We start from the raw sequence: 56,571 nt of genomic DNA, 5'->3' as shown, positions 1-56,571 counted from the left end.
AAATGCAGTGAGCGCCCAAAACCAACAGAACGTTGTCACTCAGGCAGCTACTACACAGGGTATTGCACAAATCTACAGCCTGGATACTATAGCAGATGCTGTTTCTATGGCAAAAATCCTTACTCCGTAATCCATTTTCGGACCTCTTTAAAACTATTATCTAAACAACCGGAAAACCCGGTTAATTTTAACCCAAATAAACAATAATCATTATGCCAGTAAACGAACAAATCACAGACGCAGTAACACAGTCGAACGTAAAAGTAGTAGCAGAATCTCCTGCAATGGCTTTAAGTAACGTATATCAATCTGCTGCCCATTCTACAGGAATCATGTTTGAAAATGCAGTAAATGCACAAAACCAACAAAACATTTTAGGTCAGGCAGCCACTACTCAGGGTATTCTGCAGATCTATAGCCTGGACACTGTAGCAGATGCAGTTTCTATTGCTAAAGTATTGAATCCTAAATTATAGTGTATTTTTAGATTTCTTGTTATCAGGGAGTACAGTCATGTGCTCCCTGATTCTTTTTGGGTAGAAACTATTTATCAAATAACACAATTTCATCAGGATCTATCACCTTATTTTGTACGGCATAAATAACGAGACCTGCCATGTTTTTCACCCCGGTTTTAATCATAAGATTGGTCTTATGGGTTTCTACGGTTTTGGGAGAGATAAAAAGAGAATCTGCAATTTCCTTAGTACTCAGCTGCTGGCAGACCAGTCTTAAAACATCTATTTCTCTTTCTGTGAGTTCATTTCTGGAAAAAGCGTGAAATTCCGGAAGTTTATTGGAGAGCTGGGTTCTCATGACATCAATCTGATCATTGGAAAAATAATGTCCCGTATGATGAACGGTTTTGATGACAGCCAGCAGTTCTTCCAATTCAATTTCTTTTGGTAAAAAAGCATGAGCTCCCATCTTCAGCATTTGTCCCATGAATGAGCGGCGGTAAAAGCTGGAAAGAACAATGATTTTAGTTTCTGTTTCCCTTTTAGACAATTCAGCCATTACTTCAAGGCCGTCACCGTTTGTCATCCTCAGGTCAAGAATCAAAATATCTAAAGCTGCGGAATCCTGCTCTGTGAGAAACTGATTCCCGCCTGTAGAGGTCAGAGCAATCTGATAGTTTCCATTATTTTCAATATAATTTTTCAAAAGCTGTACAAACAGCAAATCGTCATCTACAATTCCGATTTTAATTGTTGAGTGTTCCATTTTTATTGTTATTGTATTGCCATACAGGCAATGAATTTTGTACCTTTTTCAGGCTGGGTTTTAAGTTTATAGGTTGCTTTAATTTTTTGTGTCCGTGACTGAATATTTCTCAGACCAATACCTCCTGACTGGCTTTCTGCGATAAATCCTCTGCCGTTATCTTCTATAGTAAGCATCAGATAGTTCAGAGAGATTCTTAAGGTGACTTCTACTCTGGTCGCTTCAGCATGCTTCAATATATTGGTGATCAGTTCCTGTACGATTCTGAAAAGATTAAGTTTCACAGGACTGCTGATGTGTTTTTGTATGGAGATATGCCGGAAAATCACTTCTATATTTTTATTAATCTGTTCGAGATAATCTGCAATCAAATCCGCCAGTTCAATTTCATCAAGATCCGGTGGTGTAAGATTATGTGACAATTCCCTGATCAGCTGCATAGACCTTTTTAAATCACGATTAAGCTCCTCAGGATTTTTATCATTAAGATTCAAACGGAGAAGATTCAACTGTGAGATGATATTATCGTGAAGCTCTTCTGCCAGACGTTCTCTGTCCTGTTCCTGTAAAAGCAGGATATTCTCCCAATGTTCATTTCTTGTATTCCGAACTATCCTGGAGACCTTCTGCTTGTTTTTCTTTATACTTTTTAAATAATTAATCACCAATAACGTAATCAATAATGTTGTTAAAGAAAACAGCCCAATACCAATCCATATCCATCCAACTATCTGATCCTGATTTTCCCAACGCCACATCCCAGATTAATAAAAGAAATATACAAAGACAATAGCAGAATGCCTCTGAAAAGCCAGATAGGTGCTACCCAGTTCAGGTGGTTGCTGATTAAAAAATTATACGTAGTGGATATGAGACATTCTATAGAAAAAAACAGAAAAACAATGATGTTCACAACAAACATATTCCTATCTGTTCTTCCTTCCTTAATGATTTTCATAAAATAAGAGGCCGCATAACTACAAATAATAATACTGGTGATAATATTGGAATAAAAAGTAACCTTCGTAGCATCCTGAACGTACAGCACATTAGTAATCAGGGTCACTATTGCATAACAATAGATCATCCATTTTACTTCACGGGAAAGCTGGATATAATAATTGCCATAGATCACCGTAAGAACAATCAAACCGAAAAACTGGCTCAACGTATAATTGTATGTATTGAGTGCATTCAATTTCATCATTCGGCCGGCCAAATCGGTCAGCTCAAGCATGAATTCTCCTAAAAGAAGTACGATCACAGAAAGTTTAGTTTTTATCCCTTCTTTTACTACTATAATCAATCCTGCACATAAGACGAGATTAATAGTGATCTGTAAATACAGGGACAAACTGTTATACGAAAACACTCGTGCTTTGCTTCAAAAGTTGATAATCATTAAGAGTATCAATAATGGTAAAAGGAGGTCTTGGGGTAGAATAATTTTCTGCAGTCTCGCTCATATGATCAATTGCCAGACTTTTCACGGTAATAATTTCAATATGATATGGAAAATCAGAATCCTTTTTTCCAGATCATCTGTAAGTCCGAAGAAGCTTGTACAGGTCTGAGCTCCGGTAATTCCCATTTTCTCATAATCTGAAAACGGTATGGAAATCAACTGAAAGATATCTTCTGTTTTCTGAGCCTGCAGCCATGAAGTCCCAAACATATTCCATCTGAAGTTTCGGTTAATAGCGGATTCCGCTGTGATGGGAGGAACGTCTAGCACAATATCATTACTACTTTCTATTTTGGATTCACTGAAATTCCGTAAAAAATCTTTGGTAAGAATTGTATTGAAATCGGCATCTTTATCACTTTTAGAATCAATTAGGAAGAATTTCAGCTGGCCTTCATGAATGCCCACATAGGCATGAATCATTTTGGGTTCTGCTGTTTCAAGATTTTTTTTCCATTGTTCAATTTCTTCACCTGAAACGCTGAAGTGAGTTCCCTGATTTAAAAAAATCAATATTTCTGCCCCTTTTATATCAATTCCATTTTTGTAAGAATCAATAAGATTTTTCCATTTTCTGATAGCTTCAAAGATGTTTTCAGTAGTCATGATAATATTTATTTGTGAATGATAATTATTTTATGTGTTGAAATTTACAAAAAAAACAGACTGGTATTTGTTTTTAAATCACATTCAAGTGGAAAATAAAAATTAACTGAATAAAAATTAATCATTCTTTTGTTTTTCATAAAATTAAATCAGAAACACCTGTATCTTTGTACCGGAAATCCACTTATTTAAAGAAGTACTCCCATGATTCCATTTCAAGAACTTATATTTTTTATCCTGGCTGCGCTTATCTTAGTAATCAGCCCTGGTCCTAATATGATTTATCTGATTTCAAAGTCTATAACCCAGGGGAAAAAGTCCGGGTTTATCTCATTGGCCGGAGTAGTATGTGGGTTTTTATTCCACATCATTATGGTTTCTTTCGGTCTGACAGCTGTTTTGCTGGCTGTACCACTGGCTTATACTGTGCTTAAAACACTGGGAACCATCTATCTTTTATATCTCGCTTATCAAGCTATAAAACCTAAGAGCAGGAATATTTTTGATGTTGACAGGAATGTTGCTTATGATAGCCCCAAAAAGCTTTTCACCATCGGTTTTTTAACGAATGTATTGAATCCAAAGGTAGCTGTATTTTATTTGTCATTCTTCCCTCAGTTCATCAAACCTGAGTACGGTTCTGTCTTCACACAAAGCATAGAATTGGGAGTTATTCAGGTTCTGATTAGCTTCAGCATCAACTTTGTCATTGTATTAACCGCTGCAAGAGTTGCCTTATTCTTTTCCAATAATCCGGTCTGGATAAAAATTCAAAAATGGTTTATGGCCAGCGTACTGACTTATTTAGCCATAAAAATGGCCTTTTCAAAAGCAAAATAAATCCGGAACAGGTTTCTTTCTGTTCCGAATTCCGGTGTATATTCATATAAAATCTGACTTGAGGAAAGCATCATGATTATGCACCGCAAATTTGAGATTAATCTTTTGACTGTGAAACCGTGAAAATACGTAATTTTACCGTTCCGTATTATCCTCATCACAACAGGTTTAAAGATGAAACAGACCATTCCCACTTATGATTTAAACGGCATTACCCATCATCAATTCCATATCAAAAGAATGGATAAACGGACTCATGATGCTGAAGATATTCTTTTGGATAAAGGAATACACAGGGACAGTCATTACATTTTCACCTCCATGGAAAGCGGCCATGTAAGAATGATGGTTGATTTTAAAACAGTTGAAGCCAAAGATTCCACTATTTTCTGTGTATTGCCGGGACAGGTACACCAAGGGCTTTTAATGAAAGAGGTCTGCGGATGGTTTGTAGCAGTAAAAGCAGAACTTGTGCCTGACACAGTACGTTCTTTTTTCGATGAATCGTTGGGTGAAATACAACCGCTGCCTATGGATAAAAGTCTTGTCAAAAAGATTAATACAACAGCAAGTCTGCTGCATGCTTCCTATACAAACGAAATGCTTTCCAATAAAGAAGGATTTCTCATCGTTCAGTCACTTCTTAATGCCTTTCTCGGCATGTTTGCACTCACATATTCCCAGAAGAATATTTCTCCGGCTTCAGGAGAAAACCGTGCATTACAAATCTCAAGAGCATTCAGGAGCTTGGTTCGAAAAGATTTTAAAACCATGAAAAGTCCATCTGAATATGCAGAAGCCTTAAATATCACAAGAGGATATTTAACAGAAACGGTTCGTGAAGTTACAGGAAAGCCTGCACAACACTGGATTCACCAGGAAATTTTAATTGAAGCCAAAAGATTGCTGGTCTTTACCCATCTGAGTGTAAAAGAGGTGGCTTATGAACTGGGATACAGCGATCATACTTATTTTAGCCGTTTATTTTCTAAACTGGAAGATCAGTCTCCGTCAGAATTCCGGAATCAACACCGATAGGCACTCAACCACGAATAATCCAATTAATTCCCCGAAACTGCTATCGGTATTTTCTGATTTTGCAACGTCCTTTGCAATAAAAATAATTTATGCCAAGCCTACCAAAATGGATCAATGACACCGTAGAAAATGTTTGGTCCTCAAAATTTAAAGAATGTACTGTCAGTCATATAGAAAAAATCACGGATGACCTTTGCCGTATACGTTTTGAAGCCGATTTGCAGGATGTTCCTTATGAGCCTGCCTATGCCGTAGGCATCAGAGTCAATGACAGAGATTTCAGAAATTATTCTCCTTTCAATTTCAACAGGGAAAACGGAACTTTTGATGTTTTGTTTCATCTTCATGATGCATCTGCTGCAGGAAGTCATTTTGTAACTCAACTCACTAAGGGAGATTCCATCAAACTTTTAATGCCCAGAGGAAAACAATTCTTTGCTCCCGATGCCAGAATTCATTTTTCTGTGGGAGATGAAACTTCTTTGGGAAGCTCTCTTTCAATAAAAGAAGCAGTGGAAGAATCCGGTTCTTCATTTATTTGTCTTCATGAACTGGATGAGTGCTCTGCACTGGAAAAGCTTAATCTATATGGCTACCATAGTCCTAAAAACAATACCATGAGAATGATTGAAGCTTTGAATGACTTTCTTAGAGAAGAAAAGGAGACAATCTATGATAATGAAGTTGTATTTTACCTCACCGGAAACGGAGAAAGAATGTCATTAATCCGAAAATTTCTTAAAGCAAGAGGTGTTTCTCCCAAATGTATAAAATCACAGGCGTATTGGATTGAAGGTAAAAAAGGATTGTAAAAATGGAAATCAAAGTATTTTTACTTTAATAATGAAACTTTATCTGATAATAAAAAGCTATTATTATCAGATAAAGTTATTATTACTTTGCTACCTAAAAAAATAGGGTGCAGATTATTTATGTTTCTTCCCTGATTCCTTTACTTTTTTCAACCATTGAGCCCGCTGCTCCTCTTTAGAATTCCTGATAATTCCAATATAAGTCACCTTTACCGGTTGTACCCCACAGTATTCAAGGATAGATTTCCTAAGCTGATTTACGCTGGGCCTACCAAAAAACATACGATAATACCATCCAGGTTGGTCTAATGTTGTTATGATATAGGCTGTTTTACCTTTCAAAAGTTTATCCCACCATACCGAATTTTCACGGTATTTATAGGCCATTCCCGGTAAGAAAAGCCGGTCAATAAATCCTTTCATCAGGGCAGGAAATCCTCCCCACCAGACCGGATGTACCCAAACCAAATGATCTGCCCACTGAATAATTTCCCAGGCTTTCATCAAATCCGGCTCAAGCTCCATTCTTTTCTGATACCCAAACTGTAAATTAGGATTAAAGTTTAAGTCTCTTATAACTATTTCTTTTACTTCAGCTCCTGTTTCCACTGCTCCCAATCTGTACGCTTCTGCTACCCCAAAGGTGAAGGAATCTTTATTAGGATGTCCGTTAATAATGGCTATTTTTTTCATGATGTGACATTGATATTGATAGAATCATAAGCATTAAGCTGTGCCATTAATGATAAAGGCTCATGCAGCTGATGGCTGAAATACACTTTATTTTCATGGGGATTTCTCAAGAGCTCTTCAGTATGCAAAACAGCAGATAATGCAGTGAGCTCTGCCTGTCCTTTCAAACTTTGAAGACTCAATTTCTTTTGCGCGGACTGATCATTGACTACAATTTCAAAGACCGTCTGATCTCCGTTTCCGCTTGACGCAAAGATCATTTTCCGTTCTTTTAAAGACAGAATATTGTAAATTCTGAGGTATTGAAATGATCCCAGCAGCCAGGTAATGAATTTTGAATTGTAGGTCATCTTCACACTCACATCGGAAATTCTTTCTACCCTGTTGAGAATGTACAAATCCGGCACATCAAAATTATATGCACTCCTATTTCCTATTCCATAAGAAAAATTAAAAGCTTCTGTATCTAAGAAATGTCTGATGGCAACCGGTTTATCACTTTTATAATGCACAAAAGGAACCGCCACATTTTCCGCCATAAAATGAGCAGAACTCTCCCCTGCCAGATCTTTCACAGAATAGTAGACAAAGAGTTTTACTTCATTAATATCCCCAGAATCTGAAAGTGTATTAACCAATCCGGGAACAATACCTCCCATCCAGCCTGAACTGAATACAATTCTGCTTTTCACTTCTGCATTTTTGGCAATATCATAAGCTTTTACCAGAGCGTGAGTAGGTTTTGTAATATCCAGATAGTCTATTTGATGAGTAATTGCATAATGAAGTACATGATCTTCTTTATCATTCACGGAAAGAATGATGAGATGTATTTTTTTGTCGGAAATAATTTTAAAAGAGGAAGGATCTGTAACATCGATCTTCAGGTCTTTATCTGTTTTTCCGCCTTTTCTGCCTCCAATAAAAACAGTAACATGAGGATTTCTTGATTTCAGGATTCGGGAAATTGTCTTTCCAACCAATCCATTTCCTCCGATAATTAAAATATTTTGCTCCATAACTTTTTTTGACAAAAGTAGAGCGCTGCTGTTTCAATAAGCAGGACAAATGTCTAAAAAGAAATTTCCTTTCTGATACGGCTCAGGTGGCGTTGGGTAATGCCAAGGTAGGAAGCCAGATACTGCAATGGAATGTTTTGAATATAAGCAGGATGGTTCTTTACTAATGTTTCATATCGCTGGGCTGCGCTGTTTCTCTGAAGCTGAAAAAACCGTGTTTCAAGTTCAAGATATTCCTGTTCTGCAATAATCTTTAAAAATTTCGTCCAGTTTATGCTATTCTTCACCAGTTCATCTACCGCTTCTTTTTTAATAATAATCACCTCAGCATTGGTAATAGCCTGCATACTTTCTTTGCTGGGACATCCGGAAACAAATGAGGAATAGGCCGCGATCATATGATTGGGAAACCTGAAGCAATAAGTCATATCTTTTCCTTCATCAGAAGTATAAAAAGAACGGAAAATACCAGACTTCACCAATCCTACTTCCTTACAAAGCTCTCCTTCCTGTATGAAATAATCATTTTTACGGATAAGTCTGAACTCAGAAAACTTCAAAAATTCTTCAATTTCCTCTTCTGAAAACAGATTAAAGCTTCGAAAATAGTCTTGTATCATCATTTTTAAAGTAAGATATTCTATTGAAATACGAAAATAGATAAAAAGATGGAAGCAATCTTTTTTATAAACGCAAAGTTTTAAATTTTGCCGAGTTTTAATGTAAAGAAGGCAAAGAGGGAATCAACTTCATTGATTCTTTCTAAGCTCATGCATAGCCATATAGCTTCATCAGCGACTTTGTCGAAGCCTTAGCCCCTTAAGAATAAGATGCTCTAATAGATTCTTTGCGTTTTTATATCAATCAGTTTGAATATTTTTAACTCAAATAGATCCGGCTGATTTCAATTGAAAACAAAAAAATCATCTCAGGACGAGATGATCTACCGTTTTGAATTTACTTGAGTTATTTATGAAGATATGAATGATGTTTTGTTGTAACAAAGATAGGTGAACCCTATTTTTTATGCATCAGTGGAATCCCTAGAATTATATCCGTAAAAATACGGTTGTATAAGAAGAAAAGCCCTGCAGGAAATACCTTACAGGACTTTGGATTATCTAACAATATTCAGTTTACTATTTACGATTCAAGGTTTAAAGTTATGATTTCCATCCACTTTCCACCATTGATTGTATTAAAGAGGGCTTACTAATTGAAGGAACCATTCTTTAACTTCTCCATCCAAGTGTGGAGCAAGCTTTTCTTCACAAGTTTTGTGATAACCATTCAGCCATGCGATTTCGCTTTCTGAAAGGATCTCTTTTACTACTGTATCTTTGAAGAACGGGCAGAATGTTAATGTTTCAAATTCATAGAATGTTCCGTGAATTGTTTTTTCTGCTTCTTTTACGGCAATCAGGTTTTCGTGACGAATTCCATAGTGTCCTTCAAGATAGTAACCAGGTTCATTTGAACATACCATCCCCGGAAGAAGCTCCTGAGGGTTCAGATCTTTTCTGATATTTTGCGGTCCTTCATGTACATTCATGAAACTTCCTACCCCATGCCCTGTTCCGTGGTTGAAGTCTTTCCCTTCCATCCATAGCGGAAGCCTTGCAATAGCATCAAGGTGTACTCCTTTTGTTCCTTTCGGGAATTTCACCATAGATAAACGGATTAATCCCTGTAGCACCAATGTTGAGTTTCTTTTGAACTCTTCAGAAGGGGTTCCTAAAGCAAAAGTTCTTGTAATATCTGTAGTTCCTTCAAGGTACTGACCTCCTGAATCTACCAGGATAGTTTCCTCATTGGTCACTTCTTTGCTTCCTTCTTTTTTGGCAGAATAGTGCATGATAGCACCGTTATCTTTATATCCTACGATAGACCCGAAGCTTTCTCCTACAAAGTTTTCACCTTCTGCACGGAAACCTCTCAACTTTTGCCCGATAGAATATTCATTCATGACTTCTTTTCCTGCATTGTGTGTTAACCAATAAAGGAATTTCACCATGGCAACTCCATCTCTTACCATTACTGTTCTGAAACCTTCCAGTTCAGTTTCATTTTTCTGAGCTTTCATCAGGTTACCAGGAACCGGAGCTTTGATAAACTGATTGTCTGTTTTTAATGTTTCAAAAATCTGTTGGTTGCTGTTCGGAGAAACGAGTACTTTTTCGTTTTTGAAGTTCTTCAGATAGTTGTAGAATTCTTCGTAAGGCATCATTTTCACAAAGGCATCATCCATTTGTTTTCTTGCAGCCACTTCCATTTTCTCTAATCCTGTGAATACAACAGCATCATTTTTAGTAATCACAATGTATCCTAAAAATACCGGATTGCTTTCTACGTCGCTTCCTCTCAGGTTCAGTGTCCATGCAACATCATCCAGGCTTGATATAATGTGTACAGTAGCTTCCTGCTCTTCCATTTTCTGACGGATTGCAGCGATTTTATCAGATACTGATTGACCAGCTCTTTCTACCGGATGTACAAAAATAGGATTAGCAGACGGAGTACCTCTGTCTTTCCAGACTTCTTTTAAAAGCGGAAGATCTACCAAAGTAATATTTTTGGAATTAAATTTTTGAGAAAGCAGTTCCCAGTTAGCATTAGAAGCTGCAACAGCACTTACGGCCACTTTACCACCTGAAGGGATTTCTGAAATAATCCAGTCGATATAATGAGGAGTTCCTTCCATTCCGTCTTTGAAAAGATCAATTCCGGAACCATCCAGCTCAATAGCGGCTTGGGTAAAGTATCTTCCGTCTGTCCAAAGTCCGGCTTTGTCTTTGGTAACTACCACAAAACCAGCAGAACCTAAGAAACCTGACAGCCAGGCTCTCTCCTGCCATTCTTCAGGAAGGTATTCGCTCATATGCGGATCTGCAGAATATACTATAAATGCATCAACATTATTTTTCTGCATTTCTTCGCGAAGTGCAGCCACTTTTTCCTTTGAAGTCATTCTTTTTATTTTTAACCACCGAAAGTTACGAAAAATTTGATGTCTGAAAGGCAAATGTACGTGCTATTTTGCCTAATAAACCTTTCTTTTCAAAGAGGTCTTAAAAAAACCAAAATAGTAAACATATTCAATAAAACAAATCATTTCATAGTAAAAAAAAGCTACCACATTATTAACATAATAAATTTTTGGAAGGATTATTGCTTCATTCTACTTCATGAAACAGCAAAACTATAATAACCACAGGAAATTTTATCCGCCACATCATTTTATTTATCTTCCATTGCTCATTATATTGGAGATTTTAGGAATTTATAAAATCTGGGACGACCCCGGAAATCAGCTGGTTTGGATATTATTTTCCATCGTGATTTTTTTGCTTTTTTATCTGGCATTGATGACACGGCAGCATTATGCACTGGGACTTCAAAACAGAATGGTTGTCCTGGAATTTAAACAGCGCTATTTTGAGATTTTCAATAAAAGATCTGATGAAACCGCTGAAAAACTGAGATTCGATCAGATTGCTGCATTGAGATTTACTGATGATGATGAATTTAAAGAGCTTTTATACAAAGCACTTCATGAAAACATCTCAGGAGATGAAATTAAAAGGTCTATCAAAAAATGGAGAGCTGACCGCCTCAGAATATAACACACCAACAAATTACCTAACTATGAAAAAATGGAGCCTTTACAGTATAACAATATTAAGTTTGTTATCATTAACAAGTTGTGAAGCAGTAGAAACAATTTTCAAAGCAGGGATGTGGTGGGGAATTATTGTAGTCTGTGTGATCGTAGGAATTCTTTTATTGATTTTTTCGAAGGGTAAAAACTCTTAACCATGCTTTATGGAGAAGAATACAGATCTGGAGATGATTTCTCACCTCAAGCCTTCCAAAATTGTTAAAATAATGAAGGATCCGGAAGCTTCTGCAAAGGCGGTACATCTTGTATATACCACCGATGCAGAAACCAACGGAATTACCCGAAAGAAAACAGGAAAGAAATATTCTTATTACAAAGAAGGCGAAAAGGTAAAGAATAAGGAAGAAATTACAAGAATCAACAAACTGGTCATTCCACCTGCCTGGGAAAATGTATGGATCTGTGCTCTTGACAACGGCCATCTTCAGGCAACAGGCTTTGATGTCAAAAAAAGAAAACAGTACCGCTACCATCCGCTGTGGACTGCATTAAGAAATCATACGAAATTTTACAGAATGCTTCAGTTCGGGTATGCGCTACCGGATATCCGGCTTCATATAGAACAGGATCTTGCGTTGAGAAATTTTGAGAAACGGAAAATACTGGCTTTAATTGTAAGTCTTATGCAAAGAACCAACATCCGTATTGGTAATTCTATTTACGAAAAACTGTACGGTTCTTTTGGTTTAACGACATTGAAGGATAAACATGTAAAGATAAAAGGCCAGAAAATCACATTCTCTTTTAAAGGTAAAAAAGGGGTTATGCATCATGTTGATCTTAGAAGCCAAAGACTGGCAAGGCTGGTTCAGAAATGTAAGGATATTCCGGGGAAAGAGCTTTTCCAGTATTTTGATGATGAGGGAAACAGGCATTCTATAGATTCAGGAATGGTGAATGATTATATTAAAGAAATAAGCGGCGAAGATTTTACCGCCAAAGATTTCAGAACATGGTCCGGAACTGTAGGAGCTCTCATTGCTTTTAAAGAAATTGGATATGCCGAAAATGATACCCAGAGTAAAAATAAAATAAAAGAAGCTTTGGATATGGTGGCAGAGAATTTGGGAAATACCTCAGCTGTGTGCAGAAAGTATTACGTTCATCCTTTAGTCATCAATCTTTATGAAAATAATACCATCAAAAAATACCTTGACGAATTAGAAATCATTGAAAAAAATGACGGAAAAGCCGATCTGACGAAAGAAGAAAAGCTGGTTCTGAAGATCCTTGAAAACGAGAAAATGTAGGAAGCTTGCATGTCAATAGTGAATGGTGAATTTGCTTCGCAGTGAATTTTCATTCTGTAATTCACCAACCCATTGACGATGCACTTTCGCAGCAAAATTGACTATTGACATTGTTAATTTTCATCCTTTCAAACTGAAATTCTGCTATTATTCAAAAACTGGATTCTGTATTCCTTCGGGGTAATTCCTGCAATTTTTTTGAAAAGCTGGGTGAAATGGGATGCGGTATGAAAATTCAGTTCATAAGCAATCTCTGCAATATCTTTACTGGAATGAAGTAATGCTTTGCTGTAATTGATATCAATCTCATTAATCCATTGTTTGGGTGATTTTTGGGTTACGCCTTTGACGCATTTGTTTAGATAGCTTTCTGTGACGGACAGTTTATCGGCATAAAAAGCTACTCTCTTTTCCCCCACATGATATTTGAACAAAAGATCCCGAAACTGAAGAGACAGCTCCATGGGGCGTGTCGCAGATTTGTGATGGGTATCAGAATCTGTGCTCAGCATTTTGATTAGGATAAGATGAAGCATCGTCACTACTACATCATTGATATTCAGGTTATTCAGCCACAATTCCTGTTCCATAATCGGGAGAAGTTGGGTAATAGTCCCGTAAGTCAGGCTGTCAAGATTCAGGAATGGAGTCATGAAAAAGATACTGCTTTTATGTTTCGGCAGTTCCTGTTCTGACAGAATGTTATTTTCATAGGCAAGAAAAAAACCTTCAATATCGTCTGATAGTTCTACTGTTGCGGTGATTGTTCCTTGTTTGATAAAAATTACACCTCCTTTTTCGGCATGATATTCTTTATTTTCAAGATATTGTTTAATATGTCCGTTAGTAACGAAAATAATAAAATTGAACGTGGTACGATACGGAATCACCGGCATCAGAATACCTTTAAGATAATTTTCTATCCGATAGAGTTGTATATCAGCATTATTGGCTAATATCTTATCCGTAATATTCGGAAGAAAAAGCTTCTTATATTGAAAATTGGAAAGTACTTCCATATCCTTGTTATGATTATTTAAAGTTATACAAAATATTTTTAAAGCAGAGAAGGCAAAAGAATGAGATCTTAAAAGGATTAAAAAGCGAAATCGTAAAAATAATAACCCCCGGAAACACGTATCCCGAAACCAATAATTTATTCTCTCCAACCCTTATACTCTCAAGCACTCTTACCCTCTAACTCTCTTACTTAGAACTTATAATACACTCCTACTCTCACTCCAAACGGGCTTCCCGGGGTATAGGTAAGATCAGTAATAGGTTCTGCCTCTCCTTTTAATTGAGTTTCTGTTGCAAACTGGGCTTCATTCCATTTTACATTGAAAAGGTTGTTAATTTGAAAATTGGCTCCCCATTTCTGACGGTTATAAGAAAGCATAAGATCATTTACAAAATAAGGTTTCGTTCTGATGCTGTTATCCTCTACCGCAGGTCTTGCTCCCAGATATCGGTACTGAAGTCCCAGAGAAAAACCATTCAGGAAATCCCAGTTGACAGATCCTGTGCTGGTCACAACCGGAGCCAACGGAACGTAATCCTGTCCTTTTTCTTCTTCGGTAAATCTTGCATGGGAATAATTAATATCTGCATTCAGATAAAAATTTTCCAACGGCTGGAAACGAATTCCAAGATCAGCTCCAAAACGTCTTGATTTCCCGGAAGGCTCTACTACGGCATCATCTCCTACATACACAAATTCCTGTTGAAGATCCATATACCATAAGGCCGGAGTAATAATCAAGGATTTGAACGGATGTAACCTTACTCCAAAATCCGCACCTATAGAGTATGGAAGTGTATTTTCTTTTTTATTGGGAACCGCGACTCTTAAATCATTGGAGTGGAAACCCATCCCTGTTTTCAGGAACCACATCACATTATCGTTCTGAGCATAGGAGAAATTCAGTTTTGGACTTAACCTTGTTGCTTCTTTTGACTGTCCGGAAGGTAATTGCTCCACATCCAGCAGATTGTGCATATTAAAGATAAAATGATCTACTCTCAAAGCCGGATTAATAGTCCATTTTCCTGTTTTCCATATTAATCCTGAATAGGCATGCAGATTGGTTTCCGTTCCCGTCACATCCGATAATCTGTCCAGCAGAAGATCTCTGTGATACACATGATTAAGCTGTAGCGTATTAATATCATCATTTCTTAATCCGATTCCTGAAGTCCAGTTTAAAGAACTGTTGGCCAAGGAAAAAGTCTTTGTATACTTTACTTCGGCTCCGTAAATATTCCTTCCGTCAGTCTGCTGAATTTCATCTCCGTGCTCCTTATCTTTTAAATTAAAAGTAAAATCAGAATACAGATTGAAGTTATACTTTGAATAAAAAGCCATAGCATCTATCTGCTCAGAAGGAGAAATAATATGTTTGAAGTTCATCTGAAGGTTTGTTCTGGAAGTTTTTCCACCTTCTGTAGGATCTATGCTTCCCCATCTTCCGATAATTCCTTCATCTACGGCACGTTCCGGAATCTGTCCGGAAGCATTCCATGAAGAATTAAATGTAGAAAACTGGATATTGAAATAGTCTTTATCAGTCAACCATTGATTGTATTTTCCAAAGATATTAACCCTGTTAAAATTCTGTTTTACATCGAAAGGTCCATCCGTATAATTGTATTCTGCAGCTATGTAAGCATTTTTTCTTCCCAGATCATCATGCAGAATATTGAACATTCCCAATACTCTTTTGGAGTTGAAAGAACCTCCTTCCAGCTTAATCATACTGTTTTTCAAACCATTATAGGTCTGAAAATCTACATATCCTGCGGTGTTAAAGTCTCCACGATCCATGTAATAAGCTCCTTTTCCAAAATCGATATTATTGACCGTTTCAGGAATCACAAAGTGTAGGTCAGAATATCCCTGGCCGTGCGCATGGGAAACAATGTTCACTGGCATTCCGTCTACATTCACGCTTACATCGGTACCGTGATCAGCATCAAATCCTCTTAAAAAAAGCTGTTCTGCCTTTCCTCCTCCAGCATGTTGTGCAATAAATAATCCGGGAACTTTTCTGAGCAGATCCTGCGCAGAGCTTACTGGAAATTTGTTCAAATCAACCTTTGTAATGGCTGATAAAAACGAACTGTGATTGATCGCTACTTCGGAAATCTGAAAGGGCTTATGCTGTAAAAAATAATTTTATTTTTATCATCATCATTGGTCACTACCCATTTTACCTCATCGTATCCCTGTCGGCTGATCACAAGAGTATCTGGAAGAGATTTTACAGGAACTGCAAATGTGCCGTCTGTTGTGGTATGAGTATGACTGTTTCCGTGGTCGTATTTCACCAAAACATCTGCGATGGGAAATTTGTCATCTGCATCTTTTATCAGCAACTGTTTTTCTGCTTCCTGCGCCATCATTTTTCCACTGAACATCATAACCAGAAATACGGCTGCTATTTTTGTTACTTTCATTTTTTAGTTTAATTATATTTTGATTTTAGAAATTAGAAGTTAGAGGTTAGAAATTAAAGGAATATCAATAGTGAATTTTGCTTCGCAAGTGAATTGTCAATCATCATGAAAAACCTTAAACCTTGACTTTAAACTTTGAACTTTCTCACTCTCAAACTCTCCAACTTTTTATTTTTTTGTTTTAAGAAATACTTTTTGAATCAAAAGTGTGATCCATGTTCCGGCTACAAATGGGAAAGTAAATACTCCGCCTACAATATCCAGACAATGATTGTCTATTAAAAGATCATCAATAGCAATGGTAATAAGAACGGCAATCAGAACCCACAAACCATCTGTTTTTTTGACTCCGGAGAAAACAACAGCTGAAAGCACCGCATTAAAGCCAAATAATCCCATGTGGATTTCTTTGATAGGTTCTCCATTCAATTGTGATAATCCTGCTCCCAAAATAGACGCTGTCAGTCCATATAAAGCTGCTACCGGAGAGCTGATGAAAACAGCAAGAAAAAAAATAATCCCTGAAAGGACTCCTCCCTGAAATATCACTTCTCCAAAGCCATTGGTACAGGTAAGAAAGTCATCGTATTCTGAAGGAATTACTTCACTGCTCAACATTGCAGATGGCGGAATATGCGTAAAATGATGGAGCGCAAATACCAACACCCAAGTAATAATGATGAAAGGAAAAGTAAACACCGGAATTTTCTTCTGAATAAAGAAATGCTGAATAACAGCTGCCAACGCTCCACCCAATGCAATAAGAAACCAGATCAGTATTGTTGTCTGAAACAGAAAAGCCAACGCTACTCCCACCAGTGCTGCACTGAAACTGTAAAGTCCTGCACTGATTTCGGATTTGTCATAATGAAGCTTCATTGCGGTGAAAGTTCCGGCTGCTGTTGAAAGCAATACGGCAACTCCGCACTGCCAGCTTCCCATAAATATCCCTATCAGAAACAAAAGCCCTGTCCATCTGTTTTCCTGGAGCATAATCTGCCCGATTCCTTTTAAAACATGGTCTATAAAGGGAAGTTTTTTGAAAAATTCGTCCATAGTTTTTTTAATTATATTAATGATTGTGGAAATTAAGATAAGAGACGGATAGATAATAGACCTTGGAGGCTGGGTCAATTTTGCTTCGCAAGTGAATGGTGAATAGTCAATTATCAGTGAAAGGATAACAATCTTGAACCTGAAACTTTAAACCTTAAACAATTCAACTCTCAAACTCTCTTACCCTCAAACTCTACCACCCGAAACCCCGAAGCTCGAAGCTCCTTTACCATCCAAGAAAGACCATTCCCACACCGCAAACAGTTACGACAGCTCCGCTTACTACTCCCATGTATCTTTCCAGTTTTTCGGTATTGAATAGTGTTGAGTATCCATAACGTCCCAAAAGAACCATCCCAAGCATGGTCAACACTGTTGTTGCCGTGAAAGATGTCACCAATACAGCAATTTCAGACATGGAATGTTTCACCCCTGAATAAAATAATAAGGGAATCAAAGGTTCACTTGGTCCCATCACAAAAATCATGAACAGGACAAGCGGTGTTACTTTTATTCTTTTTTGAGGCATTACTACTTCACTATGATTATGTTCATATACATACACATCATCTCCCATTACATCAAAGTGTTTATGCGGCTTGTTTCTGATGGCCTGAATGAGACCGTAAACAAGGTAAACCCCACCAAAGATCAGCAGTGCCCATCCTGAGAAATTTCCTCTGATATCCTGAAACCATGAAATTTTATTCAGCTGCCATCCCAGGAAAACTCCGATAAAACCTAAAATCAGGGAACTGAACACATGTCCGAATCCGCAGACAACGGTTAAGATGGCTGTTTTCATACCGCTCCATTTTTTAGATTTTGAGATCACAATGAAAGGCAGATAATGATCCGGCCCTGAAGCCGTATGTATAAAACTTATTGAAACGGCACTCAAAAGAAGTGCCCAAACTGTACTATCCATTTTCTATTTATCTATTGTTGTTCTCTATTAAGTTTTGGCTAAAGCCAATGGAAGTGTATCTTTTAGTATTGCGGGCTAAAGCCCGCCTCTATTGAATATTTTCTCTGTGTACCTTAAATAAAGAATCATTTTAATTTTTACTCTAAAGACCAAAGAATTTCCTGAATATACTGGAAGAAGTTGTACATCATTTCACCTCCGTGTCCCAAAGCCCTTACCACAAAACCATTGTCTTCCATGGCAGAAACACCTACTTCCATTTCTTCACGATGCTGCGCTGCAGCTTCAACGATCTCTTCTATCAATCCGTTTTTATCTACATTTTCTTTTGTACTGTAGAAAATCAGTGTTCCCTGATGGGTATATTGTTCGAGGTTTCCAATGCTGCTGATCGGGATCATATCAGGTTGAATCAGAACATTATCTTTTACCACAAGCTTATTATTGTGATAGATTTCCATCACATTCTGAAAACGTTTCAGTTTAAAAACTTCTCCATAATGTTTTCTCCCACAAGTAATGATCTCGCTGATGATGATCTGACTATTTTTTCCGATATGAATATTTGCTTTACTCTTAAAGTTAGAATCTTCGTGGGGAACAATGGGATGAGGAACATAAGCGAAAGAAGTTTCATCTTCCATAGAAACATTGAGTTCCTGAAGCGCTTTGTCCTGCATGTTGAAAAGTCTTTGGTAGGATTGTGACTGCAACTGAAGTGCGGCTCCTTTTTCCAAAGCAATTTCCAAATGATAATGGTCTCCGTCCAGAATTCCAGGAGAGGAGCTCATCACCATCTGATAGAGCTTTTTGTCACTTTTCCGCTGTCCTACAGAAACTACTCTGAAAGGAAGTGAGACATAAAGATCTTTCACATAGGATTCTCCTCCCTTGAATCCTGCAATAATATTTAAACGACTATCCATCTATCTTACCAAATTCGGTTCTTCGATTTCTTCCAGAAGGGCATATTTTTTAATCCAACCAATTACTTTGTCCAATCCCTCATCTGTTTTAAGGTTGGTGAACACAAAAGGATTTCCTTTTCTCATTCTTCTGGCATCGTTTTCCATTACCTCAAGACTGGCACCTACGTGGGGGGCAAGGTCAATTTTATTGATGATCAGTAAATCTGATCTTGTAATACCGGGACCTCCTTTTCTAGGAATCTTTTCTCCTTCTGCCACATCGATAATGAAAATAGTGACGTCTGCAAGATCGGGGCTGAATGTTGCAGAAAGATTATCTCCTCCACTTTCAATAAGAACCAGTTCGATTTCCGGGAAACGTGCTGCCAACTCGTCTACTGCTTCGAGGTTCATACTCGCATCTTCACGAATCGCAGTGTGTGGGCATCCTCCTGTTTCTACTCCAATAATTCTGTCATGGGGAAGAAGACTGTTTTTCGCCATAAATTCAGCATCTTCTTTGGTATAAATATCATTGGTGATGACTCCAAGATCATAAGTCCCGAATAATTTTCTGCTTAAACGTTCCAATAATGCGGTTTTTCCTGAACCTACAGGCCCTGCCACTCCTACTTTTATATATTTTCTATTTTCCATTTTCTTTAAATTTTATTTTTTTTTAACGCTATGGACGCTAAGTTTTTTTTGATTGTGAATATTTTTTGATCGCAAGGGCGTTTCACTCAGCAAAGAGCACCTTATTTCATGTATATTTTTTTTAAATTGAGAATATTGTAAGGAATGCAAAGGCATTTGATTCGGCTAAGAAGCACACCACTCACCCAGTCATAAATCATTCATTTTCTTAACTTTACAATCTTTATTCATCACTTCTCCTTTCCTCCCTTTTATCTTTTTACTTTTACCTTTTTACTTTTGTCTTACGACATATAAAGCCTTGAATAAAGTCTTTCATGCTGCATACACCGGATCTCAAAGGCAGTATTACAAAGTCCCACCATGTCTCTGTCCAACTCCATCGTTTCCCAGACTGTTTTTTCCATTACGGGATAGAGTGAGAATAGAATATCCTGCCCGTCCAGCTGCCCCAAAGGAACAAGCTTTACTGCATTGGTAATCATCCCGGCAACCGAAGTATAATAGAATCCTAAAAGTGCTTCATATAAAGGAATTTTCATCTGATAAGCATACACTCCAAACACAATACAGTAATGGGAATTGGCTTCTTTATCCTGAACTGCTTTTTCAAAAGCTTCCATTAAAGGGAAACTTTCTCTTCTTTTGAAGATCTTAATGAGTCTGAGTCCCAGTTTCTGGCTGGCCTGACGGATTTCCTTCGGACATTTTATCGCGCTGCACTCATTATCAAGAAGCAACAATGATTTCAAATCCTCTTTTTCTGCTGCTTTATAAGCCAGTTTCACAAAGGCTCCGTCATTGAATTTAAGATTGTACTGAAGCATATTCTGGACAAATTCTTTTGCTGTTGCCAAATCATGTACAATTCTTTCCTGAACATACGTTTCAAGTCCGTTGGAATGGGTATACCCCCCGATGGGAAGTGTAGGATCCGCAAGATGAAGCAGTCCTGACAGAAAGTTTATATTCATGTTATTCATCTTTCGGGGCAGCCATTTTTAAGATTTTAGTAAAGATTGTTGATCCCAGACTTCCATGTCCGTGAGGTTCTACATTAGATTTAAGAAGATTGAGAAGTTTCACAGATTGTTTTTCCGGGTTGAAACCACTTACTTCCAGCCATCTGAACATCGGCATTTCAAAAGGGAGCAATACTTTATCTTCCTGAATGAAAAGTGGAATATGCTTGTTTCCGATCTCATAACATACGGTACCCATTTCCAACAAAGACGCTGGTGACATCACGATAGCTTCTGTTTCCAGAACATTTACCGCGATTATTTTTTCTACATCCTCAAAAAGAATATCTCCTTCGCGCAAACGCTGTCCTTCTCTCAGAAATTTGATGGCAACATCAATTCCCTGTCTGGTTTTTTTACGCTGGATTCTTTTGGTGGTTTCAAACCATTCCAGATCAAGATAATCTATGGTTTTCTCCGAAGGATTTTCAGCAAGATTGCCTATGATTTGATTAATTATCATTTTTGATTTTTTTTCTGAAGTCTAAGTTTTTGGAGATTCCTACCCCGAATGTTGAACCACTGATTCCGGCCACATAACTTTTTGTCCAGCCTTCTTCTTTTGTTTTGGTCTGAAGCATTGAAAGCTCTGCAAATTTGAATTTCAGTGCCCAGCCTCCTCCCAACAATATCCCGATCAAAGGATAGGCACGGAGACGAAATCCGTTAAAGTTCTGCATGGCGTCTGCTGCTGTTGAAAGCTGCTGCCCCCAAACATAATAGGCATCCACCTGACCAATCAGTACAAAATATTTTCCAAGCATTACTGACGGACTATACCAGATACCGGCTTCATTTTGTTTATAGACCACATTATGGTCAACTGTATTCTGCGAGTAAGCATAATTAACTCCGATAAGGTCATTATTATTAATGAAGTATCCCATTCCCAGCGGCGCACTGGAAACCGTACTGCTACTGCTTGAAGGGGTTGTGATTTTAGAATAGTCTAATGAACCGTACATCATAAACTGTCCTTTTGGTCCCTCTTCATCGCTTTTAAGCCTGTGTCCGCCAAGAAACTGAGCATTCAGATTTCCTGAAAGCATACATGCACCAGCTATTGCAAGAGGAAAAACTGTTTTATTTAAATATTTCATTCTACCCTTAGTTCTATAATTGTTTTACATTGAATTGAATAAACTTTGATTAAACCTTATAGGTTTTAAAAACCTATAAGGTTTGTACCTGTCATTGTTTAAATTGATCTTAGAACAAATAATACAACTGTGTTAAAGGAAGTGTTTCCGCAGGCTCACAAGTGATGTACTCTCCATCTACCGTTACTTTATAGTTTTCAGGATTCACTTCAATTAAAGGCGTCTTATCATTATGGATAAGGTCTTTTTTACCAATATTTCTACAGTTTTTCACCGGAAGAATCATTTTTTCCAGTTTGTAAGAAGCGATTGTTCCGTTGTCGATAGAGATTTGAGAAACAAAATTCGCACAAGTACCAAATTTTGCTTTTCCGTGAGCTCCGAACATGTTTCTGTAGATAATTGGCTGAGGCGTTGGAATAGATGCATTGGGGTCTCCCATTTTAGCAGCAATGACGAATCCTCCTTTTACAATCATTTCAGGTTTTACTCCGAATAATGCGGGTTTCCAGATCACTAAATCTGCTAATTTTCCTTCTTCAACAGATCCTACATATTCTGAAATACCATGTGCAATAGCCGGGTTGATGGTATATTTAGCAACATATCTTTTTGCACGATAATTGTCATTTCCGCTATCTTTATCTTCATCCAGATCACCTCTTTGCTCTTTCATTTTGCTCGCTGTCTGCCATGTTCTGGTAACCACTTCCCCTGGTCTTCCCATCGCCTGGGAGTCTGAACTCATGATACTGAAAACTCCCATGTCGTGAAGAATATCTTCTGCTGCAATGGTTTCAGGACGGATACGTGAATCTGCAAACGCTACATCTTCAGGAATGTTTTTACTCAGGTGATGGCAAACCATCAGCATATCCAAATGCTCATCAATTGTATTGACCGTGTAAGGACGTGTAGGGTTTGTTGAAGCTGGCAATACATTAGGATACATAGCTGCTTTAATGATGTCCGGTGCATGACCTCCACCTGCTCCTTCTGTATGGAAAGTATGGATTACCCTTCCGTTGATGGCTATCATGGTATCTTCCAGAAACCCTCCTTCATTCAATGTATCCGTGTGGATGGCCACCTGAACGTCATATTTATCGGCTAATTTCAATGCAGCATCAATGGTGGCAGGAGTTGCCCCCCAATCTTCATGAATTTTTACTCCTAAAGCACCAGCTTCCACCTGTTCTTCAATAGGTTCTTCAGCTGAACAGTTTCCTTTTCCGAAGAAACCAAGATTCATAGGATATTCTTCTGCTGCCTCGAGCATTTTCTGCATATTGAATCTTCCCGGAGTAACGGTTGTAGCATTGGTTCCGTCATTCGGACCTGTACCACCTCCAATCATTGTGGTGATTCCGCTGTAAAGAGATGTTTCGATCTGCTGAGGGCAGATGTAGTGAATATGGGTATCAATACCTCCGGCAGTTACGATATAACCTTTTCCACCATGCACTTCGGTTGAAGCCCCGATAATCATATCAGGAGTTACACCATCCATTGTATCAGGATTACCCGCTTTTCCGATTCCTACAATCTTTCCGTCTTTGATTCCGATATCTCCTTTTACAATTCCCCAGTGGTCAATAATGACGGCTCCTGTAATACAAAGATCCAGAACACCTTCGTCTCTTTTTGCCGTCACATTCTGTCCCATACCATCACGTACGGTTTTTCCACCTCCGAAAACGGCTTCGTCTCCGTAATGAGTGAAATCTTTTTCGATTTCAATAATGATTTCCGTATCTCCCAGTCTGATTTTATCTCCGGCTGTAGGACCTAATATATTGGCATATTGTTTTCTGTCTACGTGTAAGCTCATCTTAGTGATTTTTAAAGTTTAATTCTTCAACTTTTGCAAGGCTTACTTTTTTCTGTTCTTCAGAATCTACCTGCCCATCGACAAGATTATTGAAGCCCATTGCTTTTTTGGTTCCTCCTATTTCTACCAATTCCACTTCTTTTTCTTCTCCCGGCTCGAAACGTACTGCAGTACTTGCTACAATATTCAGCCTCTTTCCGAAAGCTCTTTCACGGTCAAAGCTCATGGCTTTATTGACTTCGAAAAAATGGAAGTGCGAACCTACCTGAATAGGGCGGTCTCCTGTATTAGTCACTTTTATTTTTACGGTTTCTCTGCCTTCATTGCAGATAATTGTACCTTCTTTTACAAAAATTTCTCCTGGTATCATAATCAGTAGTATTAGCGGATTGGATTGTGTACGGTTACCAGTTTGGTTCCGTCCGGGAAAGTGGCTTCAATCTGAACATCATGGATCATGTCTGCCACACCGGGCATTACATCCTCTTTGGTAAGAAGATTGGCGCCTTCCTGCATCAGTTCAGCTACTTTTTTCCCATCTCTGGCTCCTTCAAGCAAAAAATGACTGATCAGAGCTATTGATTCCGGGTAGTTTAATTTAAGGCCTCTTGCCTTTCTTTTCAGAGCAAGTTCGCCTGCCAGAAATAGCATAAGCTTCTCCGTTTCTCTCGGTGTTAAGTGCATAATATTTTTATTTAAAATTGGACAAACAATATCCGATTCACCTCTCCGTAAAGGCAAACAGACCTGTTCAAAAATGTAAAATGGGAATGATTCTTACGGACCTGTATTAAAGTGAATACAAACCATAATGAATCATTAAAAATGTGAAATAGAGATTAGCAGCCAGCTATCTGCAAGCAATGATACAGAATGTACCTTGGTGCTGTAATATAAATGCAGTTTTGAACGGCTGCAACCTGTGTATTGTAAGTGTAATCTGCAAAGAAATAGTGCAGCCACTGCTGTGTAAGTATTGAGTAGTCAAATTTCACTTTCTCCCAGTCATTAGAATCCTGCACATCCTGCGCATCTGAAAAACTATAGATTTCAGGTTGGGTCTGCTGATCAGATTTCTGCTGAAGAAGATGAATTTTTGAAAGGACATCAGCGTATGATTGAGTTTTCCCTTTATGTGCAAAAAGACCTGCACACAATGCTGAGAAAAATATCATAAAAGAGAAAAATAGGACTCTTTTTTTCATACCTGTTAATAATGGTGTAAAAGTAGAACAATCTTATCCCTCTGCCTATCAAAAAAATTATTTAAAATGTTCAAAATCACAACAAATGTGAATTTATATAATTTTAACACTTCGTTACAAATCCCTTATTTATAGCAATTAATAACTGTTTTTAAACTATGACAAATATTTTATTGTCCTAATTCCTATAATTATAACAAAATGATGCGTTTTTTTCTAAAAGCTAAAGAATTATCAAAACATACCAAGATTTAATAAAATCTATCATCAAAAAAGCTTAAATATTATCAGAAAATTCATTTTACACTTTATTTGACAAAAACAGATGGCATTTTTTCTTTCTTTATAATTATTGTAAATTTGTATACACATCTTATTAAATTTAAATAAAATAATAAAACGTAATATGTCAAAAGCAATTTCGCAAGTACCATTAGCGGTAAATGAACCGGTAAATTCATACGAACCGGGATCTCCGGAAGTTAAAAGCCTTATCGACACTTATAAAAAAATGTGGGCTGAAAAGGTAGAAATCCCAATGATCATCAACGGAAAAGAAGTAAAAACAGATACAAAAGTACAGCTTCAGTCTCCACAGGATCATGCGCATGATTTTGGATTCTATTACCAAGGTGGTATGCAGCATGTGGATGACGCTATCAATGCGGCATTAGCAGCTAAAAATGATTGGAATGAACTAGGCTGGGAACAGCGTGCGGCAATTTTCTTAAAGGCAGCTGATCTTTTGGCTGGTCCTTACAGAGATGTGATCAACGCTGCAACAATGATCGGACAGTCTAAAAATGTACACCAGGCTGAAATTGATGCTGCTTGTGAGTTCATCGACTTCTTAAGATTCAATGTAGAGTTCATGACAGAAATGTATTCTGAGCAGCCGGTTTCTGACAATGGAATCTGGAACCGCGTTGAGTACAGACCATTAGAAGGATTCTGCTTTGCAGTAACTCCATTCAACTTTACGGCTATTTCAGGAAACCTTCCTACTTGTATGGCAATGTTAGGAAACGTAGTGGTATGGAAACCGTCTGACAAGCAGGTATATTCTGCAAAAGTAATCATGGATGTATTAACAGAAGCGGGTCTTCCTGCAGGGGTTATCAACATGATCTTTACGGATGGAAAAGAAACTGCTGAAAAAGTATTGGCACACCGTGATTTCGCAGGTCTTCACTTTACAGGTTCTACAAAAGTATTCCAGGGAATGTGGAAAATGATTGGTGACAATATCCACAACTACAGAACATACCCGAGAATTGTTGGAGAAACAGGAGGTAAAGACTTTGTAATCGCTCACCCTTCTGCTAACGTAGAAGCTGTAGCGACTGCATTGGTAAGAGGTGCTTTCGAATACCAGGGACAGAAATGTTCTGCTGCTTCAAGAGCTTATGTACCTAAGTCTCTTTGGGCTGATGTGAAAAAAGTAATGGAAGCTCAGATGAGTACCATCAAAGTTGGTTCTCCAGAAGATACGTCTAACTTCGTAAACGCTGTAATCGACAAAAATTCTTTCGAAAAATGTAAAGGATACATCGACAGAGCAAATGCTTCCGGTGAAGCTACTGTAGCAATTGGAGGAAAAGTTGATGATTCTAAAGGATGGTTTGTTCACCCAACAGTAATTGAAACTACAAATCCTCAATACGAAAGCATGGTAGAAGAGATCTTCGGACCAATTCTTTCTGTATTTGTGTATGAAGACCAAGACTGGAAAGAGACTCTTAAGTTAGTAGATTCTTCTTCTCCATATTCATTAACAGGTTCTGTATTCTCACAAGACCGTTACGCAATCAATGAAGCGTACAAAGCTTTAGAGAACGCATCTGGTAACTTCTATATCAATGATAAACCAACGGGTGCCGTAGTAGGTCAACAGCCTTTCGGGGGTGGTAGAGCTTCAGGAACCAACGATAAAGCAGGTTCTAAAATGAATCTTCTAAGATGGACGTCTGTAAGAAGCGTAAAAGAAACATTTGTTTCTCCAAAGAACTACAAATATCCTTATTTGGGATAATAAACGATAAATAATCATTGATCAATGATGTAACAGCCTCGGAATTTCGGTTTCGGGGCTTTTTTGTTGGGTGGGTTTCGGGGTGCGGGATTCGAGTGGTAGGGTTTGAGCGTAAGAGAGTGTGAGAGTTTGAGAGTATTAGAGTGTTTTTGGTAAAGAGTATTTTTGGGACTATAATCAACATTAAACATTAAACTCGCATCCCGAATCCCACATCTCGAAACCCGATACCCCCCACTAACATCCTTTAACAAACTTTACCGATATTTTACGACTTATCATACCCGGTTAGGAATAATTGTTGATTTTTTTACTGTACAACACCCCAAAATAAAATAGTATGAAAAAGTTATTGTTAGCAGCCGTTGGAATAGGAATATTTGCCGTGAGCTGTGGAACCAAAGAATCAACAATGTCTACAAGTAATCGGGACTCAGCAGCTGTAGAGAATACACAGAAAAGTGCATCGTCTACAACTTCTGATACAATGACTACAAAAATGACGAGTTCTGACAGTATCAAGATGAAAAAGGATTCTATGGCAACCTCTCCAGCCAAATAGTAATTATAAACATTCAATCTAAAAATGGAAAATCTGCAGATGAAAGCTCTGCAGATTTTTTTTGAAAAGATTAGAAGCTAAAATGTGAAAGCAATAATTAAGTTTTGTTTTGAATGATGTTTATTTTTTAGGTTTTGGCTGAAGCCATGGGATAGATAATTTATGGTTATCCGGGTTAAAACCAAGCCCTATTGAATTTTATTAAAAACATCTTTTATCTTTTATCTTTTATCTTTTATCTTTTATCTTTTATCTTTTAATTAAATTCTTATATTTGATTAAAACCAAACATTAAAATTGACTATTATGAAAAAAATCTGGATAGGAGCCGTTCTTGGACTTCTTTTTTTTGGAAGCTGTGCTCAAAACAAAGAGAAAAGAGAGGAATATAAAGATGCCCACAACAAAGATTCACTCTTAAACAAAATGGGGGATTCTGCTGTAGCCAATTCTCAATCAGCACCAGCTGTCTCTGATACTTCAAAAACCAAAACCGACAGTACAAAGGTTAAATAAAATCACAAATCCACAGACTACTGTGGATTTGCACTTAAAAAAACTTGACTGAAAAAAAACCGGGCAATCAACCCCGATTATGGGATATGGTTTATATTCTGAACAGAATATCCTTTGAAGATGAAAGGGAGAACAATGCTATCTCAAAAATGAAACAGGACATGTGTTCTATATATTAATTTTCATGGTTGGGTTTTTAGCTTAGAAATCAGAAACTCTTACTTTAGACCTTCGTTCAGAAGAAAGGATGATTCTTCAAGAAATAAAAGAGATAAGCTGCAGTACGGAGATGTTCATTTCCCTAAAACTGGCGCAAATATAGGGCAGCAAAGGTTACCTCTAAAGCAATAGGTTGTTCATTTTCATGAAAATAGTAAGATAGAATCTAAAAAATCATCTCTACTTAATCATTTTCAGGAAAATGAACATTTTTATCGGATTGGTTTTCAGCATCAATATATTTAATATAAGCTGATGGAGAATAATCTGTAACCGCCTTAAAAACTGCAGCAAATTTACTGTGCGAAGAGAAGCCGCATTCATCAGCAAGAATACTTATCTTGTACTGTCTATACTTCTCGTTATTAATAAGTTTGTCTACAATATAGTTGATTCTTAAACGATTAATATACGTTTTAAAGTCTGCACTTTTATGCTGATTGATTACATATGACAGATATTTTGTATTGGTATTGAGTTCACCAGCAAGAAAAGACAGAGACATTCCTTTATTGTTATAAAGATCACCTTTTTCAAAATCTTCAAGAAGTTCCAGCAATTTTGATTCTGTTTCTGCAGTCATCAGAGAATCATTTCGTCTGCGGTCTGCCTCAGAATCCTTTTCTTCAATTTCTTCCACAGATATATTAGAGAATTCATTATTGTCAACTTCTTTTAAAGGATAGTGAGTCCTTTTACTGATTATATTTAACTGAGCTCTTATAATATTTCTAAACTTTGAACGTTGTTTTTTCTGTTTTGTTCTAAAAAATACAAGTAAACCAATCAGTGATGTAAACAGAACTATAATAGTAGTATTTTTCACCCGGTTCATCTGGTCGTCTTTCTTAATAGTCTTACCTTTAAGATTTGCAAAACCCTTTCCGGAAAAACTCTGATTACGGGCTGCAATACTGTCATAAGTACGTACATATTTCACTGCATATAAAGAGGCTTTATAATTATCCCCCACTCCTTCATAGTAATCATTAATATTGGAATATACTGCTTTTTTAAGCTTGAGACTTCGAGAGGTATCAGCTATTTTTTCTGCTTTCTTAAGGTATAATTCAGCATCCTGCCAGTTTTTCTGTTTCAGACGGATTCCTCCTAAACCATTGTAGACCAATCCCAGCGTACAGCTTCCTTCTTTAAGTAATTCTTCTGCTTTTTTGTAATAGTTTTCAGAAACGGTATAATCATTAAGCTTGAAATAGATATCTCCCAATAACTGATAGGAGGCTGCAGCAGTTCTACCCTCACTTTTTGTGTTTATTTTTTCAAAATATCTGAGTGAAGATTCAATATATCGGATGGCTTTAGAGTAATTGCCCAGCTCCATTTCATAGAAAGCCATTTCCTGATTCAGCAGCCCTGCCGCCTCATTACTTTTTTGAAAATCAGAAATCCTGCCTGAGGCTTCCAGCCCTTTTACAATGTATTTTTTGGATCTTTCGTATAACCCTACCTGTCTATATTGTCTGGCAAGCAATCTGGTCACCACAGCCATCCATTCCGGGTCATTACTCTGGTTAATAACCGAATGGGCATTTTCACTATAACAAATTGCTTTTTTAAGTTCACCGGCATGATGATAAAGCTCTGAAGAAAGAATAAGGCATTTTATTTTTTCTGAGGGCATTTGCGCCTTCATATAAAGAGAATCTGCTGTTTTGATTGCTTTGGGTAAATCTTTATAAGCAGTAACAGAAGATGTCTTTTCACAGATAAGATAAAAATTACTTTTTTCCTGTGCGGATATAGAGACTGCTGTTATCAGCAAAAACAAGAGTTTCAAGAGATTATTAGACATAGAAAAACAAATTATTATTTTTATTTTATAATAATTCATCATTATTTTCGCTGAGTGTCTTTTTGTTTTTTACAAAATTAGTGATATTTTATTTTTTATTAAAATATTATATTGAATTTTAACTATTTAACCAAAAATAGCCATTTGCATTAATTTTAATAATTATACTAAAAAAATATGTGATTATCTTTCATATCAACCTATCTGTGTTTTAAAACTAAAGTTCTCTTATAATTATTTTCAATATGAACGACTTAAGTGTCATCATATTTATTACATTTGCAGGGAATAAAAAGTTTTATGAAAAAATAGCCATACTTTCCTCAATTTTTATAGGAGTCCTTGCATGGGCACAGGGAATTAAATTTGAAGACAGCAACTTTGCATCGATCCTTGCGAAAGCAAAAAAAGAAAAAAAACTGGTCTTTATTGACGCATACGCTTCATGGTGTGGACCTTGTAAACTGATGGTGAAAAATATCTTCCCACTTCAGTCTGTAGGAGACTACTACAATTCTCACTTTATCAATGCTAAAATTGATATGGAAAAAGGAGAAGGAATTGAGCTTGCAAAGAAATATAATGTAAAAGCATTCCCTACTTACCTTTTTATTGATGGAAATGGCGAAGCAGTACACAGAACGTTAGGATATGTTGAAGAAAAGGACTTCATCCAGTTTGCAAAAGATGCTGAAGATCCGAACAAAAGACTGACTTCTTTGAAACAGCAGTTTGAAAAAGGAGAAAAAGATCCTGAGTTTTTAAAGAACCTTGCCGGGCTTACCATGTATAATGATGCTGAGTTTGCAGGCAAAGTGATGAACCGTTATTTTCAACAGAAGACAGCTTTAAACCAGGAAGATATTCAAATGCTTCTTTCCGGGGTACAAACTACAGATAGCCCTTTATACAAGATTTTCCAGGATAAAAAAGCAGATATTGTTAAATTTTTCCCAGAGGATAAGTACGAAAAGTTCGATAAGAATATAAAGCTGAACACTGTTTCTAAAAAAGCTTATAATCCTGATACAAAAAAATGGGATGATAACTATTTCATGGCTGAAACTCAGAAATTTCTGAGCAAAGAAGAGGCTGATAAGATCCTAAAAAGAATGAAAGCCAACAGAGCTTTAAAAAATAAAGATATTCCTGAGTATGAAAAATTGATTCTTGATCTTTACAAAGATTATTCTGCAGCAGGCTCTGAAGAACTGAATTCTCTTGCATGGAACTTCTTCGAAAATGTAAGCAATAAAACTTCTCTTGAAAAAGCCATTACCTGGGCACAGGAATCTGTAAAAAAAGACCAGAATTTTGCGAATACGGATACATTAGCCAATCTTTACAATAAAGTAGGTGATAAGAAAAATGCAAAAATGTGGGCTGAAAAGTCGATTGAGCTTGCAAAAAGTACTGGACAGGATTCTTCTGATACAGAAAAACTGTTGAAGAGTCTTTAATAGATGCTATAATACAATAAAACCCCGCAGAGCTGAAGTTTCTGCGGGGTTTTTATTATATGTTTGAACCGCCCCGTTAAATTTTTTTGAATTTTTGCTTCCATCCCAATTAAAGGGGAATTTTCACGTCTTCAGTTATCGTATCAGTGAAAAAGGGGGGCTTATTAATTTTCTATAAGCTGTTCTTGCCTTTTTTGCTCATTAATATTCAAACAAAACACTTCCCCACGTAAATCCGCTTCCGAAAGCTGAAAGAAGTACCAAATCTCCCCTTTTAATCTTTCCTTGTTCTATCGCCTCACTTAAAGCAATGGGAATAGAAGCGGCTGTAGTATTTCCGTATTTTTGAATATTATTGAAAACTTTTTCGTTCGGTAATCCGAATTTTTCCTGTACAAATTGGGCAATTCTAAGGTTCGCCTGATGTGGAATAAACATATCAAGATCTTCAATTGTTTTTCCTGCTTTGTTCAGTGCTTCCATCATCGTTTCCGGGAATCTTGTTACCGCATGCTTGAATACAAAGTTTCCGTTCATGATTGGGTATACTTCCTTGTTTGTTACGTTTTCAGGATCTTTTCTCATCCTGTCGCTCCATCCGAATTTTGAACCAGGGAACTGAGTACAAAGATCGTCTGCATATTTTCCTTCAGAATGCATATTCACAGCTAAAATATCTCCTGCATTTTCATCTTCTGAGGCAGAAAGAACAACCGCTCCTGCTCCATCACCGAAAATGACAGAAACACCTCTTCCTTCATCAGAAAAATCCAATCCGAAAGAATGAATTTCAGCCCCTACCACAAGAATATTTTTATAAGTTCCTGACTTGATAAATGCATTAGCCACACTCATAGAATATACAAATCCTGAACACTGATTTCTCACATCTAATGCTCCGATTGTATCACAACCCAGCATATCCTGAAGCAGTACGCCACAACCAGGAAAATAATAATCCGGTGATAAGGTTGCGAAAACAATATAATCTATATCTTTTGAAGTAAGACCAGCATTTTGAATCGCTTTTTCTGCGGCTTTAAAACCTAAATAAGCGCTGGTTTCCTGAGAATCGTTTCTGTTTTTTCTGTGTCTTCTTTCCTTGATACCTGTTCTTTCCGTAATCCATTCGTCATTGGTAGCCATTAGTTTTGATAAATCATCATTGGTAACAACGTTATCGGGAACATAAAATCCTATCCCTTTTATGGTACTTTTAATCATATAGTTTTTTAATTTTGGCAAAGATAAAACTTATTTAACACATACTTTTTCAAAATATTAGTATTTTTACTTTATGCCAATTGATACGATATACAGAACCTCCCAGTGTGAATGGGTAGATGTAGAGGCTCCTACTGCAGAAGACCTGAAATTTCTTCATGAAAGATATGAAATCAACAATCTCCTTCTGGAAGATACCATGGATCCCAATCACCTTCCCAAATATGAAGAAGACGGAAATGTAAAATTCTTTCTCCTTCGTGAAAGTACGGAGCTGGAGAGAAAGAATCTCAATACGATCAGTGATATCAGTACCAAGATCGGAATTTTCCTGGTAGAGAATACTATTATCACTATTCACAGGATGAAAACAAGAAGTATTTCTGAGACCAAGAAGCAGATTTCATTGATTCAGGAAGATCTTACTCCACAGCAAATCATGCTGAAAATTGCGATATTGATTATGAAAAGTTTTGATGATGAATCTTTGAGTCTGTTTGAAACGATGGATAATATAGAAAACGAAATTTTCCTTAAAAATACTAATCATACAAGCCAGATCAGACGTCTTTACAAGCTGAAGCGAAAATCCGGTTTGAATTCAAGAGTGCTTATCATTTCTACAGATGCAATTGATAAGTTTAAATTACTCAATCTTCAGGACTCCGAAATTGTCGATCTGAAGGATAAGCATAAGGATGTAGTGGCGGATTTTGATCATTTAAATATTCAGATTACCAACCTTATATCTATGTTTCTGGCTCTTTCGGATCAAAAGGCGAACCAGGTCATGAAGGTTTTGGCGATCTACTCGGTTTATTTCTTACCAATTACTTTTATTGCCGGAGTTTACGGAATGAATTTCGATAATATGCCGGAGCTTCATCATAAATATGGATATTTTATAACGTTGGGAGCAATGGCTACCGTTGTGATTAGTACATTTATCTATGTAAGACGCAGACAGTGGTAATTTTTTCTGAACGCAAAGGTTCATAAGAATACTAAATGACCTGAGATTTTAAGGTGCAAAGATTTTATCTTCGATACCATATAAACTGGTAGAATATTCTAGATTAGAGATAGCTTCAACCCCAGTTTGCAATGACGATACACCATCAAAACAAAATACCATGACTACTGAAAACCTCAACACAATTTTGGAGGATTCTTCTCTTTCACAGGCATCCAAAGATAAACTGATTGCCTTTCACGAGAATATTTCTGCTAAGGAGTTCTCTGATCTTCTGGATCAGTATGGAAATCAGTATGTAGAATTTGTACAGGAAGGCGGCGGCGTTTGGGGAAGTGCATTGGTAGGCTATCTTTACGGATTGGAAATATTTGGAATCCGCTTTCTGAAAGTTGCCGGAACAAGTGCCGGAGCGATTAATACGATGCTGATCGCTGCGTGTAAAACTAAAGAGGAAGCTAAAAGTGAACTGATCAAGGATATTCTTTTCAGCTGGAATTTTGCAGATTTTATGGATGGGAAAACGTATGTAAAAACTACCCTCCATGCTATGCTTAACAACAAGGATTTCTTTAAAATCAATGCAGTTATTGCTGCCATTCTTTTTATTATTCTGATCAGCATTCCGTTTTTGGCTCCTTCAACAACGATCCTGAATGCTAAACTGATGTTTCTGATTCCCCTGGTTCCAGCTGTCATTCTCTTTTTCTGTATTCAAAAGCTGTACAATAATTTTAGAAAAGAAAACAGCGGACTGAATCCGGGAAATGCTTTTCAGAACACCATGCAAAATGCACTGGAACGTTTTGGAATAAACACAGTTGCCCATCTCAATGAAAAATTCATCCAAAAGGAACAGGATCTCAACCTTAACTACCGGTATGGAAATGGGCAAGAATATTATATGATGGCTTTGCAAAGCATCGAAAAGATTAAAATTAAAAACCAGAAACATATTGACCAGACCCGTTATAGAATTTTCTATGACAGTGCTGTCAATAACGATTATTATAAAAACAATCCGTTCTACCTTCTTACATCTGAATATGTTGTCATTACGACCGACATCAATGCTAAAATTAAGGTAGAACTTCCTACAATGGCTAATCTTTACTGGTCTGAAGAAGAGCTGAAACACATCAGTCCTGCCGAATTTGTGAGGGCTTCTATGGCCGTTCCTTTTTTCTTTGAGCCATTTCAGAAACAAATTAACAGGGATGATGATTCCGTAAAGTATGCATGGAGGTACTGGATGAATACGAAGCCTGAAGACATCAATCCCGCAGGAGTTTTCATTGATGGAGGGAGTATTTCCAACTTTCCTATTGATCTGTTTCATGCGGATGAAGTTTTTTATCCGAGAATGCCTCTTTTCGGAGTACAGCTGACCAGTGATTCTGCCATTCTTTCTGAAAGAGGAAAAACCAGTCAGGATATCCTTAAAAGCCCTTTCAGCTATGCCGGAAACATCATCAGTACTTTAAAAGGGTTTAATGATAAAACATTTCTTACCAAGCATACTTTCTATAAACTATACAGTATACAGACTGTGAACTGTGGTACCAGCAGCTGGCTGAATTTCTTTATGAAAAAGGAAGAAAAAGAAGAACTTTTCAACAGGGGTTTTCAGGCTGCGCTTGATTTTCTCAACACTTTCAGCTGGGAAAAGTACAAATATGAAAGAATGATGCTTACGATGAAGGAGAAAAAAATACTGAAAGAAGAGGACACGCCTACGGTGGGGTAAGGATTATATCTGTTAAATTGACCAACATTATAAATAAAACAATAGTATGAAATATATCTGCCAATGCTGTGGAGAAGAAAAAGAAGACTGGCCTGCGATTGCCTATAATGCTCCCTATTTCTATTACTGTCTATCAGAAGAAGAACTAAAGAATGCTGAACTCACTCAGATTTATGCACCGTAAAAGATCCTGAAAATACCCACAGATTTATCCGGGCTGTTCTTGTACAGGAAGTTACTGATGACTGCAGAGATCTGGAATACGGAATCTGGGTTTCTCTAAGTGAAAAAAATTTCAACGAATATGTTGAAAACTATGACAATAAAGAATTTGAAGCAGAATATTTCGGATGGCTTTCTACCTATCTTCCGGATTATGATTTTGAGGAAAGTGTTCCTACAACAGTGATAGTAAATAATTCTATCGGACGACCTTTCGTTTATCCTCATGAAAGCTATGAACATCCATTTGTACATGACTTTCATAATGGAATTACAAAGGAGGAAGCAGAGAAGAGAATTAACAGGGTTTTAAATAAAGAATAAATGAAGTCTGCTTACAAATATATTTTTTTTATTGGGTTATCAATAGTTTCCCTCTCTATTATAATGTTTTTTATATCGGTAGGATTATTTACAGCAAGAGGAGATTATCCTAAAATTGTTATTAAACTAGGTGAAATTTCTTTTACTTTATGGCTTCCTTTTCTAATCATAGGAATATTTTTAATCATAGTAGGAACAGTTTGTAAATTCAGAAAAATCCAATAAAAAAACATTAATCAGATATAAAAAAATTTATCTCTGAAAAATTTCATATTATTCTTTTGATACTCACTTTAGGACTGATTATATTCTGGTTAATTAGTGCTAATTTAGGGATTAATGATCTGCTTAAAAGACCTAAATATACTGTTGGAGAAGCCATATCAGACTGGCATCACAAAAATAATAATGGAGTAGGAATAGATTACAAATATCATGTTAATGGTATTAACTACTCTAAAACGGCTAACGTCTCTTACCAGAAAGGAGATCAATTCCTTATCATTTTTGATTCCATAAAATCTGATAATTCGACAATACTTGATATCTATTCTATTGAAAACTATCTCATAGATTTAAAAATCCCAGAAAATGGCTGGAAATATCAGGATATTCCCTTTAATATTGATAGTAACACCATAAAGAAATATGTGCAGGACTGGAATGTCGAGCCATTTGAATACATTCAAAAGTAAGCTGAACTCACAAAAATGAAAGTTCAACTTACTTTTCATATGATTATAAATTATCCAAAAACTCCAGATACATTGGGACACTTCTGTTGATCCATTCATCAGAAGGATTTCTTTCAATCCCATAGTAAACGAAAGGTTCCTTATAATCTGCTTTTATATAATCAAAAGTCAGTTCGTAAGGTCTGAAAAGTTCATTCATGGTGTATTTATATACTCCGGATGCAGTATAGGCTTCTTCATCTATACCTGCTGTAACGGCCAGTGCCATTTTCTTTCCAGCAAGCTTAAATCCACTGGTACTTCCATATGCCCAACCATACAAAATCACCTCATCCAGCCACTGTTTTAAAAGTGGCGGACTGCTGAACCAGTAAAAAGGAAACTGAAATACTATTTTATCATAAGATTCCATCAGTTTCTGTTCTTCAGCTACATTAATTTTTCCATCCGGATAAGCTTCGTACAGTTGATGAACAGTATATTTTTCAGGAGATTTTTTTAATTCGTCAATCCATTTTTTATTGATCACAGATTTTTCAATATCTGGGTGTGTAACAATTACTAAGGTCTTCATTATGTTTAAATTTCTACTACAAATTTACAATACATAACTTACATTTCGTACATTAGCAACCTATTGTATGGTACTATGAAAAATGTAAGTAATGACTAAAATAAAGGAAACTTCAACCAATTTTGCCAATAAAAAAGCGCTTGCTGATGAATGTCCGGAAATCTATGCTTCCAACACGATCGGAGGGCAATGGGCATTGGCTATCTGTTGTTATTTAATCAATGGAAAAATGCGATTCGGAGAACTTCGAAAAAAGCTTCAGAATATTACCGAAAGAATGCTTACGCTTCAACTTCGCAGATTAGAAGAAGACAAAATTATTACCAGAACGGTATACGCAGAAGTTCCGCCACGGGTAGAATATGAGCTTACGGAAATAGGCTACAAACTGAAACCCATTATTCTGGAGTTTGAAAAATGGGGTAAGGAGCATCAAGAATTGATGAAAAACAATAAGATAGAGAAAAATTAAAATTAAAAAAATTCTACGTTGTGTTGTTTTATGTAAAAATAGTTATCTTTAAGTACATAAACCAATACTATGAAAAACCTGACCTCTTTATTATTGTTACCTACATTTATCTTTTTAGGAATAAATATGCATGCACAAAAAATTTCTGACGGCCAGACAGTCGACATCAATGGAATGGCTGTTACCTTCAATATCCTCAATAAAGAAAGTGTAGAATCCGGTGGAAAATCCTATGACCGATATAAAGTTTCTGCATCCGTAAAAAATACTTCAGATAAAACATTCAACATCAGATTATCAGCCTTTCCACAAATTGTAAGCAACATAAGCCTTGTAGAACTGGACTGCATTAATGCAACCGGAGCCAGACTGACCTCTAAGAAGATAGAATTAAAAATGAAGGCCCAAATGATTAATGTTACCTACTCTGCTTATGATAAGTCTGGAAAATTCATCACCAGTACGATTCCTGTAACCGGCAGTTATTATTTTGATCCAGGGGATATCATCAGTGATAATGCTATTTTCATTGTCCCGCAAGGTGAAAAACCGGATGTTTCTGTAAGAAGTATGAAATAAATAAAAGAACTGCTGAAAAAGCTTCAAAGAGAAACTAAAGAGTTTAGATTCCTGCGGAATGACAAATAGAAGTGTTTGACATTAAGCACATACTGTGTCATTCCGTAGGAATTTCAGTTTATTATTTAGCTATTTTCTCCTTCCACAAAGGTTTTTCGGCCAATACTTTTGAGTGTATCGGACAGGTTTCATGATGAGCTCCTTTTAAATATCCGGTACTCATAAGAAATTCGTTGACAATCTCTCCACCCGTGAATTTGAATGTTTTTTTGAATAACTTCATCCATTCCTGCAAAGTCATTGGATGATGATGTACCAGCCATTTTTCAAATGACCCGAATTCTTTCTGCAATTCAATAATGGTTTTTGCATTTTCAATCGCTGCATTTACTTTTAGTTTATTCCTGATAATTCCCGGATCACTAAGCAATCTCTCGCGGTCTTCTTCCGTATAAGCTACTATTTTTTGGATATCAAAATCATCATATGCTTTTCTGAAGCTGTTTTCTTTTTTCAGAACTGTTTCCCAGCTTAGTCCTGCCTGGTTGATTTCAAGAATTAATCTTCCAAACAACTCATTATCATCATGAATGGGAAACCCATAATAATTGTCATGGTAATTTTTGTGCAGTTCTTTTCTGCTTTCAGGCTGCATTCCTTCTATTGCTAAACAATAACTCATTACACTATATTTTCTTTTTTAGTTAAAACTTTCAAGGTATAAATATAAACCAGAACTGTGACAACTGTCCGTCAGTAGTGATTTTCAATTTTTAAATGTAAACATAATTCCATTCATTTAATTTTCTTCTGCTCTGAGAAAAAGATTTCATGTTATTGTCTATGACATACACTGTGAATGACAGTTGGAAGCTCCTTTAAAGTACAAATAAAAATCCCAGATAAGTTCCGGGATTTAGCTTGAGTTTTACTTCTTGTTATTTCTAAAAACCAGTATTAGGGTGTAAATAGAACTAATGACAAAAATTAGAAAAGGAATGATAAAGCTTAACCTTAATTTAGATATACTGTCTTTATAAAATATATTAGGAACCATTAAAGAAAAGAGTATTGACAGTAATGCAATAAAACAAAGTAACATAAGATACCGGTCTTTGTATTTTCCTGCTGATAAGAAAACATACAAAGTTCCTATAAGAGGTATTATAGCAATTCCTTCCCACAAGATAGTATGCTGGCTAAAAGATAAAGAGACTATATCATTAATAAATTGAAATAATCCCCAAAATATATAAATAAATACTGGAAGATCATCCCTCTCTACACTGCAGATCATTAAAAATGATAAAACAGAAATAATTTTTATAACACTCAATTTCATATAACTCATTACAATGCATTTTCTGTTTTAGTTAAAACTTACAAGGTATAAATGTAAACCAGAACTGTGGTAACTATCCATCAGTAGTGATTTTTAATTTTTAAATGTAATCATAATTCCCTTTATTTTATTTTTTCCGATCAAAGAATATTTGGTAATTTAGAGAACTCAAAAGCTGCATCATGAAATTTATGTTTTCTCTTCTCTTCATTATAGGTTCAATGTTCTTTAAAGCACAGGATTTGTATTCTAAAGCCTATGGAAGCCCGAAAAACACTCCTATTATTTTTATTCATGGTGGACCAAGTGGAAACGCGACCCTCTTTGAAGGAACTACCGCTCAAAAACTTGCCGATAAAGGATTTTATGTGATTGTTTATGACAGGCGTGGTGAAGGACGTTCAAAAGATGGAAATGCCACCATGACATTCAAAGAAAGTTTTGAGGATTTAAAAAGTATTTACACAACTTACAACATCAAAAAGGCAAATATTCTTGCCCACAGCTTTGGCGGAATTATCGGGACCTTATTTACAGCTCAATTTCCTGAGAAGGTAAAAACTCTTACGCTTGCAGGCGCTTTATTTACCCAACAGGAAACTTACGACCATATTTTAAAACAAGCCAAAGAACATTTTAAAAATGATCCTGTCCACCTTAAAGAAATTTTGGAAATAGAAAGTCTGGATAAAAATTCTGCAGCTTATCGAAAAAGATGCTATGACATGGCAGGAAAACTTGGATTTTTCGATATGCCCTATCCCACTTCTGAAAGCAAAAAGCTGAGAACAGAATACAAAGCAGGTGAATTTTACAAAAACAATATAAGAAACCCTGAATCTCCTCTTAAATTTTATCAGAATGAGTCTCAGAACAATCTGGATAATACTTCCATTTTAAAGAATATTCGAAAAAAGGAATTCCCATTTTTGCAGTGTACGGTAAGAATGACGGGATATTTTCAGAAAAACAGATGGCTGATCTCAAAAATATTGTCGGGAAGAAAAATTTCAGGCTTATTGACAACTGTTCTCACTACTTATTTGTTGACCAACAGGATGATTTTTTACAATTCATTAAGCTTACATTGAAATAAAGTGTAGTTTTGTAATCATGCCTAATTCAAGAGTTCATATGAAAACCTATAAAGCCATCATTACGATGCTTGTATTGGTGTTTTCATTGTCTCCATGTTCTGTAAAAAGAAATGTTCTTGATATTTTTGACATTCAGTACATCAGCGGTCTGAATAAGGTAAAAACGACCTCATCACTTTCTTTCAGCTGCGATGCAGCATCTGCTTCCTTGGGAACTTCGGTTTCAAAAATAAAGTTCAGAACCAATACAAAGATTTTTTTCCAGCTTTTCTTCAAATACTGGAAACCCTGTTGAAGAAAAGATTTTTTTCAATCAATATTCAGGACATTCTACAGGAAACAGCCCCCCGAAATATATTCTATTTAAAAGACTGAAGCTTAATCTGGTTTAAAAATTTTTAAGCCTCATTAAAAATCAGTTTTTTACAATACAATATTAATTTCAATGAAACATACCATAAACAGCCAGCCATCGGACATGGCCGGATTATATACTTTATCTCTCCGAATGGTTATCGGATGGACTTACTTTTCTGCATTTTGGCGCAGACTTATCCTCGAAAACAAATTTATTCCGGACGAAAATGGATATATCGGAGAGAAATTCAATCATTTTTTACCCAATGCCCTCGGAATAAAACCTATTATTGAATATCTGGTTACCCATCCGGATGCTTTACATCGATCTATGATGATTTTCACCATTGTTGAAGCGGTTGTAGGGTTATTCATTATTCTTGGATTATTTACCCGTTTGATGAGTATAGGAATTTTCAGTCTTGCTCTCGGGATTTTACTAGGTTCCGGCTGGCTGGGAACAACCTGCCTTGATGAATGGCAGATTGGAGTCTTAGGAATTGCTGGTGGATTTGTTCTTTTTCTTACAGGGAGTGGACCTTATTCTCTGGATTATTATTTCATCAAAAAGAACAAAAATTTCACTCAGAAAGGATGGTTTCAATGGCTTGGATCAGGAAATTTCCCTATATCAAATCCAAAGGCTTTTGTACTGGTAGGTTCATTTATCATATTTGGATTAACCCTTTTTACCAATCAATACTTCCATGGAGGAGTCTGGGGAACGCTACATAATAAATCAGTAAAACCTAAACTGGAAATTTCAAATATTTTTCATCATAATTCGGATCTGAAATTTGAAGTATACAGAACAGAAGGTGCTGATGTATACGGTTCTTTTCTGATAGGTATTCATATTCTGGACAAAGACGGAAATATTTTAAAAGAATTTGATCATAAAAAACTCTCCACACTTCCAAAAGAAAGTATAAAAAATCATTATGTTGCCAAAGTGAAACCGGGGAAACACAGTTTAGTAATTCCTTTGGGAGCAAAAGCTGATGTGACATTAGATATTGATGATATGCTTATAAAAAATGAAATTTACTCGCTAAAACTAATTGATGTAAGTGGTATTGAGTGGATAGAGAGGATTGAATAGAAATTTGAGATTCGGGTTTGAGAATATGAGAGTTTGAGATTCTTTTATGATAATTGATCATTCATGTGGAAAGCAAAATTCAATTGTGAATTTTCTCTATGGTTTTATTAAAGTAGAAGCGGACTATTGTCCGCTTCTACTGATATTTGATGTTATTATTTTCAATATTTATTTCTATTTTTCTGAAACAAGCACATGATAACTGCAAGAGCTGTCCGGATCAAGTTTGAGCACTTTTATTTCAAGTAAAACATCCAGTCCCATAGTATCGCAAATGCCTTGTATGAAAGGTTTTATAACCGGCCACTTCAATAGATCCGCGATTTGCAGACTTTGGGTGATTTTATGGTAACGGTCTACTCCTTTAATCAGCATTTCACATTTGTAGTCATTTAATTCTTTAAAGTCAAAGTTGTATTCGGGACTGGATGTAAAAACTGCTCCTATCAATATTTTAGCCATAGCTGGAATACCTGGCTGCAGATTAGGTTTTGCTTCAAGATTCCTGAGGGTCATTCTTGATCCCAGATCATACATAAAAGTACTGGAAAGTTCTTCAATAGCTTCTGCTCCATAAAATTTTCCGATCTGTTTGAGCATTCCTCCGTAGAAAGCTCCTGTAATATCAGACAGTCGCTGGGTAAGTTCAGGAAAGGTTTCGGGAAAGAAATCTGCAATTATCTGAGCCTGATTCATTTCAGGAAGATAAACATCATTTTTTCTGAAATCTGATAATGCCACATAGGTTTCCGGCAGTTGAATTTGATTCATATGTAATAAGTTATTAGTGTTTTTGAAATTATGATTTAGTTTAATAATGAAGCGAAAGACAGTGTTCTAAAGCATTCATAAATTAAAAAATTGCCTTTATAAAAACAAGCTAAAAAACAGCTATAAGTTGATCTTAATAACTGAATTTCACATAAAGATTTTGTTCAATATTCCGGTAAAACCTTTTTGAAAATGCTGTAGAGAAATGAGGGAATCTATTCATATTTTTTCATTTGGTATTGTAAAGCTAGAAAAAATAAATAAAATCTCCAACAAGTGATATTATTTTTTATTTAACAAAATAAAACTGAAAGATATTGGATACTATCATTTTACAACAGAAATAACAAAAAAAACCTTCGAAAATTCCGAAGGTTTTTATATTAAAATTTAGTGCATGGCTTCACTCAAATCTATTTTTTCTTTGCTCTTTCTTTCTTTTACGAGTAAGATAAACGGAATACATATCAGGAATATGATTCCAAGGTAAAGAAATACATCCATATAAGATAATACCGTTGCCTGTTTGGTTACAGACATATCGAGCATTTTATAAGCTGCATTCATCGCAGCATCAGGAGTCATTCCCTTAGCAATAAAACTTGCTTTAAGAGAAGCGAGTCTCTGCTGAACATCAAAGCTGTTCTCGTCCAGATGGGAAATCAGATTATTTCTGTATTTCTGGCCTGCATTGGCAATAAATGTTGTGATAGCTGCAATCCCGAAAGATCCTCCCAGCTGTCTCATCATCCCTGTAAAGGCTGCTCCCTGGCCAATCTCCTGTCCTTTCAAAGTACTTAATGACAAAGAGGTAATTGGAATAAACAATAGTCCTAACCCTGCTCCTCTTACAATCAGCATCCAAAAAAAGGCATCTTTGCTGGTATCCGGTGTCAGAATTTTATATCCCCAGAAACTATAAACAAAGAAGATAAAGAGTCCTAATGAAACCAGAATCTGCTGTTTTGCTCCTTTTGCCAATAGTCTTCCGATAATAGGCATCATAAAGGCCGTCGTCAATGCCGCAGGAATCATCAATGCTCCAGACTGAAGTGCCGTCCACCCTAAAATACTCTGGGTATATAAAGGAACGATAAATGTAGAACCATACAATCCAAATCCAAGCACGAAAGACATCATGGTTCCGATTCTTAAATTACTATTTTTAAGTACCCTGAGTTCAACAATTGGATATTTAAAGGTAAGTTCCCTCCAAAGGAATAATATAAATCCTAAAACAGCAGCTACGGTAAACGCTACAATCATTCCACTGGCAAACCAGTCTTCTTCATGACCTCTCTCAAGAATAAACTGTAGTGAACCTACGGTTACTGCCAGTAATCCAATTCCAATCCAGTCCACATCCGAGACTTTACGTTTTTCTGCATATTTCGGACTTCTTACAAACTGCAGCGTCATCAAGGTTGCTGCAATTCCAATCGGAATATTAATATAAAAAATATACGGCCAGCTGAAGTTATCAACGATATACCCTCCAAGAGGCGGACCTAATGTAGGACCGATAATTACTCCCAGACCATAAATAGCCTGAGCCATACTTCTTTTTTCAATCGGATAAGATTCCGTAATGATCGTTTGTGAAGTCACCAATAAGGCTCCCCCACCGATTCCCTGCATCAATCTGAAGAACACGAGTTCCCAGATATTAGTCGCATTTCCACATAAAAATGAAAATATGGTAAATATAATGATGGATGCCGCAAAGTAATTTCTACGTCCAAACTGCTGGGAAAGCCAGCTCGTCATTGGTACTATAATTACGTTACCAATGGCATAAGCCGTAATTACCCATCCCACTTCTGAAAGTGTAGATCCAAGATTCCCCTTCATTTCATTCAAGGCAACATTGACAATCGTGGAGTCTACAATTTCAAGAAGGGCACAAAGGATAGCCGTAATCGTAATGATCACTCTACGCGCTCCATATTCTACTAATGAATCTTGCATAAGTTTTTTTCGATGTAAAAAGTCAACGGTGAATTTTGTTTCGCAAATGAATAGTGAATTTTAAAACAGTCCATTTTAACTGACAGCAAAGCTGATTCACTATTGACAACGAAATTCATTGACTTTTAACAATTTTAAATGTTATTTCAAAGCAACCTCTGCTTTCACGTTCATTCCTGTTCTTAATCTTTTCGAAATATTTTTGTCAAGATTTACAAAATCGATTTTTACAGGAAGTCTCTGAACTACTTTTACGAAGTTACCACTCGCATTATCCGGAGGAAGAATAGAGAAAGTAGCTCCTGTAGCCGGAGAGAATGAGCTTACCACTCCTTCAAATTCTTTATCAGGGAAAGCATCAATTTCAATTTTCACTTTCTGACCTTCTACCATTTTATCTACCTGCGTTTCCTTAAAGTTGGCTACAACCCATTTCTGGTCATTTTTAACCAAAGCAAATAACTGCGCTCCAGCCTGCAGATACTGACCTGCCTGTGTAGGTACTTTTCCAACGTATCCGTCTTCTGGTGCAAGGATTACGGTATATGATAAATTCAATTTTGCATTTTCTACGTCTACTTCTCTTTGTTTAGCTACAGATCCTGCAACACTGATTTGCTGTGAGCTTGCAGCTGTTTGAGAAGAGGCAATATGAGTTTGCTGGGCAATTTGGTTTCTCTGATCCACTAAAACCTGTAACTGTCTGTCTGCAGATTGTTTTGCTGCTAAAGCCTGCTCATACTGCTGTTCTGTAATAGAGTGGTCTTTTACAAGATTGGCATATCTCTTCAAATCCTGAGATGTTTTCCAAACATTTACTTTTGCTGCTTCTATCTGAGCATTAGCTGTAACTACTGCTGCTTCTGAAGAACCGATATTTTTTGAAGTCGCTGTGGTAGTAGCTTCTGCATTGGAGATATTACTTTTAGCAGTAGATAATGCTGCCTGAGCCTGATCAAGAGCCATTTTCTGATCTCTGTTATCCAAAATCACCAAAGTATCTCCTTTCTTTACAAACTGATTGTCTTTTACTTTTACCTGGGCTACGTACCCTGAGATTTTAGAAATCACCGGTGCCATATTGGAAGCGATCTGAGCATCGTCAGTCTCTTCATGATACTGTCCGTAAGTAAAGGCTCTGTAACCGTAGATACCACCTCCGATTACTACTGCCGCTAAAATGATAGGAAAAACTAAACTTTTTTTCTTTTTAGGTTCAGCTGCCTGTGTATTATTATTTTCCATTTTGGTTTCGATCTGATTATTTAATTGTTAAAGTTCCTGTTGTCTGTAATAGTTTTCTATATGCCAGTGCTGCATCTGCCTTAGCATTGATCACGCCTACGTTTGCTGCGATCTGAGCTGCATCTGCATCCAGTAATTCTGTCATGGTTGCAAGCCCGTTGTCGTATTTATTTTTTGTAATTCTGTAATTTTCATTCGCCTGTTCAGCCGATTTTTCGAAAACAACGATTCTCTTTTTTGAGTAATCTGTATTCTGATATTCTCTGTTTACGTCAAGCTTAATGTTATCATTCAATAATTCATCCGTAGCAGCAAGCTGTTTTTCTCTTGCCTGAGATTGTCTCAATGAAGAATTTTCTTTCCACAGGTTAGATAAATTATAAGAAACTCCAATCCCTACATTGATAGCATTGTATACGGTAAGAAATTTGGGAATATCCGCTGCTACATATCCTCCTGTAAATGCGATGGAAGGTAAGTTTTCTGCTTTTGCTGCTTTTGATCCCAGTTCTGCTGCTTTTCTCTGTTGTGCCAAAGCCTGTAAATCTTTACGGTTTTCTCTGGCTTCAGTAACATAAAAATCAACAGGTTTTACGTCTGATCCTTCCTCAATATAGTTTTCATCTACTGTAAGTTCTGTAGTTTCAGGAAGCCCCAGCAATAAGTCCATATTGATATTGGCAATATTGTAGTTATTCTTAGCTTCCAGTATTTGAAGTTCAATATTTGAAGTCTGAAGATTAGCTTTTAATCTGTCATTTCTTGCAATCAACCCATTGTTTTCCATTTTAAGGAATGTTTCATCTCTCTTCTGAGACGCAGCAAGGTTTTCTTCAAAAACTTTGATGGACTGATTCGCTTTGAATAAGTTATTGTAAGCCTGAGCAACATTATAAGCAATAGCAATTTTATCGTTCTCAGTGCTTAGCTTAGACGCTTCTACTAAATATTTCGCAGATTGAATACCATATTTGATTCTTCCACCGCTATAGATGGGAACACTAAGGTTAGCTGAACCGTAAAGCACCTGATGTACTTCAGGACCTCCTGCTCCACCCGAAAGACCCGGAAGTTTGATATCAACATTGGGTTTTATAGGAAGATACATATAGCTTCCGGATACTTTTAATTCCGGTAACTGTCTGTTTTTAGCTTCCAGAAGATCAGCTGTAGCCTCTTCGATCTTGGCTGCATCGATCTTGAGATTCTTGCTGTTCTGGATTCCCAGCTGCACAGCTTCGTCAAGAGAAAGTGTTTTTTTCTCCTGAGCATTTGCATTTGCTATTCCTACGAATAGTGATAATGCAATCACTGAGTTATTTATTCTCTTCATAACCTAAAAGGTCTTTTAGTAAGTATTTAATGTGTTTATTAAGTTCTGTATAGTATCTTTCATCAAAGGCTTCCTCATCTTCTGTTTCATTCAGGAACTCTTTATACATTTCCTTCGCATTGAATGCATAAAATAAAGTTCCGCTTACCGTGGAATGAAGCAGGTAAATGGGTGGGTTTTTGGTAAAAATTCCATTTTTAAGACCACTTTCCAATATTTGAGAATACATAGAAAGGAATCCCATTTTAATTTGCTTCAAAAATTCTATAATCTGAGGATTCTGAGTATGCAGCTGCTCTCTCTGCATAATCCTGTAAAAACATTTTTGAGTTCTGATCTTGTTAGAAAACTGATCAATTACTTTTTCAATCTTCTCCCATTCGTTGATATCTGTTCTTCCCAAAAGATCTTTTGAAAAAACTGACCTTCGTTCATTCTGTATTCCACTAATTTCTCATAAAGTTTTTCCTTAGAGCCAAAATAATATGAGATCATAGAGATATTTACATTAGCCTCCTTTGCGATTTCCCGGGTGGAAGTTCCTTCGAACCCCTTTTCAGCAAAAAGCTTCTCGGCTGCGAATATTATATTTTCTTCTTTTGAAATCATGTTAGTGTTCATTTTTCAGGGCGCAAATGTACACAAGTTTCAAATAAAATCAAACGATTGATTGATTTTTTTTATTAAAATAAAATTAAATCTTGTATCCATGCTGATTAAAAATTTAAAACAATCCTTTAAAAGTAGCGAAAAAATAAAATCATATTTATTCCATCAATTAAATAACTTAATTTCAATTGATAAAATAAATATTTTAAATAGAATTTAATTCCTTTTACATAATAGATACAAACTATAGATTTGCCTAAAATTAAAACATTTCATCAATGAAAAAAACATATCTTATTATGGGATTAAGCCTTGCAACGCTCTTGCAAGCACAGCAATTAACTACTAACACAGGAACTCCTGTCGGGGATAACCAGAATTCAAAGACTGTAGGCAACAATGGTCCTGTTCTTCTGGAAGACATTCATCTTATTGAGAAGCTGGCTGCCTTTGACAGAGAAAGAATACCTGAAAGAGTTGTCCATGCAAGAGGAGCAGGAGCCATTGGAGAATTTGTGGCGGACGCAGATTTCTCTGATGTAACTTCAGCGGATTTCTTATCAAAGGCGGGAAAGAAAACGCCTGTTCTGGTAAGATTTTCAACAGTTGTGCATCAGCAGGGATCCCCGGAAACCTACAGAGATCCAAGAGGTTTTGCTGTTAAATTTTATACAGATCAAGGGAATTATGATTTAGTAGGAAATAATCTTCCTGTATTTTTTATACGGGATGCTATCAAGTTTCCGGATATGGTTCATGCATTCAAGCCTTCTCCTGTTACCAACGGTGCTTCTGATAACAACAGGGTTTTTGATTTTTTCGCCAATATTCCTGAAGCTACCCATATGCTTACCTGGTTGTTCTCCGACTACGGAATTCCTGCCAACTACAGAGAAATGCAGGGCAACGGGGTACATGCCTTCAAATGGGTAAACGATAAAGGTGAAGTAACTTATATAAAATACAAATGGCTTCCTAAACAGGGAGAAAGAAATCTTACCTCTGAAGAAGCTGAAAAGATACAGGCAACACAGACCGAGCATGCTACTCTGGATCTCTACAATGCTATCCAAAACAAAAAGTTCCCTCAGTGGGATTTATATGTACAGATGCTTAAGAAGAATGATTTTGAGAAACTGGACTTCAATCCTCTTGATGTCACCAAAATATGGCCTGAGTCTGTGGCAAAACTTATTAAAGTAGGAACGATGACACTCAACCAGAATCCGTCCAATTATTTCCAGCAAGTTGAGCAGGCTGCTTTTTCGCCCGGAACACTGGTACCTGGAATTGAGCCTTCAGAGGATAAATTATTACAGGGAAGATTATTTTCTTATTTTGATACCCAGCGCCACAGGATAGGCGGAAACTTCCAGCAGCTTCCGATCAATGCATCAAAGAATACAGTTTTAACGTACAACCAAAATGGATTTATGTCTTTAAGGCCTCAGTCCGGGGAAGTCAACTATCAGCCTTCCGCCTCTAAACCGGAAGTGACAGACCATAAAAAGTTTAAATATTCAGAATCTGTAGTACCTGCAGGAACGGTTATTACACAAGCTAAAATTGATAAGGAGAATAATTTTAAACAGGCAGGAGAACTTTACCGCTCATTTTCTAAAAAAGATCAGGATAATCTCATCAAAAATCTGGGAGGTGCTTTATCTTCATTGAAGGATAAAAAAACAGCTGCTAAAATGATTTCTTATTTCTATCAGGCTGATGCAGAATATGGTAAACGACTTGCAGGCTTTATTAAAATGGACCGAAATCAGTTAGAATCTTTACTCTCGAAATAGTTCCTTATGAAAAATACATTATCTATATTCATCTTAATGTCTGCTGCTTTTTTCGCAAAACTACATGCTCAGGATCTATTTTCTTATGCAAAAAATGATCAGGTAGCAGAGCTGGTCCAGTTCAAATCTGACCTTAATCAAAAAATGATCAGGGATACACCCCTCTTATATTAGCGGTTTACAACAACAGCTACCGTGCTGCCCAATGGCTTTTAGAGAATGGAGCATCCCCTGACCTTCAGGATCAGAATGGAAATACCGCTTTAATGGGTGCGGCTTTTAAAGGATATCTCAATATGGCAGAGCTTCTTCTCACTCATCATGCAAATCCCAATATCAAAAATTACAACGATGCAACAGCACTTATTTATGCATCTGTTTTTGGGAAAGCTGAAATTATCAAACTGCTGTTAAGCAAAAAAGCAGACAAAAGTCTAAAAGACAACAGAGGAAATACCGCATTACAGCATGCCGTAATGCAGGAAAATGATGCCATTATAAAACTTCTTCAATAATCATTTCTTACTAAGATCTGCTTTTAAGCAGGTCTTAGCTTTTATGAATGTAACGTGATAATTTTATTCCCAGATCCGTCCAGACAATTTTAGGATTTCCGTTTCTGGTAAGATGGAGATCGGCAGTATTGATTTCTTCCAAAATGCTTTCAATATTGGCCCCACTGATAAATTTGGAAAACCCAGTCCAATTGAATCCGTTAGCATCTATTTTTTTATAAACCAGATTCCCGGACTGATAATTCTGAAGGAGTGCCAGCCTGAAAATTTCCGAGCAGTAGTTTAGGAAGTTTTTTTGCTTTTCTCTGTTCCAGCCTGCAATTTCTCTGGCCCAAACAATAATACTTCTAAGATATTCCGGTTTCTTTTTTACCATAAAGGCATCTCTTACCCATTGTACAAAAAGCTTCTCAAACTCATTGCTTTTATCTCCTGAATTCAACAGCTTTACAGCCTCATTAAGGTCTCCCTGCGCTTCATGAATAACCTCTCTCACTTTTTCTTCTGAAACAGAAAAATTCTTTTTGAGATGATTTTCAATATCTTCATCCTCTATTCTTGGGATTTCTACAATCTGTGCTCTGGAAAGGATGGTAGGAAGAATATCATTGGTACTTTCTGCCGTAAGAAGAATGATGGTTTTTGCTGGTGGTTCTTCTAAAAACTTCAAAAACTTGTTGGATGCCGCAGTATTCATTTTGTCTGCTCTCCAGACAATCAAAATTTTGGTTCCTCCTTCGTAACTTTTCAAAGAAAATTTCTGATTCTGTTCGTCAATTTCATCAGCAGAAATAAATAACTGTTTATTTTCTGATTCTAAAAAGGCTGTCCAGTCATCATAGCTTGCATAAGGAGAAGCCAGGATCATTTCTCTGAACTCGTCAAACTTATTTTTGCTTAAAGAGTTTCTATTATCTGTAAAAACAGGGAAACTGAAATGCAGATCCAGGTGATTGAGATGCTCCACTTTCGCAGCAGCATGTTCATTTTCCCTACTTAGAATCTCTCTGGCATACGCCAAAACCATGGGCAGTGTTCCGTATCCCTCTTTTCCTACAAAAAGCTGGGCATGGCTCACTCTGTTTTCGGCAATGCTTTCCCTAAGAAGTTTTTTCAGATTTGTCTGTCCGGCGATGTTCTCCCAATTCATGTTTCAAAGATAAAAATCTTATTTCATTTCATAAAATTAAGTCGGTTTAAAATGGATAAAAATATAGATCATACATTTTGAGATTCTTTACATCTATAAAAATGCAGGATATAATAAAAACCATTAAGAAGGATTGAAGAAATAAAGAACAATTAAGATGAATCATTCTGATATTAAGTTTAAAGGAAATACTATCAATACCTTTATACAATCTTAACGGTTCAAAATGAAAGTTTAAAAACAAGTGCATACTATAGATTATAGGAAATATCAATAATAGGATTAGAATAAAACTGAAAATTAAATTTCACACAATTTAATTTTATACAATAAATTTACACCGTGAAATTATTCGTAAATTGATTACCATTTCACACCAATTTCAAATATTAAAATTGTAAACCAATGGATAAGGACCTGGAACAAAAAATCAGAGGCATATTTCAACAGCAGAAAGCCTTTTTTACAACCAATCAGACTAAAGATATTGAATTCAGAAAAGCACAGTTACGAAAATTCCGTGAAGTTTTCTTACAGCATACGGATGCACTTTGTGACGCTTTGGCTACAGATTTGGGAAAAAGCAGAAAAGAAGCGGAGTATGTGGAAATTCAAATTGTGATCAGCGAACTTGATGATATGCTGGAAAATATCGATGAGTGGGCAAAACCTACACCTGTGCCTTCAAAACCCCATCCGTCAGGAGCTGAAGTTGAAAGCAAAATAACCTATCAACCCTATGGAGTTACTTATATTATAGGCCCTTTCAACTACCCTGTTCAATTGACATTCAGTCCGCTTATCGGAGCTTTAATTTCTGGAAATACAGCCATCATAAAACCTTCCGAAAATACCCCACACGTTGCACAGGTTCTTGAAGATATTATAAAAGAATCTTTTGATAAATCGTATGTTTCGGTTATTCAGGGAGCCATTGAAGAAAACACCTTATTATTAAGCCTTCCTTTTGATTATATATTCTTCACAGGAAGCCCAAATGTTGGGAAAATTGTAATGAAAGCCGCTGCAGAACAGCTAATTCCTGTGACTCTTGAACTTGGAGGAAAATCTCCTACGATTGTTCATAAAGATGCAGATCTCGATAAAGCAGTGGCAAGAATCTCTTACGGAAAATGGATCAACTGCGGACAAACCTGCGTGGCTCCTGATTATATTTATATTCATGAATCGATAAAAGATGCATTTATTGAAAAATTCAAAGCCTATCTGGATACGGCTTATGAAGGAAATTCTCTTGGGAAAATCGGAAAAATTGTAAGTCAGAATCAGATCAAACATCTTGCAGGTTATCTGGAAGCAGCACCGGAGAAGGTAATCTACGGAGGCAATTATGATCTTGAAACCCGTCATTTTGAAGCTACTGTAATGGATCATATTATCTGGGATGATCAGGTGATGCAGCAGGAGATCTTCGGGCCTATCCTTCCTATTATGACGTATGGTGATATTGAAGAAGCTTTGGAAGAAATCAATAACCGTCCTAAACCACTGGCACTATATGTTTTCACGGAAGATCAGAAGTTTGCAGATTATGTTTTAGATCATACTACAAGCGGAGATGCTGAAATCAACAGTGCTATTATCCATGTGGGTTCGCATTACTTACCTTTTGGAGGTGTAGGAACATCAGGAATGGGGAAATACCACGGTAAATTCAGCTTTGAATGCTTTAGCCACAGTCGTTCTGTTCTTCAGGTAAAATAATTACAGAAAAAATACTTCTATAAACTTAAGACTGTTCATCATAGAACAGTCTTTTTTATAAAACAGAATTAATATTTTTATTGCCGAATATTTGCATTTTTCTTGTAAAGAAAAGCCCTTAACAAACTTTAACCACATATAATTTTTACAATTCATTAATATTTAAGATATTTGCGCATTGTTTTAAAAATAAAGAATGAAAAAAATCTTTGTAGTATCATTCATATCAGTTGGATATTTTCTTAATGCACAGAGTCTAAGCAACTCTCCGTATGCAACTTATGGAATTGGGGATGTGAAATATGATAATACGATCGAGACTACTTCTATGGGAGGTATATCAACTGCTTTTATAAGTGATTTTACCAGTAGCTTCAATTTTGCCAACCCGGCAAACAACGCCAATTTTGAACTTACGAGTATCAGGCTGGAAGCTACCAATGAAAACAATTATTTCAAATCGAATTATAACGATATGAAATCTACAAAGCATTCTACGTATCTTTCTAGTATTTCATTGGCTTTTCCATTATCTCCTAAAGTAAAAATGGGAATCTCTTATCAGCCATACAGTTCCAAAAGCTACGATATCGTAACTGAACAGCTTAATGCAGATAAGACTCCTCTTTACAGAAATAACTTTAAAGGAAGTGGAACTTTGAACACTGCACAGGTAGCAGTTTCCTATAAAATCAATCAGGAACTTTCTGTGGGGGCAAGAGCTAACCTTTATTTTGGTGATCTTAGCGACCTTAACGAATTCCGTGCTTATAACAGTGCTACTGGCAGTTATATGGGAGAATACGTGAACGGTTATCAGACTAAAAACAGAATCAGAAACTTTAACTTTACACTTGGTACTAGCTACCAGACTTTAAATACACGTACTGACAAGAAATTCACAGTAGGAGCTACTGCTACTTTTGGTAACACAAGTAATATGACTACTGAATACATCAACAGTACATACAGATATTCTGACGCTCAGGAAACTACTAAGGTGGACGGATCAGAAACCATCATAGATCAACAGAATACGAAATCTAAAAACCTTCTTCCATTTCAGGCATCCGTTGGGGTTGGATACGGAAGCGAAAATCACTGGTTCTTCTCAGGACAGGTAGATTATAAAAAAGGAGAAGATATCTCTTATTTTGGTAAAACTTTCGACTTTCAAGATACGTACAGAATTTCTGCCGGTGGATGGTACCTTCCTAACTATAACAACTTCAGAAGCTACTTCTCAAGGGTAGTCTATAGATATGGAGCCTTCTATGAAAGAGGAAACCTTAAGCTGGAAGGAACAAGCATCAATAAATTCGGTATTTCTGCCGGAGTAATGCTTCCATTCAAAAACAGCAGTATCACCAGAATGAGTGGTCTTGAAATAGGACTTGAAGTTGGGAAAAGAGGAACTCTTCAAAACAACTTGATCAACCAGAATTTCGTCAACCTGAAAATCGGCTTCAACTTTGCTGATAAATGGTTCAGAAAGGCTCTTTATAACTAGAATGAATTTTTCAGAAAAAATATCATATAAAAATATAGCATGCCTTTTTAGTTGTGCTATATTTTTTATATTGACATCCTGTGAAGAGGATCTTACCAAAAGAAATGGCAGCCAAAGTAAGAATTTCCCTTCGCAGATCATCAACAATGCCAATATTATACAGCGTGATTCCGGCTTTGTCACTTTAAAAGCCAAAGCACCCATCATTGAAAAGTATGAACTGATCGACAGCCCTTATGTAGTAGCCAGAAAAGGAATTGACATTGAGTTTTTCGATAAAAAGAAACCTAAGGTTCCAGGAAGAATTACAGCCAAATACGCTCGTATTTTTGAATATAAAAAATTCTATGAAGCCAAAGGTGATGTAAGAATAAAAACCAATGAGGGGCAAAGATTTGCTATGCAGAGTATTTATTGGGATCAGAAAAAGAACAGAATCTATACCAAAGATACCGTATATGTGACCATGGAAGATGGTTCTACGCTGGTAGGTGCCAATGGAATGACTGCAAAAGATGATTTCTCAGAATATACTTTCTATAACAACTCAGGAGATTTCAGTTCAAAAAGAATTTCTGAGAATAAAAAATAATTCCAACAATAATGAAAGCTCTGGCTATTGGACTCATGTCCGGGACAAGTCTGGACGGTTTGGATATCTGTCTTGCTGAATTTGAAAAGCAGGACCAATGGACCTTTCAAATCCTGAAAGCAGAGACCCTTCCCTATTCTGAAGATTGGGAGAACCTACTTAGAAATTCCATCCACCTTACTGCCGAAGATTTACTGGAACTGCATTCTGAGTATGGTTTTTACCTGGGTCAGCAGGTCAAAGGATTCATTAATAAGAATCAGCTTGAAAACATTAGTCTTATTGCCTCCCATGGCCACACCGTTTTTCATCAGCCTAAGAAAAAATTCACCCTTCAGATCGGTGACGGCAGAGCGATTAAACTCGAAACCGGATTACCTGTTATCTACGATTTCAGAAGCCAGGACGTCCTGATGAATGGAAATGGAGCTCCATTGGTTCCGATAGGTGATGAATTACTTTTCTCGAACTACAGCGCCTGTTTGAACCTTGGCGGATTTTCCAATATTTCCTTACAGTCAGGCGGAAAAAGAATTGCTTTCGACATTGCTCCGGTAAATATTATTTTGAATTACTTGGCCAAACAGCTTCATCAAAGCTTTGATGAAAACGGAGAGCTTGCAGAAAAAGGAAAAATAAATAAAACTTTGCTGGATCAACTTAATGAATTGGATTTCTATCACTATTCCCATCCAAAATCTTTGGGAATAGAATGGTGCAACGAGCATATTTTTCCAGCTCTTGAAAATGTGGGAACTCTGGATGCTCTTGCTACTTTTACTGAACATACGGCCCAGCAGATCGCTAATGTCATCAATGAGTATAATATAAAAGACATCCTGATCACCGGAGGAGGTGCTTATAACTCTTTTTTAATTGAAAAAATAAGATCCAAAACAACATCTGAAGTCATTATCCCTGAAAAGAAAATCATCGATTATAAGGAAGCGCTGATCTTTGCTTTCATGGGCGTTCTGAAAATGAATAATGAAATTAATGTTTTGTCTTCAGCAACGGGAAGTACCAAAGATCATTGTTCCGGAGTCATAGCATAAAACAATCGCATAAAAATAAAAGACCTCCATTTTGGTAGTCATGGTCGGAAGAAATTTCCGACCATTTTTTATGTTTTAAGTTTTGAAGACTTTTGCAGGATCACCCCCCGCAAATATTATTAAAATTGCGGTAATCATATCCCGAAGTTCCATAGCGATGCGTCTTTTAGCTGTTTTATATCCTAAATTGTTTACTTTTT

63 protein-coding genes (1 of these 63 only partly in view) are annotated in these 56,571 nt (G+C 36.5%); 29 read left to right on the top strand and 34 right to left on the bottom strand.

Features of this window, described 5'->3' with window-relative positions; all coding sequences use genetic code 11:
- A protein-coding gene (locus BOQ62_RS11235) for a RebB family R body protein (RefSeq protein ID WP_129039519.1) crosses the window boundary here: on the top strand, positions 1 to 130 show its 3' portion. The gene continues 128 nt to the left of window position 1, outside the view; only the last 130 of its 258 coding nucleotides appear in the window; its start codon lies off the left edge, out of view; the stop codon is at positions 128 to 130.
- A gap of 82 nt (positions 131 to 212) precedes the next feature.
- Positions 213 to 476 (top strand): RebB family R body protein, encoded by a 264-nt coding sequence (locus BOQ62_RS11230; RefSeq protein ID WP_047378387.1) that lies wholly within the window; start codon positions 213 to 215, stop codon positions 474 to 476.
- A gap of 67 nt (positions 477 to 543) precedes the next feature.
- Here the strand turns inward: BOQ62_RS11230 and BOQ62_RS11225 are convergent, their stop codons facing one another.
- Genes BOQ62_RS11225 through BOQ62_RS11210 form a run of 5 tightly spaced genes read right to left on the bottom strand, consistent with a single transcriptional unit; the run spans position 544 to position 3,295 of the window.
- Positions 544 to 1,224, bottom strand: coding sequence for a response regulator transcription factor (locus BOQ62_RS11225; protein ID WP_129039517.1), 681 nt, complete (start codon positions 1,222 to 1,224; stop codon positions 544 to 546).
- A gap of 8 nt (positions 1,225 to 1,232) precedes the next feature.
- Entirely contained in the window at positions 1,233 to 1,982 is a 750-nt protein-coding gene (locus BOQ62_RS11220; protein WP_129039515.1) for a sensor histidine kinase, read from the bottom strand.
- Positions 1,952 to 2,578 carry a hypothetical protein gene (locus BOQ62_RS11215; protein ID WP_129039513.1) on the bottom strand — a complete coding sequence of 209 codons (627 nt, stop codon included), beginning with the start codon at positions 2,576 to 2,578 and terminating at the stop codon, positions 1,952 to 1,954. Before BOQ62_RS11215 ends, BOQ62_RS11220 begins: the two co-directional genes overlap by 31 nt.
- Before the next feature lie 4 nt (positions 2,579 to 2,582).
- On the bottom strand, positions 2,583 to 2,714 hold the full coding sequence (locus tag BOQ62_RS23875; protein ID WP_262708327.1) for a hypothetical protein: 132 nt from the start codon (positions 2,712 to 2,714) through the stop codon (positions 2,583 to 2,585).
- A complete protein-coding gene (locus BOQ62_RS11210) occupies positions 2,711 to 3,295 on the bottom strand; it encodes a hypothetical protein (RefSeq protein ID WP_129039511.1) in 585 nt (194 codons plus the stop codon). Before BOQ62_RS11210 ends, BOQ62_RS23875 begins: the two co-directional genes overlap by 4 nt.
- 204 nt (positions 3,296 to 3,499) lie before the next feature.
- Here BOQ62_RS11210 and BOQ62_RS11205 point away from each other — a divergent pair, with 204 nt between their 5' ends.
- The 3 genes from BOQ62_RS11205 to BOQ62_RS11195 all read left to right on the top strand — a co-directional run bounded on the left by BOQ62_RS11205 (position 3,500) and on the right by BOQ62_RS11195 (position 5,985).
- Positions 3,500 to 4,135, top strand: coding sequence for a LysE family translocator (locus tag BOQ62_RS11205; protein WP_129039509.1), 636 nt, complete (start codon positions 3,500 to 3,502; stop codon positions 4,133 to 4,135).
- A 174-nt stretch (positions 4,136 to 4,309) separates the two neighbouring features.
- Entirely contained in the window at positions 4,310 to 5,173 is an 864-nt protein-coding gene (locus BOQ62_RS11200; RefSeq protein ID WP_129039507.1) for a helix-turn-helix domain-containing protein, read from the top strand.
- 89 nt (positions 5,174 to 5,262) lie between these two features.
- The gene (locus BOQ62_RS11195) at positions 5,263 to 5,985 is read left to right on the top strand and encodes a siderophore-interacting protein (protein ID WP_129039505.1); all 723 of its coding nucleotides are present in this window, start codon (positions 5,263 to 5,265) and stop codon (positions 5,983 to 5,985) included.
- A 114-nt stretch (positions 5,986 to 6,099) separates the two neighbouring features.
- Here the strand turns inward: BOQ62_RS11195 and BOQ62_RS11190 are convergent, their stop codons facing one another.
- The 4 genes from BOQ62_RS11190 to BOQ62_RS11175 all read right to left on the bottom strand — a co-directional run bounded on the left by BOQ62_RS11190 (position 6,100) and on the right by BOQ62_RS11175 (position 10,665).
- Positions 6,100 to 6,678 (bottom strand): NAD(P)H-dependent oxidoreductase, encoded by a 579-nt coding sequence (locus BOQ62_RS11190; protein WP_129039503.1) that lies wholly within the window; start codon positions 6,676 to 6,678, stop codon positions 6,100 to 6,102.
- Positions 6,675 to 7,697: a saccharopine dehydrogenase gene (locus BOQ62_RS11185; protein ID WP_129039501.1), complete on the bottom strand. Its 1,023-nt coding sequence runs from the start codon at positions 7,695 to 7,697 to the stop codon at positions 6,675 to 6,677. The genes BOQ62_RS11190 and BOQ62_RS11185 overlap by 4 nt, the downstream gene beginning before the upstream one ends.
- 53 nt (positions 7,698 to 7,750) lie before the next feature.
- Entirely contained in the window at positions 7,751 to 8,317 is a 567-nt protein-coding gene (locus BOQ62_RS11180; protein WP_129039596.1) for a Crp/Fnr family transcriptional regulator, read from the bottom strand.
- Positions 8,318 to 8,895: 578 nt separating this feature from the next.
- On the bottom strand, positions 8,896 to 10,665 hold the full coding sequence (locus tag BOQ62_RS11175) for an aminopeptidase P family protein (RefSeq protein WP_129039499.1): 1,770 nt from the start codon (positions 10,663 to 10,665) through the stop codon (positions 8,896 to 8,898).
- Between the two features lie 217 nt (positions 10,666 to 10,882).
- Here BOQ62_RS11175 and BOQ62_RS11170 point away from each other — a divergent pair, with 217 nt between their 5' ends.
- From BOQ62_RS11170 to BOQ62_RS11160, 3 genes are read left to right on the top strand one after another with little or no spacing between them, the layout of a single operon-like run.
- Positions 10,883 to 11,320: a DUF6526 family protein gene (locus BOQ62_RS11170; RefSeq protein ID WP_129039497.1), complete on the top strand. Its 438-nt coding sequence runs from the start codon at positions 10,883 to 10,885 to the stop codon at positions 11,318 to 11,320.
- A 22-nt stretch (positions 11,321 to 11,342) separates the two neighbouring features.
- Positions 11,343 to 11,510 carry a phosphatidate cytidylyltransferase gene (locus BOQ62_RS11165; RefSeq protein WP_129039495.1) on the top strand — a complete coding sequence of 56 codons (168 nt, stop codon included), beginning with the start codon at positions 11,343 to 11,345 and terminating at the stop codon, positions 11,508 to 11,510.
- A 9-nt stretch (positions 11,511 to 11,519) separates the two neighbouring features.
- Positions 11,520 to 12,626, top strand: a complete 1,107-nt coding sequence (locus BOQ62_RS11160) for a DNA topoisomerase IB (protein WP_129039493.1) — start codon at positions 11,520 to 11,522, stop codon at positions 12,624 to 12,626.
- 128 nt (positions 12,627 to 12,754) lie between these two features.
- On the opposite strand, the gene BOQ62_RS11155 is transcribed toward BOQ62_RS11160, so the two are convergent.
- The 14 genes from BOQ62_RS11155 to BOQ62_RS11090 form a co-directional block, all read right to left on the bottom strand.
- Complete coding sequence (locus BOQ62_RS11155) at positions 12,755 to 13,645, bottom strand: helix-turn-helix domain-containing protein (protein WP_129039491.1); 891 nt, start codon at positions 13,643 to 13,645, stop codon at positions 12,755 to 12,757.
- Positions 13,646 to 13,836: 191 nt separating this feature from the next.
- Positions 13,837 to 15,714: a TonB-dependent receptor gene (locus tag BOQ62_RS11150; protein WP_262708326.1), complete on the bottom strand. Its 1,878-nt coding sequence runs from the start codon at positions 15,712 to 15,714 to the stop codon at positions 13,837 to 13,839.
- Between the two features lie 44 nt (positions 15,715 to 15,758).
- The gene (locus tag BOQ62_RS11145) at positions 15,759 to 16,082 is read right to left on the bottom strand and encodes a hypothetical protein (protein WP_129039487.1); all 324 of its coding nucleotides are present in this window, start codon (positions 16,080 to 16,082) and stop codon (positions 15,759 to 15,761) included.
- Between the two features lie 168 nt (positions 16,083 to 16,250).
- Entirely contained in the window at positions 16,251 to 17,138 is an 888-nt protein-coding gene (locus BOQ62_RS11140; RefSeq protein WP_129039486.1) for an urea transporter, read from the bottom strand.
- Between the two features lie 226 nt (positions 17,139 to 17,364).
- Entirely contained in the window at positions 17,365 to 18,066 is a 702-nt protein-coding gene (locus BOQ62_RS11135) for a membrane protein (RefSeq protein WP_047421274.1), read from the bottom strand.
- Positions 18,067 to 18,203: 137 nt separating this feature from the next.
- Complete coding sequence (locus BOQ62_RS11130) at positions 18,204 to 18,992, bottom strand: urease accessory protein UreD (RefSeq protein WP_129039484.1); 789 nt, start codon at positions 18,990 to 18,992, stop codon at positions 18,204 to 18,206.
- Positions 18,993 to 19,631, bottom strand: a complete 639-nt coding sequence (gene ureG / locus BOQ62_RS11125; RefSeq protein ID WP_034697252.1) for an urease accessory protein UreG — start codon at positions 19,629 to 19,631, stop codon at positions 18,993 to 18,995.
- A 284-nt stretch (positions 19,632 to 19,915) separates the two neighbouring features.
- On the bottom strand, positions 19,916 to 20,605 hold the full coding sequence (locus BOQ62_RS11120; RefSeq protein ID WP_129039482.1) for an urease accessory protein UreF: 690 nt from the start codon (positions 20,603 to 20,605) through the stop codon (positions 19,916 to 19,918).
- A gap of 1 nt (position 20,606) precedes the next feature.
- Entirely contained in the window at positions 20,607 to 21,116 is a 510-nt protein-coding gene (gene ureE, locus BOQ62_RS11115) for an urease accessory protein UreE (RefSeq protein ID WP_129039480.1), read from the bottom strand.
- Complete coding sequence (locus BOQ62_RS11110) at positions 21,106 to 21,753, bottom strand: hypothetical protein (RefSeq protein ID WP_129039478.1); 648 nt, start codon at positions 21,751 to 21,753, stop codon at positions 21,106 to 21,108. Before BOQ62_RS11110 ends, ureE begins: the two co-directional genes overlap by 11 nt.
- 109 nt (positions 21,754 to 21,862) lie before the next feature.
- Entirely contained in the window at positions 21,863 to 23,584 is a 1,722-nt protein-coding gene (ureC, locus tag BOQ62_RS11105) for an urease subunit alpha (protein WP_129039476.1), read from the bottom strand.
- A 1-nt stretch (position 23,585) separates the two neighbouring features.
- The gene (ureB, locus tag BOQ62_RS11100) at positions 23,586 to 23,954 is read right to left on the bottom strand and encodes an urease subunit beta (RefSeq protein WP_129039475.1); all 369 of its coding nucleotides are present in this window, start codon (positions 23,952 to 23,954) and stop codon (positions 23,586 to 23,588) included.
- 11 nt (positions 23,955 to 23,965) lie between these two features.
- Entirely contained in the window at positions 23,966 to 24,268 is a 303-nt protein-coding gene (gene ureA / locus BOQ62_RS11095) for an urease subunit gamma (protein ID WP_065398656.1), read from the bottom strand.
- A 155-nt stretch (positions 24,269 to 24,423) separates the two neighbouring features.
- Positions 24,424 to 24,789: a hypothetical protein gene (locus tag BOQ62_RS11090; protein WP_129039473.1), complete on the bottom strand. Its 366-nt coding sequence runs from the start codon at positions 24,787 to 24,789 to the stop codon at positions 24,424 to 24,426.
- A 406-nt stretch (positions 24,790 to 25,195) separates the two neighbouring features.
- Between BOQ62_RS11090 and pruA the strand changes: the two genes are divergently transcribed.
- The 3 genes from pruA to BOQ62_RS11075 all read left to right on the top strand — a co-directional run bounded on the left by pruA (position 25,196) and on the right by BOQ62_RS11075 (position 27,899).
- The gene (gene pruA, locus BOQ62_RS11085) at positions 25,196 to 26,821 is read left to right on the top strand and encodes an L-glutamate gamma-semialdehyde dehydrogenase (RefSeq protein ID WP_105703735.1); all 1,626 of its coding nucleotides are present in this window, start codon (positions 25,196 to 25,198) and stop codon (positions 26,819 to 26,821) included.
- A gap of 340 nt (positions 26,822 to 27,161) precedes the next feature.
- Positions 27,162 to 27,383 (top strand): cytochrome C551, encoded by a 222-nt coding sequence (locus BOQ62_RS11080; RefSeq protein WP_129039471.1) that lies wholly within the window; start codon positions 27,162 to 27,164, stop codon positions 27,381 to 27,383.
- Between the two features lie 306 nt (positions 27,384 to 27,689).
- Positions 27,690 to 27,899, top strand: a complete 210-nt coding sequence (locus BOQ62_RS11075) for a hypothetical protein (RefSeq protein WP_129039469.1) — start codon at positions 27,690 to 27,692, stop codon at positions 27,897 to 27,899.
- A 403-nt stretch (positions 27,900 to 28,302) separates the two neighbouring features.
- Here the strand turns inward: BOQ62_RS11075 and BOQ62_RS11070 are convergent, their stop codons facing one another.
- A complete protein-coding gene (locus BOQ62_RS11070; RefSeq protein ID WP_164976727.1) occupies positions 28,303 to 29,901 on the bottom strand; it encodes an AraC family transcriptional regulator in 1,599 nt (532 codons plus the stop codon).
- Positions 29,902 to 30,176: 275 nt separating this feature from the next.
- On the opposite strand from BOQ62_RS11070, the gene BOQ62_RS11065 reads away from it, so the two are divergent.
- A complete protein-coding gene (locus BOQ62_RS11065; RefSeq protein ID WP_185146796.1) occupies positions 30,177 to 31,391 on the top strand; it encodes a thioredoxin family protein in 1,215 nt (404 codons plus the stop codon).
- A gap of 201 nt (positions 31,392 to 31,592) precedes the next feature.
- On the opposite strand, the gene BOQ62_RS11060 is transcribed toward BOQ62_RS11065, so the two are convergent.
- The gene (locus BOQ62_RS11060) at positions 31,593 to 32,615 is read right to left on the bottom strand and encodes a 3-oxoacyl-ACP synthase III family protein (RefSeq protein WP_129039465.1); all 1,023 of its coding nucleotides are present in this window, start codon (positions 32,613 to 32,615) and stop codon (positions 31,593 to 31,595) included.
- Positions 32,616 to 32,688: 73 nt separating this feature from the next.
- Here BOQ62_RS11060 and BOQ62_RS11055 point away from each other — a divergent pair, with 73 nt between their 5' ends.
- The 5 genes from BOQ62_RS11055 (at position 32,689) to BOQ62_RS11040 (ending at position 36,576) form a co-directional block, all read left to right on the top strand.
- Positions 32,689 to 33,588 (top strand): CorA family divalent cation transporter, encoded by a 900-nt coding sequence (locus tag BOQ62_RS11055; RefSeq protein WP_129039463.1) that lies wholly within the window; start codon positions 32,689 to 32,691, stop codon positions 33,586 to 33,588.
- A gap of 160 nt (positions 33,589 to 33,748) precedes the next feature.
- Entirely contained in the window at positions 33,749 to 35,335 is a 1,587-nt protein-coding gene (locus BOQ62_RS11050; RefSeq protein ID WP_129039461.1) for a patatin-like phospholipase family protein, read from the top strand.
- A 46-nt stretch (positions 35,336 to 35,381) separates the two neighbouring features.
- A complete protein-coding gene (locus BOQ62_RS24275) occupies positions 35,382 to 35,519 on the top strand; it encodes a DUF2199 domain-containing protein (protein WP_262708325.1) in 138 nt (45 codons plus the stop codon).
- A 26-nt stretch (positions 35,520 to 35,545) separates the two neighbouring features.
- On the top strand, positions 35,546 to 35,881 hold the full coding sequence (locus tag BOQ62_RS11045; RefSeq protein WP_262708329.1) for a DUF2199 domain-containing protein: 336 nt from the start codon (positions 35,546 to 35,548) through the stop codon (positions 35,879 to 35,881).
- Between the two features lie 281 nt (positions 35,882 to 36,162).
- Positions 36,163 to 36,576, top strand: a complete 414-nt coding sequence (locus BOQ62_RS11040; RefSeq protein ID WP_129039459.1) for a hypothetical protein — start codon at positions 36,163 to 36,165, stop codon at positions 36,574 to 36,576.
- 43 nt (positions 36,577 to 36,619) lie between these two features.
- Here BOQ62_RS11040 and BOQ62_RS11035 read toward each other — a convergent pair whose 3' ends face one another.
- The gene (locus BOQ62_RS11035) at positions 36,620 to 37,150 is read right to left on the bottom strand and encodes an NAD(P)H-dependent oxidoreductase (protein ID WP_129039457.1); all 531 of its coding nucleotides are present in this window, start codon (positions 37,148 to 37,150) and stop codon (positions 36,620 to 36,622) included.
- 91 nt (positions 37,151 to 37,241) lie between these two features.
- Between BOQ62_RS11035 and BOQ62_RS11030 the strand changes: the two genes are divergently transcribed.
- Together BOQ62_RS11030 and BOQ62_RS11025 are read left to right on the top strand one after the other, a co-directional pair.
- Positions 37,242 to 37,622, top strand: coding sequence for a winged helix-turn-helix transcriptional regulator (locus BOQ62_RS11030; RefSeq protein WP_129039455.1), 381 nt, complete (start codon positions 37,242 to 37,244; stop codon positions 37,620 to 37,622).
- A gap of 69 nt (positions 37,623 to 37,691) precedes the next feature.
- Positions 37,692 to 38,201, top strand: a complete 510-nt coding sequence (locus tag BOQ62_RS11025; protein WP_129039453.1) for a hypothetical protein — start codon at positions 37,692 to 37,694, stop codon at positions 38,199 to 38,201.
- A gap of 121 nt (positions 38,202 to 38,322) precedes the next feature.
- On the opposite strand, the gene BOQ62_RS11020 is transcribed toward BOQ62_RS11025, so the two are convergent.
- Positions 38,323 to 38,883 carry a DNA-3-methyladenine glycosylase I gene (locus tag BOQ62_RS11020; protein WP_129039451.1) on the bottom strand — a complete coding sequence of 187 codons (561 nt, stop codon included), beginning with the start codon at positions 38,881 to 38,883 and terminating at the stop codon, positions 38,323 to 38,325.
- Between the two features lie 842 nt (positions 38,884 to 39,725).
- Between BOQ62_RS11020 and BOQ62_RS11015 the strand changes: the two genes are divergently transcribed.
- The 3 genes from BOQ62_RS11015 (at position 39,726) to BOQ62_RS11005 (ending at position 42,099) form a co-directional block, all read left to right on the top strand.
- A complete protein-coding gene (locus BOQ62_RS11015; protein WP_228413967.1) occupies positions 39,726 to 40,634 on the top strand; it encodes an alpha/beta fold hydrolase in 909 nt (302 codons plus the stop codon).
- A gap of 43 nt (positions 40,635 to 40,677) precedes the next feature.
- Entirely contained in the window at positions 40,678 to 40,935 is a 258-nt protein-coding gene (locus BOQ62_RS11010) for a hypothetical protein (protein WP_129039449.1), read from the top strand.
- A gap of 150 nt (positions 40,936 to 41,085) precedes the next feature.
- On the top strand, positions 41,086 to 42,099 hold the full coding sequence (locus BOQ62_RS11005; RefSeq protein WP_129039447.1) for a TQO small subunit DoxD: 1,014 nt from the start codon (positions 41,086 to 41,088) through the stop codon (positions 42,097 to 42,099).
- Positions 42,100 to 42,273: 174 nt separating this feature from the next.
- On the opposite strand, the gene BOQ62_RS11000 is transcribed toward BOQ62_RS11005, so the two are convergent.
- From BOQ62_RS11000 to BOQ62_RS24090, 6 genes are all read right to left on the bottom strand, one after another.
- Complete coding sequence (locus BOQ62_RS11000; protein WP_129039445.1) at positions 42,274 to 42,870, bottom strand: hypothetical protein; 597 nt, start codon at positions 42,868 to 42,870, stop codon at positions 42,274 to 42,276.
- Positions 42,871 to 43,260: 390 nt separating this feature from the next.
- Positions 43,261 to 44,838, bottom strand: coding sequence for a DHA2 family efflux MFS transporter permease subunit (locus tag BOQ62_RS10995; protein ID WP_129039443.1), 1,578 nt, complete (start codon positions 44,836 to 44,838; stop codon positions 43,261 to 43,263).
- A gap of 141 nt (positions 44,839 to 44,979) precedes the next feature.
- Positions 44,980 to 46,083, bottom strand: coding sequence for an HlyD family secretion protein (locus BOQ62_RS10990; protein ID WP_129039441.1), 1,104 nt, complete (start codon positions 46,081 to 46,083; stop codon positions 44,980 to 44,982).
- A 16-nt stretch (positions 46,084 to 46,099) separates the two neighbouring features.
- The gene (locus BOQ62_RS10985; RefSeq protein WP_129039439.1) at positions 46,100 to 47,416 is read right to left on the bottom strand and encodes a TolC family protein; all 1,317 of its coding nucleotides are present in this window, start codon (positions 47,414 to 47,416) and stop codon (positions 46,100 to 46,102) included.
- Positions 47,400 to 47,819, bottom strand: a complete 420-nt coding sequence (locus BOQ62_RS10980) for a hypothetical protein (RefSeq protein WP_228413965.1) — start codon at positions 47,817 to 47,819, stop codon at positions 47,400 to 47,402. Before BOQ62_RS10980 ends, BOQ62_RS10985 begins: the two co-directional genes overlap by 17 nt.
- Positions 47,774 to 48,025 (bottom strand): TetR/AcrR family transcriptional regulator, encoded by a 252-nt coding sequence (locus BOQ62_RS24090; protein WP_228413963.1) that lies wholly within the window; start codon positions 48,023 to 48,025, stop codon positions 47,774 to 47,776. The genes BOQ62_RS10980 and BOQ62_RS24090 overlap by 46 nt, the downstream gene beginning before the upstream one ends.
- A gap of 278 nt (positions 48,026 to 48,303) precedes the next feature.
- Between BOQ62_RS24090 and BOQ62_RS10975 the strand changes: the two genes are divergently transcribed.
- From BOQ62_RS10975 to BOQ62_RS10970, 3 genes are read left to right on the top strand one after another with little or no spacing between them, the layout of a single operon-like run.
- On the top strand, positions 48,304 to 49,824 hold the full coding sequence (locus BOQ62_RS10975) for a catalase (RefSeq protein ID WP_129039437.1): 1,521 nt from the start codon (positions 48,304 to 48,306) through the stop codon (positions 49,822 to 49,824).
- Positions 49,825 to 49,830: 6 nt separating this feature from the next.
- On the top strand, positions 49,831 to 49,998 hold the full coding sequence (locus tag BOQ62_RS23175; RefSeq protein WP_228413961.1) for a hypothetical protein: 168 nt from the start codon (positions 49,831 to 49,833) through the stop codon (positions 49,996 to 49,998).
- Positions 49,992 to 50,339, top strand: a complete 348-nt coding sequence (locus tag BOQ62_RS10970) for an ankyrin repeat domain-containing protein (protein WP_228413985.1) — start codon at positions 49,992 to 49,994, stop codon at positions 50,337 to 50,339. Before BOQ62_RS23175 ends, BOQ62_RS10970 begins: the two co-directional genes overlap by 7 nt.
- Before the next feature lie 34 nt (positions 50,340 to 50,373).
- On the opposite strand, the gene BOQ62_RS10965 is transcribed toward BOQ62_RS10970, so the two are convergent.
- A complete protein-coding gene (locus BOQ62_RS10965; RefSeq protein WP_129039435.1) occupies positions 50,374 to 51,489 on the bottom strand; it encodes an ATP-binding protein in 1,116 nt (371 codons plus the stop codon).
- Between the two features lie 405 nt (positions 51,490 to 51,894).
- Between BOQ62_RS10965 and mdlD the strand changes: the two genes are divergently transcribed.
- The 4 genes from mdlD to BOQ62_RS10945 all read left to right on the top strand — a co-directional run bounded on the left by mdlD (position 51,895) and on the right by BOQ62_RS10945 (position 56,371).
- Positions 51,895 to 53,214: an NAD(P)-dependent benzaldehyde dehydrogenase MdlD gene (gene mdlD, locus BOQ62_RS10960; RefSeq protein ID WP_129039433.1), complete on the top strand. Its 1,320-nt coding sequence runs from the start codon at positions 51,895 to 51,897 to the stop codon at positions 53,212 to 53,214.
- Positions 53,215 to 53,410: 196 nt separating this feature from the next.
- Entirely contained in the window at positions 53,411 to 54,724 is a 1,314-nt protein-coding gene (locus tag BOQ62_RS10955) for a hypothetical protein (RefSeq protein ID WP_129039431.1), read from the top strand.
- 1 nt (position 54,725) lies between these two features.
- On the top strand, positions 54,726 to 55,316 hold the full coding sequence (gene lptC, locus BOQ62_RS10950) for an LPS export ABC transporter periplasmic protein LptC (RefSeq protein ID WP_089690214.1): 591 nt from the start codon (positions 54,726 to 54,728) through the stop codon (positions 55,314 to 55,316).
- A gap of 11 nt (positions 55,317 to 55,327) precedes the next feature.
- Positions 55,328 to 56,371 (top strand): anhydro-N-acetylmuramic acid kinase, encoded by a 1,044-nt coding sequence (locus BOQ62_RS10945; protein WP_129039429.1) that lies wholly within the window; start codon positions 55,328 to 55,330, stop codon positions 56,369 to 56,371.
- Positions 56,372 to 56,571 lie beyond the last annotated feature (200 nt).

Source organism: Chryseobacterium sp. CH21, from assembly GCF_004119445.1.
GTDB lineage: Bacteria > Bacteroidota > Bacteroidia > Flavobacteriales > Weeksellaceae > Chryseobacterium.
The sequence above is the reverse complement of the archived record's forward strand: the minus strand, read 5'-3'. Positions and strand labels throughout refer to the sequence as shown.

What these genes read in the sequence shown, in the direction of transcription:
- BOQ62_RS11230 (WP_047378387.1), top strand. Translation starts at nt 213, where the DNA reads ATGCCAGTAAACGAACAAATCACAGACGCAGTAACACAGTCGAACGTA.
- BOQ62_RS11225 (WP_129039517.1), bottom strand. Translation starts at nt 1,224, where the DNA reads ATGGAACACTCAACAATTAAAATCGGAATTGTAGATGACGATTTGCTG.
- BOQ62_RS11220 (WP_129039515.1), bottom strand. Translation starts at nt 1,982, where the DNA reads ATGTGGCGTTGGGAAAATCAGGATCAGATAGTTGGATGGATATGGATT.
- BOQ62_RS11210 (WP_129039511.1), bottom strand. Translation starts at nt 3,295, where the DNA reads ATGACTACTGAAAACATCTTTGAAGCTATCAGAAAATGGAAAAATCTT.
- BOQ62_RS11205 (WP_129039509.1), top strand. Translation starts at nt 3,500, where the DNA reads ATGATTCCATTTCAAGAACTTATATTTTTTATCCTGGCTGCGCTTATC.
- BOQ62_RS11200 (WP_129039507.1), top strand. Translation starts at nt 4,310, where the DNA reads ATGAAACAGACCATTCCCACTTATGATTTAAACGGCATTACCCATCAT.
- BOQ62_RS11195 (WP_129039505.1), top strand. Translation starts at nt 5,263, where the DNA reads ATGCCAAGCCTACCAAAATGGATCAATGACACCGTAGAAAATGTTTGG.
- BOQ62_RS11190 (WP_129039503.1), bottom strand. Translation starts at nt 6,678, where the DNA reads ATGAAAAAAATAGCCATTATTAACGGACATCCTAATAAAGATTCCTTC.
- BOQ62_RS11185 (WP_129039501.1), bottom strand. Translation starts at nt 7,697, where the DNA reads ATGGAGCAAAATATTTTAATTATCGGAGGAAATGGATTGGTTGGAAAG.
- BOQ62_RS11180 (WP_129039596.1), bottom strand. Translation starts at nt 8,317, where the DNA reads ATGATACAAGACTATTTTCGAAGCTTTAATCTGTTTTCAGAAGAGGAA.
- BOQ62_RS11175 (WP_129039499.1), bottom strand. Translation starts at nt 10,665, where the DNA reads ATGACTTCAAAGGAAAAAGTGGCTGCACTTCGCGAAGAAATGCAGAAA.
- BOQ62_RS11170 (WP_129039497.1), top strand. Translation starts at nt 10,883, where the DNA reads ATGAAACAGCAAAACTATAATAACCACAGGAAATTTTATCCGCCACAT.
- BOQ62_RS11165 (WP_129039495.1), top strand. Translation starts at nt 11,343, where the DNA reads ATGAAAAAATGGAGCCTTTACAGTATAACAATATTAAGTTTGTTATCA.
- BOQ62_RS11160 (WP_129039493.1), top strand. Translation starts at nt 11,520, where the DNA reads ATGGAGAAGAATACAGATCTGGAGATGATTTCTCACCTCAAGCCTTCC.
- BOQ62_RS11155 (WP_129039491.1), bottom strand. Translation starts at nt 13,645, where the DNA reads ATGGAAGTACTTTCCAATTTTCAATATAAGAAGCTTTTTCTTCCGAAT.
- BOQ62_RS11145 (WP_129039487.1), bottom strand. Translation starts at nt 16,082, where the DNA reads ATGAAAGTAACAAAAATAGCAGCCGTATTTCTGGTTATGATGTTCAGT.
- BOQ62_RS11140 (WP_129039486.1), bottom strand. Translation starts at nt 17,138, where the DNA reads ATGGACGAATTTTTCAAAAAACTTCCCTTTATAGACCATGTTTTAAAA.
- BOQ62_RS11135 (WP_047421274.1), bottom strand. Translation starts at nt 18,066, where the DNA reads ATGGATAGTACAGTTTGGGCACTTCTTTTGAGTGCCGTTTCAATAAGT.
- BOQ62_RS11130 (WP_129039484.1), bottom strand. Translation starts at nt 18,992, where the DNA reads ATGGATAGTCGTTTAAATATTATTGCAGGATTCAAGGGAGGAGAATCC.
- ureG (WP_034697252.1), bottom strand. Translation starts at nt 19,631, where the DNA reads ATGGAAAATAGAAAATATATAAAAGTAGGAGTGGCAGGGCCTGTAGGT.
- BOQ62_RS11120 (WP_129039482.1), bottom strand. Translation starts at nt 20,605, where the DNA reads ATGAATATAAACTTTCTGTCAGGACTGCTTCATCTTGCGGATCCTACA.
- ureE (WP_129039480.1), bottom strand. Translation starts at nt 21,116, where the DNA reads ATGATAATTAATCAAATCATAGGCAATCTTGCTGAAAATCCTTCGGAG.
- BOQ62_RS11110 (WP_129039478.1), bottom strand. Translation starts at nt 21,753, where the DNA reads ATGAAATATTTAAATAAAACAGTTTTTCCTCTTGCAATAGCTGGTGCA.
- ureC (WP_129039476.1), bottom strand. Translation starts at nt 23,584, where the DNA reads ATGAGCTTACACGTAGACAGAAAACAATATGCCAATATATTAGGTCCT.
- ureB (WP_129039475.1), bottom strand. Translation starts at nt 23,954, where the DNA reads ATGATACCAGGAGAAATTTTTGTAAAAGAAGGTACAATTATCTGCAAT.
- ureA (WP_065398656.1), bottom strand. Translation starts at nt 24,268, where the DNA reads ATGCACTTAACACCGAGAGAAACGGAGAAGCTTATGCTATTTCTGGCA.
- BOQ62_RS11090 (WP_129039473.1), bottom strand. Translation starts at nt 24,789, where the DNA reads ATGAAAAAAAGAGTCCTATTTTTCTCTTTTATGATATTTTTCTCAGCA.
- pruA (WP_105703735.1), top strand. Translation starts at nt 25,196, where the DNA reads ATGTCAAAAGCAATTTCGCAAGTACCATTAGCGGTAAATGAACCGGTA.
- BOQ62_RS11080 (WP_129039471.1), top strand. Translation starts at nt 27,162, where the DNA reads ATGAAAAAGTTATTGTTAGCAGCCGTTGGAATAGGAATATTTGCCGTG.
- BOQ62_RS11075 (WP_129039469.1), top strand. Translation starts at nt 27,690, where the DNA reads ATGAAAAAAATCTGGATAGGAGCCGTTCTTGGACTTCTTTTTTTTGGA.
- BOQ62_RS11065 (WP_185146796.1), top strand. Translation starts at nt 30,177, where the DNA reads ATGAACGACTTAAGTGTCATCATATTTATTACATTTGCAGGGAATAAA.
- BOQ62_RS11060 (WP_129039465.1), bottom strand. Translation starts at nt 32,615, where the DNA reads ATGATTAAAAGTACCATAAAAGGGATAGGATTTTATGTTCCCGATAAC.
- BOQ62_RS11055 (WP_129039463.1), top strand. Translation starts at nt 32,689, where the DNA reads ATGCCAATTGATACGATATACAGAACCTCCCAGTGTGAATGGGTAGAT.
- BOQ62_RS11050 (WP_129039461.1), top strand. Translation starts at nt 33,749, where the DNA reads ATGACTACTGAAAACCTCAACACAATTTTGGAGGATTCTTCTCTTTCA.
- BOQ62_RS24275 (WP_262708325.1), top strand. Translation starts at nt 35,382, where the DNA reads ATGAAATATATCTGCCAATGCTGTGGAGAAGAAAAAGAAGACTGGCCT.
- BOQ62_RS11035 (WP_129039457.1), bottom strand. Translation starts at nt 37,150, where the DNA reads ATGAAGACCTTAGTAATTGTTACACACCCAGATATTGAAAAATCTGTG.
- BOQ62_RS11030 (WP_129039455.1), top strand. Translation starts at nt 37,242, where the DNA reads ATGACTAAAATAAAGGAAACTTCAACCAATTTTGCCAATAAAAAAGCG.
- BOQ62_RS11025 (WP_129039453.1), top strand. Translation starts at nt 37,692, where the DNA reads ATGAAAAACCTGACCTCTTTATTATTGTTACCTACATTTATCTTTTTA.
- BOQ62_RS11020 (WP_129039451.1), bottom strand. Translation starts at nt 38,883, where the DNA reads ATGAGTTATTGTTTAGCAATAGAAGGAATGCAGCCTGAAAGCAGAAAA.
- BOQ62_RS11015 (WP_228413967.1), top strand. Translation starts at nt 39,726, where the DNA reads ATGAAATTTATGTTTTCTCTTCTCTTCATTATAGGTTCAATGTTCTTT.
- BOQ62_RS11010 (WP_129039449.1), top strand. Translation starts at nt 40,678, where the DNA reads ATGAAAACCTATAAAGCCATCATTACGATGCTTGTATTGGTGTTTTCA.
- BOQ62_RS11005 (WP_129039447.1), top strand. Translation starts at nt 41,086, where the DNA reads ATGAAACATACCATAAACAGCCAGCCATCGGACATGGCCGGATTATAT.
- BOQ62_RS11000 (WP_129039445.1), bottom strand. Translation starts at nt 42,870, where the DNA reads ATGAATCAAATTCAACTGCCGGAAACCTATGTGGCATTATCAGATTTC.
- BOQ62_RS10995 (WP_129039443.1), bottom strand. Translation starts at nt 44,838, where the DNA reads ATGCAAGATTCATTAGTAGAATATGGAGCGCGTAGAGTGATCATTACG.
- BOQ62_RS10990 (WP_129039441.1), bottom strand. Translation starts at nt 46,083, where the DNA reads ATGGAAAATAATAATACACAGGCAGCTGAACCTAAAAAGAAAAAAAGT.
- BOQ62_RS10985 (WP_129039439.1), bottom strand. Translation starts at nt 47,416, where the DNA reads ATGAAGAGAATAAATAACTCAGTGATTGCATTATCACTATTCGTAGGA.
- BOQ62_RS24090 (WP_228413963.1), bottom strand. Translation starts at nt 48,025, where the DNA reads ATGATTTCAAAAGAAGAAAATATAATATTCGCAGCCGAGAAGCTTTTT.
- BOQ62_RS10975 (WP_129039437.1), top strand. Translation starts at nt 48,304, where the DNA reads ATGAAAAAAACATATCTTATTATGGGATTAAGCCTTGCAACGCTCTTG.
- BOQ62_RS23175 (WP_228413961.1), top strand. Translation starts at nt 49,831, where the DNA reads ATGAAAAATACATTATCTATATTCATCTTAATGTCTGCTGCTTTTTTC.
- BOQ62_RS10965 (WP_129039435.1), bottom strand. Translation starts at nt 51,489, where the DNA reads ATGAATTGGGAGAACATCGCCGGACAGACAAATCTGAAAAAACTTCTT.
- mdlD (WP_129039433.1), top strand. Translation starts at nt 51,895, where the DNA reads ATGGATAAGGACCTGGAACAAAAAATCAGAGGCATATTTCAACAGCAG.
- BOQ62_RS10955 (WP_129039431.1), top strand. Translation starts at nt 53,411, where the DNA reads ATGAAAAAAATCTTTGTAGTATCATTCATATCAGTTGGATATTTTCTT.
- lptC (WP_089690214.1), top strand. Translation starts at nt 54,726, where the DNA reads ATGAATTTTTCAGAAAAAATATCATATAAAAATATAGCATGCCTTTTT.
- BOQ62_RS10945 (WP_129039429.1), top strand. Translation starts at nt 55,328, where the DNA reads ATGAAAGCTCTGGCTATTGGACTCATGTCCGGGACAAGTCTGGACGGT.